A 57,671-nucleotide genomic window follows, 5' to 3' on the forward strand; every position below is an offset into this window, starting at 1 on the left:
ATTGTGCCGCGAAGGGTTGAACCAGAAATGATACAGCCGCCAGACACAACCGAATTAATCGCTTCACCGCGTCTGTCGTGATCTTCCCACACAAATTTTGCAGGCGGTAATTGTTCTTGGTAGGTCCAGATAGGCCACTTCTGATCGTACAAATTAAGCTGTGGAACCGGCGCAACCATTTCCATATTGGCTTCCCAAAATGAATCAATGGTACCTACATCGCGCCAATAGGCATCGCCACCGCCGGTGCTTTCAAATTCAAACGCATACACGGGATGATCTTTGATAATCGACGGAATAATATCTTTACCAAAATCACGCTGTGAGCCAGAGGTTTCAGCGTCTCTTCGTAATTGTTCGAAAAGAAACTCAGTATCGAAAACATAGTTGCCCATTGATGCTAGGCAGCGGGTATCATCGCCAGGTAGGGGAGCCGGATGCTCAGGTTTTTCTGCAAAACCGTTAATACGGAAGTTTTCATCTACCGACATTACACCGAATGAACCGGCAGCTTCTTCGATAGGCACCGACATACATGACACGGTCATTTTTGCGCCACTTTCAACATGACGAGCTAGCATAGTACCGTAATCCATGCGATAGATATGGTCGCCAGATAAAATCATTACGTACTTGGGGAGTTCGTCTCGAATAATGTCGATATTTTGGAATACTGCGTCGGCGGTACCTTCGTACCAGCTATCTGAAAATCGTTGAGAAGCGGGTAGAATTTCTACCGACTCGCCAAGTTCCTTCTTGAAGTGCCCCCAACCGCGCACTAAGTGCCTTATCAAGGAGTGTGATTTGTATTGGGTAACTACACCAACTCGCCTAATACCTGAGTTGATACAATTGGAAAGGGGAAAGTCGATAATTCTAAATTTACCACCGAAATAGAGAGCAGGTTTTGCACGCCATGTTGTTAGCTCATGCAAACGTGACCCTCGGCCGCCGGCCAGAATCAATGCGTAGGTATCGCGAGTCAGATTACTAATATAGCGTGGACTCTGATCTGCCATGTCCTCGTTCTCCATTTTTTAAGACACAATTTTGCGGTGTCGATGAATGTGTAAAAACCGTAATTCATACCGATTGCACTAGGGCGTAGTAAGTAGAATATTGCCCTTGAAAATTAGGTTTTATGATAACCTAACTTCATATTACACAAGAATAAATATAAAGCCACGGCGTTTTACTGAACTATGTAAAAAAAACGTTATTTTTTTCTTAAGGGATTTTTTATGTCTTCTACTACCCCAGTTATTTTTGACCACGATGGTGGTATTGACGATTTATTATCGTTAATACTTTTGCTGCGTTTGTCTAATATTTATGTGGTGGGTGTCACCATTACGCCGGCCGATTGTTATCCTGATGATGCTTTGCTTAGCACTCGTAAAATTTTAACATTGACAGGGAACACTCATATTCCCGTGAGTGTAGGGCAGTTAGCCGGCCCAAATCCGTTTCCGCCTGAATGGCGGGCTCAGCCTAAAATGTGCCATGCTACACCTTTAATGTTACGTACGTCTCATGATGAAGTGAAAGTAGAAACCAAGGCCGCTCATGAATGGATGCAAGATGCATTAGCTCATGCTGCTGAGCCTGTCACCGTGTTAATGACTGGCCCTGCAACCAATTTAGCCGCCGCGCTGACCCAAAGTCCAGACCTGGTAGATAACGTACAAAAGGTAGTGTGGATGGGTGGAGCGGTGAAGGTTAAAGGCAATGTGGCTATGCATGATCACGACGGTTCAGCGGAATGGAATGCATATTGGGATCCTAAGGCGACTAAAGCATTGGTAGATAGTGGTGTAAATTTGCTATTGGTGCCTTTAGATGCCACCAACGATTTGCCAGTTAGTTGGGATTTCTTGCGGCAACTTGCGGTAAAAAATACGCCAGTATCAGACCTATCTGGTCAATTCTGGGCGTCTACGGTAACGTCTATTCCGTCTTATGAATTTACGTATTTTTTATGGGATATTCTTTCTACTTGTATCTTAGCGTTGCCAGAAGACAAGTTACGTATTGAAACCGGTCGGGTTGCAGTAAGCACAACCACGCCGAATGCGGGACATACTTACCTCTGCGGCAAATCGGGGAGCTCAATCTCTTGGGTGGCAAGTGTTGATGCTGATTATGTTCGCGAAATGGTAATTCATTATTTAAGCGGAGAATTTAGTCAATCATCAGTGCCATTTGTTAAATAATTGTTATATATTTCTAATCCTATGTGATTATCATGGAGTTTTAGATGGCAGTTTTAAAGAAGATAGTTTTAGGTGTGGGCTTACTGATTGCTTTGGTAGTTGTGGTTGGGCTGTTCCTGCCAAAGCAATACACAGTTGAAAGAAGCATTTTGATTAATGCACAACCTGAAGAAATTTATCCCGATGTTGTCGATTTACGGGCATGGCAAAACTGGGGCGTTTGGTTTCAACGGGACCCTAGTATGGAAATCGATTACTCTGGACCTGATAGAGCTATTGGAATGATGTCATCTTGGACAAGCGTGACGGAAGGCAATGGGGAGATGAAAATTACCGATTTAGAACACAATAAAAAGGTGGTTTACTCATTGGCTTTTCCTGAATGGGAAATGGGTTCGACGGGTTCATTGGTAATATCGCCCGCAGGTGAGGCTACCAAAGTGACGTGGGTTGACTCCGGCGACGTAGGCAACAATATTATCAGCCGCTACTTCGTATTTATGATGGATGGCATGATTGGCCCAGATTTCGAAATGGGATTAGAAAATTTGAAAACGGTTGTAGAAAATAAAGGGTAGTAATTTAGTCTAGCTTTTACCTTAGCGCAAAAGCGCCAAATGGTTTTCACTACAGACTAAGCCGAGTTCGCTTATATGGATATTTTCCAAAGCGAACTCGGCTTTTTTCGTTTTCAGCACTAGAAATCCAAATGGATTTTCTAGTGCTGCTAGCTGATGTTATTGGCGTTATCGACGTTATCGAGACACCCACGTTTAGAAACAATACATCATTATGAAGACACCCATGCTTTGGTCGTCTTAAAAGCGTTAACGAGACACCCATGCTTTGGTCGTCTTAAAAGCGTTAATGAGACACCCATGCTTTGGTCGTCTTAAAAGCGTTAATGAGACACCCATGATAGTGTTTAAAATATGATATAAAACTCTGATGGAACCCGCGCGATCGTACTTGAAAAAATTAGTGGGTCAGTCAGTTTATGATGGGTGTCTCGATAAGCTATCTCGATAAGCTTATATTTCTAAATTGGCCTAATTGTTAAGATTGTTCAGTGTGTTAGTACGATATAGTGCCCATAAACGCAGCATGATCAAGTATCAAGGGTTTTTAGTATAAAGTTCTTTAAGTAATGCTAAAATTGATTTTGGTACGCTTGCTGAGTAGTCGCATTTGTGATTTCGTGAAATTACCTTAGGAAAGGACATGCTGGGAAATAAACGTCGTCTAATTGTAGGCCTAGCTTTTAATAAATTGGCCGATTTACTGGCGTCTGCAAAAACTACATTACCCGCACTATTAATCTCTTTAGGGGCTCCTGGCTGGATGGTGATGTGGTTGGTGCCAATTCGCGAATCTGGCGCACTATTACCCCAAGCCCTAATTGGTATGTATTTACGCAGGAAAAGCGCTAGACACCACGTTTGGCGATTGGGTATGGTTGTACAGGTATCGGCCATATGTACCATGTTAGCTGCCGCGCTTGTCACCGAAGGTTTTGTGGCTGGGCTAATTATACTCGCTTCGCTTGTATTTCTTAGTTTAGGCCGCTCTGCAAGCTCACTTACCGTAAAAGACATGGAAGCCGATGTCAGTCAAAAAGGGGAACGGGGGAAGTTAGTAGGGTTAGCTTCCACGGCGTCTGGTGTGATGACGTTGTGCGCCGCAGTACCTTTGGTGTATTTTGAAAAAGAGCTTGAAGGCTATTCACTTTATATTTTGCTAGGGTCATCAGCGCTTGCATTTTGTGTCACGCTATTTTTAATGTTTTCAATAAAAACCCATGTTGAAATAGAAGAATCTAAAAATAAGTCTTTGTTTAATTGGCGTTTTGACAACACGGTATATCGGTTCGTTTTTGTGAGGGGGTTGTTCGTCCACTCTGCGCTAGTGGCGCCATACTTTATGCTGGAAAGTTCACAAAGCGCTAAATCTTTGCTCCCGTTTTATCTTGCTGCACAAGCCTTAGCTTCTATGCTTTCTTCTTTTCTTTGGGGAAAAATTGCAGATAAAAGCGCTCGATTCACCCTTCAATTGTCAGGTGCCTTGGCAATAATTGCCTGTGTTGGCTTACTTGCTATGGAGCCTGAAAATTTGTGGATGTCTGCAGGGTTGTTTTTTATTCTTTCTATTGCTCATGCGGGTGTGCGAACAGGGCGCAAAACTTACAGTTTAGATATTAAAGATGGACAAGACAGGACTGAATTAGTCGGTTTTTCAAATACAGCTATAGGCCTTATTTTACTTGGCTTTGGTGGATTGTACGCGATTTTATCGTCTTTTATCGACTTTTCAGTGGTGTACATTATGGTAGCAATGCTCACTATGGCGATTTGTACTACGCTTATGTTACCAAGGGAAAAATAAGGGAATAGGAGGTCGAACGCCGTGCAAATTACCGTGATTGCATTTCTGAAACCCAATTTATATATCAGTCGATATTGGGCGAACGTGGCTTTAGTAATCGAGTTTGGTTTCACATATGTCTTATAAACAGCAAGAAAACAATGGTCCGGCAGCATTGCCAGTAAAAGATCCCGAGGAATTAGAGGGTTATCTTAATGCGTTTTTGGATATATCAGCTGACCCTGTATTTATAAAAGACGGGGAGGGTAAACTTTTAGTTGCTAACAACGCCTTTTGTGAGCTTGTAAACGTTTCTCGAAAAAAACTCATTGGAAAAACCTTCTCAAATAAAATTTACCCACAAGAATTGGTGAAGTTAGCGCACAGCGATCAGTATGTTTTAGATACCGGAGAAGATAAAGTCATAGAGCAAGCCCTGCAAGGTAAGGGCAACCAGGCACGGGTAGTACTTGCTAAACTGAGCCGATTTATCGACCGCAATAATAGACGATTTATTGTTGGTGTTATCCGAGACGTTACTAAACGCAGGCAGAACGAGTTAAGAGAAACAACGCGTAGCGAGGTATTAGAACTCATTACCAGCGGAGAACCTCTAAAAAAGGTGCTAGACGCCATTGTCAGCGTGGTTGAGCTTAATAACCCAGAAATGATGTGCAGCATCTTGATCCTTGAGGATTCAGGGGGGCATCTGCGCAACGGAACTGGAACTAGTCTTCCTAAATTTTATACCGATGCTATTGATGGTGTAGAGATAGGTATGGGCGTGGGTTCTTGCGGTACAGCGGCGTTTACTAACGAACGTGTCATCGTGGCAGATATTCAAACACACCCTTACTGGGAAAATTTCAAAGCGTTAGCTGAACGCGCTAATTTAGGAGCTTGTTGGTCTGAACCAATTCGTTCTACGCAAGGCGCTGTGCTCGGTACTTTTGCTATTTATCACTCTAGTATTAATAATCCCTCGGATACTGATCTTGCGCTAATTGAGCAAACTGCAAGTTTAGCGAGTATCGCTATCGAAAAGAATCGGTCTGAAGAGACACTAAAGCGTGCTGCCAGCGTTTTCACTCATGCGAACGAAGGCATTATTATAACCGACGCCTCGGCGACTATTATTGAAGTGAACGATACGTTGTGCCGAATCACCGGTTACAGCAAATCGGAAGTGCTAGGGAAGAACCCTAGAATTCTTCAGTCTGGACGACACAGCGCGCAGTTTTATAAAAACATGTGGAATACGCTGAACACCGATGGGCACTGGAGAGGTGAGATTTGGAACTGTCGTAAGGATGGTGAAGTTTATCCTGAGATGGTTACAATAAGTGCGGTCAAAGACGCGGAAGGGCAGGTGCAACATTATGTATCACTCTCAACCGACATATCCGAAATTAAGTTCAATGAAGGTAAGTTAGAACGAATAGCGCATTATGATCTGCTGACCAACTTACCTAACAGAGTCTTGCTTGCCAAGCGACTTAATCAAGCCATTAAGCACAGTCAGCTACAACAAAATTCACTGGCCGTCGCATTTATGGATTTAGATGGTTTTAAAGCGATTAATGATAATTACGGACACGACATTGGTGATCAGTTTTTGGTTGAAGTCTCCAATGGCTTAAAAGCTAGCTTAAGAGCAGGAGATACCATTGCACGTATTGGCGGTGACGAATTCATTATTATTATGGCTAATTTGGATGAGTTTAGTGACTGTGAGCATGTTCTAAATCGACTTCTTAAATCTGCCTCGGCCCCCGTCAATATTGCTGAGGCGGTTATGCAAGTGTCGGCCAGTATTGGCGTGACTGTTTTCCCTCAAGATAACGTAGATGCGGATCAGTTGATACGCCACGCAGACCAAGCCATGTATGTTGCAAAGCAGGGGGGGAAAAACCGATATCATCAGTTCGATTTAGAGCAAGATAACGCGATTAATTCCTATAACAAGAGCATTGATAATGTTCGGGTTGCGTTGGATCGCAAAGAGTTTGTCTTACACTACCAACCTAAGGTGAATATGCGCTCTGGTGAAGTGATTGGTGTAGAAGCTTTGCTCCGCTGGGAGCACCCTGAAAGCGGCTTGATTCCACCGCTCGAATTTTTGCCAGTTATTGAAGGACATGGTATCAGCTTGAAAGTAGGAGAGTGGGTTATTGATGCGGCTTTAACACAAATTTCGCATTGGCAGAGACGCGGTATTTCATTGCCCGTAAGTGTGAATATTAGTGCACATCAACTGCAGCAAGACAACTTTACTTCTCGGTTACAAACACTTTTAGCGGCGCACCCCGACGTAGACCCAGGCTATTTAGAGCTGGAAATTTTGGAAACCAGCGCGCTTCAAGATACCTTTCAAGTATCATCAACAATGAATGCGTGTCACGATTTAGGGGTTAGCTTTGCTTTAGATGACTTTGGTACTGGTTACTCATCACTTACTTACCTTAAACGTTTGCCAGCTTACTTAATCAAAATTGACCAAAGCTTTGTACGAGACATGTTAGATGACACCGATGACTTAGCGATTGTTGAAGGTGTTGTGGGATTAGCAAAAGCATTTAAACGAGAAGTGATTGCGGAAGGTGTAGAGTCAGTTGAACACGGCGTTGCGCTGATCCGCTTGGGATGTGTGTTAGCGCAAGGTTATGGCATTGCTAAGCCTATGCCAGCTAATCAAGTTTCACAATGGCTAACGACCTGGAAAGCTAATGAGTCTTGGTTGGCATTAAGTGGTAATCGAGAACCTGCTTAGATTAAGAATTCTCAGACGTTATAAGAGTTATCAAGAGAGTTATCAAGACACCCAACTTAATAACGCTATCAGAGAGCTAACAGGACACCCATCTTAAGAAGGTTATCAGGGAAACCTTAGCTTATAAGACTACTTAATTTTACGAAGACACCCAAGTTTACATTTAACTAGGATTTGTGGTGAAAATATAAAAGATATGAGGACATCCACCCTAATGAAGGTTTTTAATCTCATTCCTGCTCAAGGAAATACAGTGGGTGTCTCGTTAGTTTTATTAGCCGAGCAGAAGTTTAAAAAGGCCCAAGTATTTGACTCGGCGATTATTTATGGATGTGATGTGCTTATTTAGACAGTTTAAAAAAGGTTAGTAAGGACGTAGTGTTACCACTAAGGTAGGGCTACAAATTAACCTTTAACGTTAATGGGTTGGAGAGTCAAAAAGGGAGACTTTTATCAATTTAGCTCATATTTACGAACAGAAGACAGTAACTAACTTGCGTGGGAAAGCAATTTTGCGTTCTTTATTCCCCTTACTCGCTGCCTATTGGTATTTTGCTTAAACTTTCTCATTGTAACTTCACACCCAGCCGCATAACTAAATAACTTTTCGAAGCTAGTGGTAAGCGTCTGCCAATGCATCTGTTTTATCCCTAATCTAGACAATATCGGGGCGTAATTGCTATTTATGTAACCTGGTTTGTCGTCACGAATGATTCTTCCCATTGTATCGACGAGTTCAAGGTAGTCGGGTAGGCCAACGGATAATAGTTTGGAGTCGTGTTGTTCACACTCTCCTGTGAACGGTAGTAATTCAGAAGTATTCGAATTGCACTTCATTGCCTGTATTCGTGAGTGAATACTGGTGTACCTAGAATTTTCAGGCGTTGTCGCTATATTAGCTCTAACCGGATTTAAGTCCACGTAAGCCATACAGGAAAGTAGGGCGCTTTCATTTAATAAAGCTTGGGATTTAAACCTTCCTTCCCAAAATCGTCCTGTACACTCATCCTCTTTATTAGCTGCCCTAGCGATGAACTCATTAAGGTTTCGCATAAACCAACTAATGTCGTACAGGCGCTGGCGGTAAACTTCAGCAGTATCGGTTACTGTTTGTAATTCGGCTTCCGAGAGGCGCTCACCCTTAAGATACCTTTGGGTAAGTAGAGTGCCTTTATGGATACGGTGCCATTGGGTTAGAACTTGCTCTAGATTCCATGAATTGGCACCTTGTTTATCAACATGCAGGACTACATGAACGTGATTGCTCATCACCGCATAAGCACAAATATTAATGGAGTACACCGAAGCTAACTCTAATAAGCGGCGCTCGACCCAGCCTCTTCGATGTTCGAAGCTTTTTCCCGAATTCTGATCAACACCGCATAGGTAGCATTGCCTAACGCAGCGTGAAACGCAGTGATAATAAGGAGTATCAGCAAGGCTGATTTGGCTGCGTCTTGATTGCGGCACGGCTAACATCCAGTAAATTCATATACGTCCATGCTAGCAATCAATTGCAATTGATGAACCTGTATCTTAGGTGTGAATTAATCGAATTGATTCTTTGTATTATCGTGGGTGTCCGGTTAGCTGACCTTTACTAAGGGTGTCTTGATAGTACTATTGAATTGACCCTTTATTTTACAATGGATGTCTTGGTTGCGCTAAATGCCGAAGGAAGTGAATCTAATTTACCTTGGCAAGCAATGCATTAGCTACCTTAGACACTGGTTTTCTGTTTAATACAGAAGAGATAAATTCAGTGGCAACAAGCAACTTATCCATACTTACGCCACTTTCAATTCCAAGTCCATTTAGCATATACAGAACGTCTTCTGTCGCCACGTTTCCGCTGGCGCCTTTAGCATATGGGCAGCCCCCAAGGCCTGCGACAGCGCTATCTATGCTCGATATACCAAATTGTAGCGCGGTGTAGATATTGACTAATGCTTGGCCATAGGTGTCATGAAAGTGGACAGCTAAGTCGGCAACTGGTACGTGGTGGCAAACGTTTTCGAGCAAACGAGCAGTAGATGCTGGAGTGCCGGTTCCAATGGTGTCGCCAAGTGAAATTTCATAGCAGCCCATATCATGTAGACCCTTGGAAACCTGCGCTACCGAGTCGCTAGATATTTCTCCTTCATAAGGGCAGCCCATCACACAAGATACGTAGCCCCTAACTGGGATATTATGCGTGTTTGCGGCCGCAATAACGGGCTCGAATCTTTTTAGGCTTTCACTGATTGAGCAGTTAATATTTTTTTGAGAAAAAGATTCAGAAGCCGCGCCAAATATAGCAACTTCATCAACGCCAACAGACAGCGCAGCTTCAAACCCTTTTAGGTTAGGGGTCAGGGCTGAATAGATAACATCATTGGAACGGCTAATTCCATTGAAAACTGCGTCAGAATCTGCCATCTGAGGAACCCACTTGGGAGAAACAAAGCTGCCAGCTTCAATACGCTTTAAACCACTTGCGCTAAGCAAATTGATGAGATGTATTTTGTCTTTAGCGCTAAGAATCGCCTTTTCATTTTGCAACCCGTCACGAGCACCAACTTCCACGATCCTCACTTTAGAGGGAAAGTGAGTCGCAGGGTTAGAGGGTGAATTTACGATGGGTGTCTTCATAGCGGTTTCCACACTCATTCAACTTCTGACTCAGAATCGAAATCAATTAGCACTGAGCCTCCATCTACCAACTCACCAGGTTGATAATAATAGCCTTGCACCACACCGTCGCAAGGCGCTGTAATACTATGTTCCATCTTCATGGCCTCCATAATAAGTAGCGGTGCACCTTTTTTGACGCTACTACCAACCTCAACTAAGTGAGCCACCACGGTACCATTCATTGGTGCATCTAAGCTTGCACCACTGTGGTTGTCGTCATCCCCCATATCAGGTGCTAAGACCTTAAAATTGCAGGTTGAGTCTTGACTAAATAAGCCAAATTGACCTTCGTTGTTCGAGAAATGGTATGTCCGTCTTACTCCATCTACAGAGGCAATTAATTCATCACCAGCAAGATGACCAGTTGCTTCAATGCTTTCCGTATCCGTGATTACCTCAAGGGAAATACCTTTTTGATTCAGGCTATTACCTGATTGGGCGATATGTTTTATTGTGAGTGAATGAACTTCATCACCCATCATAATCGAAAGGGATTCTTGATATCCCATGTTGGGGCGCCACGAGCCAACAATCCCCCAAGGTGAGGGCAGTGAATTACTCTTCGCTGTACTTTGATTACGTGAAAGTACAGACAAAAGTGCTATTGCGGGAAGCTCAGCATCAACTGATTGACTCTGATTGTTGAACAGGGTGTCAGTATGTTTATCAATAAAAGTTGTGGTTAATTCAGCGCTAATGAAAGGCGCACTTGAAGCCACGTCGATAAGAAAATCAATATTCGTGGTTACGCCGTCAATGTGATATTGCTTAAGTGCACTAACTAATTGTTTTAAAGCAGCTTCTCTGTTCTCACCCCATACAACGAGTTTAGATATCATCGGGTCGTAATAAACGCTAATGTCGTCACCTTGCTGTACGCCGGTATCAATGCGTACTTTACTTGTTGATCCTTGGCTAAATAACGTGGGTGTCTTGTTTAGCGACTGGCTATTTTGATAGGAAGTCGGGCTTGATAGCATGGGTGTCTTGATAAGCGAGAGCGTGCCGCTGGCGGGCAGAAAATCATTGTTGGGATCTTCGGCGTAAATACGCGCTTCGAATGCGTGTCCCGTTAGCGTTAATTCTGATTGGGTCTTGGGCAGGGTTTTTCCTTCTGCTACATCTAGCTGCCAGCGAACCAAGTCTTCACCGGTAATCATTTCCGTAACAGGGTGCTCTACTTGCAAGCGGGTATTCATTTCCATGAAATAGAACGAGCCGTCTTCGTCATACAAAAACTCAACGGTTCCCGCACCTACATAATTAATCGCTTTTGCTGCTTGAAGGGCCGCTTCGCCCATTTGCTGCCGAATATTGGCAGGAAAATTAGGGGCAGGTGCTTCTTCTATCACTTTTTGATGACGACGCTGCACTGAACAGTCACGTTCAAATAGATACACGCCATTGCCATGGGTGTCACAGAAAACTTGTATCTCAACATGGCGCGGGCGGGTGAGGTATTTTTCAACCAGCATATGTTCATCGCCAAAGCTTGCCATCGACTCTCTTTTTGCTGCACTTAGCGCCGCCGAAAACTCGCTTTCTTTCCAAACCTGACGCATGCCTTTACCGCCGCCGCCGGCAGCAGCTTTAAGCAACACAGGATAGCCCATTGCATCACTGGCTTGCTTTAAGGTAGCCTCATCTTGATCATCTCCGTGATAACCTGGCACCAAAGGCACGCCGGCATCTTCCATAATTTTCTTGGCCGCAGATTTAGATCCCATGGCTTCTATGGCAGACGCAGGTGGGCCCACAAATATAATATCGTGCGCGGCACATGCTTTAGCAAATTCGGCATTCTCAGATAAAAAACCATACCCAGGATGGATGGCATCTACACCAAGCTTTTTGGCGTATTCAATAATTGCAGTTCCGCGCAAGTAGCTATCTTTCGAGGGGGCAGGGCCTAAATAAACCGCTTCATCCGCCTGTAAAACGTGTAAGGCATTTGCATCAGCGTCTGAATAAACCGCCACCGTTTGAATACCCATGGCTTTGGCTGTACGCATCACTCGGCATGCAATTTCGCCGCGATTAGCAATCAGTAATTTTTTGATCATGCTTGTTTCTCCTGCCACGCTGGGGCGCGCTTTTCGATGAACGCCCCCAAGCCTTCTTGCCCTTCTTTCGAGGTTCTTATTTTGGCAATTTGTTTGCTTGTATCATCAAGCAATTCAGCATTAATAGGCGCATTGGCAACTTGCTGCACTAAGGCTTTGGCTTGCGATACCGCCACGGGTCCGTTTTTTAAAATTTGGGTGACAATATCGTCTATAGTGCTATCAAGTTCATCTTCGGTCACAGCCTCGCTAAGCAGTCCTAGCCTGCGAGCTCGGCGGGCAGAGAAGACTTCTGCGGTTTGAAAATAGCGTCGACACACCCGTGCCCCCATGGCTTCTATCACGTAAGGGCTGATAGTGGCGGGAATTAAGCCTATTTTTACTTCGCTTAAACAGAACTTGCTTAATTTGCTTCCAATGGCAATATCGCAGCAAGCAATAAGACCAACCGCGCCGCCAAATGCCGCCCCTTGCACGCGGGCAATAGTGGGCTTTGGCAAGGTGTATAAGGTGTGTAACATAGTAGCCAGCGCCATTGCGTCGATATGATTTTTGGCTTCATCGTACTGCGCCATGCGCTTCATCCACTCTAAGTCGGCACCAGCACTGAAGCTCTTTCCTTTGCCTTGTAAAACAACGGCGCGAACGCTGCTGTCGTTGCCGGCGCGCGTAAATAGCTCGGTTAACGTAGCTATCATGTCATCGTTAAATGCATTGTGTTTGTCAGCGCGGTTTAACGTAATAAGGGCAACGTTTCTTTCGTCTACGTGATAAGTAACTGCTTGTTCCATAATAAATTCCCCTCAACTACATGCGAAAGACACCGAAGCGGGTGTCGGGTATAGGTTGATTTAATGCCGCAGATAACGATAGGCCTAACACTGTGCGGGTATCAGCAGGGTCGATAACGCCGTCGTCCCATAATCTGGCTGAGGCATAATATGGGTGTCCTTGTTTCTCGTAGGTGTCGATAACCGGTTGTTTGATGGCGTGCTCTTGTTCGTCGGTCCAGGCTTCACCTGCACGTTCTTTTTGATCCCGCTTTACTTGAGCTAGCACGCCAGCGGCTTGTTCGCCGCCCATTACCGATATGCGAGCATTTGGCCACATAAATAAGAACCTGGGATCGTATCCACGGCCGCACATCCCGTAGTTTCCTGCACCAAAACTACCGCCAATTAATACGGTAATTTTAGGGACTTGGGCACACGCAACGGCAGTAACCATCTTGGCGCCGTGTTTAGCTATCCCACCATGTTCGTACTGTTTACCCACCATGAAACCAGTGATGTTTTGTAAAAATACGAGGGGAATTTTACGCATTGCACATAATTCAACAAAGTGTGCGCCTTTTAGTGCACTTTCGCCGAATAAAATGCCGTTATTGCCAATGATGCCCACCGGATAACCGAAGATGCGCGCAAATCCGCACACTAACGTAGTGCCGTATAAGGGTTTAAATTCATCAAAGTCTGAATCATCTACTACCCGAGCGATAATTTCTCGCACATCGTAAGTTTGTTTTGAGTCGGCAGGCACGATGCCGTAAATCTCTTTAGCATCGAAGCGCGGGGGCTTCGGCTCTGCCACATCTAATGCAACATGCTTGGTACGGTTAAGCCTAGAAACTGCATTTCTTGCAAGAGATAGTGCGTGATGATCGTTATTGGCTAATTGGTCTGCTACCCCTGAAATTCGGGTATGCAAGTCACCGCCGCCAAGCTCTTCGGCAGTTACCACTTCACCTGTCGCTGCTTTCACTAGTGGTGGTCCACCTAAAAAGATGGTAGCTTGCTCTTTTACAATTATGCTCTCATCTGCCATGGCGGGCACGTAGGCACCGCCAGCTGTGCATGACCCCATTACCACCGCAATTTGTGGAATATTCTTTGCCGACATGTTGGCTTGGTTAAAGAAAATACGGCCAAAGTGTTCTTTGTCGGGAAACACTTCATCTTGATAGGGTAGGTTCGCACCGCCTGAATCTACCAAGTAAATACACGGCAGGTTATTTTCTTCTGCAATGGTTTGTGCGCGTAAGTGTTTTTTCACGGTAAGCGGGTAATAACTGCCGCCTTTTACCGTGGCATCGTTAGCCACTATCATGCACTCAATACCTTCCACGCAACCTATACCGGCTACTACGCCCGCGCAGGGTACATAATCGTCGTACACATCCCACGCCGCCAATTGGCCTATTTCTAAAAAGGGCGTGTTGTCGTCAATTAAGGCGTTAATTCTGTCTCGAGGAAGTAATTTTCCGCGTGATTGATGGCGTTGGGCAGCTTGTGCCCCGCCGCCTAATGAAACTTGTTCTATTTTTGCAACCAAGTCATTTACTTGTGCTTGCATGTGCTGCGCATTGGCAACAAAGGTGTCTGATTTTGTATTTATCTTTGAACGTAGAACGGGCATACCCCCTCCTGTTTGTTCAGTGCGACCTTATAAGCCGCACAGTCTGTCGTTAAGAGCAAAAAGCTGAACTGACACGTTATAATTATTATTTTGATTCGTTAAACAATTCGCGGCCAATAAGCATTCGGCGAATTTCTGAGGTACCCGCACCAATTTCATACAACTTGGCATCTCTTAATAATCTGCCCGTGGAATATTCATTGATATAACCGTTTCCACCTAAAAGCTGAATGGCGTCTAAGGCCATCTTGGTGGCTAATTCTGCAGAATATAAAATGGCGCCAGCGGCGTCTTTTCGGGTGGTATCACCGCGATCGCAAGATTTTGCAACGGTGTACACGTAGGCTTTGGCGGCATTCATTTGGGTATACATATCGGCCACTTTGCCCTGAACAAGTTGAAATTGACCAATAGATTGACCGAATTGCTCTCTGTCATGAATATAGGGTACAACCACATCCATACAGGCTTGCATAATGCCCAAGGGGCCACCAGACAGTACCAATCGCTCGTAATCTAGCCCGCTCATGAGCACCCTAACGCCTTCGCCTTCTTTACCCAGAATATTTGCTGCAGGTACTTCACAGTCTTGGAATACAAGTTCACAGGTGTTTGAAGAGCGCATGCCTAATTTGTCTAGCTTTTGTGCGCGGGTAAAGCCTGGGAAATCACGTTCTACAATGAATGCGGTGATCCCTTTGGGTCCGGCTTGTGGGTCTGTTTTTGCGTAAATGACAAAGGTATGGGCGTCTGGACCATTGGTGATCCACATCTTGTTGCCGTTCAAGATATACTTATCGCCGCGCTTTTGTGCACGCAGCTTCATACTCACCACATCTGAACCCGCATTAGGCTCACTCATGGCCAACGCGCCAATGTGCTCACCAGACACTAATTTAGGCAGATATTTCTCTCGCTGTTCGTCGTTGCCGTTTCTAAAAATCTGGTTTACGCATAAGTTAGAATGCGCACCATAACTCAGGCCAACACCTGCTGATGCGCGGCTCACTTCTTCCATTGCGATGGTATGGGCTAAATAACCCATATCGGCGCCGCCATATTGCTCTGATACCGTAACCCCCAACAAACCCATTTCACCCAGCTTGGGCCATAATGCATTGGGGAATTGGTTATTAGCGTCGGCTTCTTCTGCTAACGGGGCAATTTCATTTTGTGCAAACTGGAAGACTTGCTCGCGTAATAAATCGATATCTTCGCCAAGGTCAAAGTTTAATGTAGGGTAGGAGGTATTCATGCAATTTTTCCTTGTTCTAATTCCGCTAGCTCTTCACGGCATCGCGCTTCTACTTCATCGAGTTCTTGCATCAGGCTTTGAATATCCTCAAGTTGCTGATGAAGTACAGCCCGTTTTTGTGCGGTCATTTCCAACATGGTGCCTAGCTGAACGGCGGAATTGCCATTGGTGTCGTACATTTCGAATAAGGTTTTAACTTCTGCTAAGGAAAACCCCAATCGTTTCCCTCTAAGAATGAGCATTAATCTCACTCTATCTTTGTTGTCATACACACGGTTTTGCCCGGTACGCTTTGGGCTAAGTAGCCCTTGCTCTTCATAAAAGCGAATGGATCGGTGAGTTATATCGAACTCTTTTGCCAGTTCACCTATCGCGAATACCGACTCTTTCTCGTTGTTATTCATAACACGTACCTTTGGTCTTATGTCGTTGTCTTGTGCTGTTTACAAAAAGACTTTCCCTGAATGAAAGGGGATTCTTGACACTAAATATATTGAGGTTTACGTTAACGTTAATTACCTTTTACGTTAAGGTAAAGTAACATTTTGCTAACGTCAATTTTTCATATGTGAGATAGTTCGCTTATCTAAACATGGGTGTCTACATTTTTATACGAAAGTAAAGTTAGTTGAATATTATTCCATAAATTACAAATGGTTAGGAGTTCAAGTGATGAGTAGTGAAACAGTAGTGATCGTAGCAGCGAAGCGCACACCAATGGGTGGCTTCAATGGAAGTCTGTCTGGGGTAGCCGCCACCGAACTAGGTGCCACTGCCATTAAGTCGGTGTGCGATACATTCGATGTAAGCCACGTTGATGAAGTTATTATGGGGTGCGTTTTACCTGCTGGCTTAGGTCAAGCGCCCGCTCGTCAGGCATCGTTAGGCGCAGGCCTTCCTCTTAGCGCAGGCGTAACCACCATTAACAAAGTGTGTGGTTCTGGTTTAAAAGCGGTAATGCTGGCTCACGATTTAATCAAGGCCGGTAGCGCTGAAGTGGTTGTAGCTGGTGGGTTCGAAAGTATGAGCAATGCGCCGTATATGTTGCCAAAGGCAAGAACAGGCTATCGGATGGGGCACGGACAAGTACTCGACCATATGATGTTAGATGGTCTTGAGAATGCTTACGATGGTAAGGCGATGGGATGTTTTGCGCAAGATACAGCGGATGCTGAAAACATTACGCGAACTCAAATGGATGAATTCGCGCTTAGTTCGCTTTCAAAAGCCCATGAAGCGATTAACAGTGGTAGTTTTAAAGATGAAATCGTAAATGTGACTATCTCAGGCCGCAAAGGCGATGTAGTCGTTGATACTGACGAAGGCCCAGGTTCTGCGCGACCAGAAAAGATCCCATCCCTTCGCCCTGCATTTAAAAAAGACGGCACGGTAACCGCAGCAAATTCCAGCTCTATTTCAGATGGTGCGGCGGCGTTACTCGTTATGAGTGAATCCAAAGCGCACGCGCTGGGATTAGCCCCACTTGCTAAAGTGGTAGCCCATGCTACACATTCTATAGAGCCAGAGAATTTCACAGTAGCACCTGTTGGAGCAATGGAAAATGTGCTTTCTAAATCAGGCTGGTCTAAAGATGAAGTCGACTTGTTCGAAATTAATGAAGCCTTTGCCATGGTTACTATGTTGGCAGTTCAAAAGCTGGGATTAGACGAGCGAAAAGTGAATATAAAAGGCGGCGCGTGTGCGCTTGGTCATCCGATTGGCGCATCGGGTGCACGAATCTTGGTCACCTTGCTGCACGCGCTTAATCAAAAGAAAGCGACAAAAGGCATTGCCTCTTTATGTATTGGGGGTGGGGAAGGCGTAGCACTAGCGGTTGAAATGCTATAAGCAGCATGCTTGATTGATGTCAAAAAAGCATGACTTTGAAGTAAATGGCACCACAATCCGGTGCCATTTGTGTTTTAATTATCCTAATAAAGCGTTCATTATCCGTCGCTGCATAGATTCGATTTATTATTGACGAGTGTCGAATAATTAAACGAGTTTTTCAGTATGTAGCAACTATGAAACGAAATGGCGGGTAAATTGCCTAAATTTTGGCTGAATGTGTTGGTATCGTGATTTTTTAGTTTAGACCGATGTTGCATTTGCAGGCGCTAAGTTAGATACTCTGGTATGCGATTTTTCGCATTTTACGTATTTGTATTTAGGTGGTCTTTTTGATTTCTTTCAGGTGTTTACGCCTTGTCTTCTCCGTAATTGTGCTTACGCTTTCTTACTCAGTGGAAATAGCAGCACAAGCGCTTCAACAGAACGTTTCTCAACCGCAATCGGCAAACAACACGGCTCCTCGTGAGGTGACGTATTGTGTCGATCCCGATTGGGCACCTTACGAAGCCATACGAAATAATAACCATGTTGGTATTTCTGCTGATTATATTAATACTATTTCGGAGCTCTCTGGCTTAACCTTCAAGCTTGTGCCAACTGAATCATGGGAACAAAGTTTGGCATTCGTACAGGAAGGTACCTGCCAAGTCATCTCCATGCTGAACGTTTCTGACTTTAGAAAACAGTTTCTTTATTTTTCCGCGCCTTATTTTGAAGCACCCAATATTTTAGTTGCCCGTTCAGGCACACCTATTTTACAAGGTTACGCAGGCATTGGTCACAGGACTGTTGGGGTAGTGAAGGGCTACAGGCAGGTAGAGTACATTTCCAGGCATTATCCTGAGTTAAGGCTTAAATTAGTACAAACCGAAAGTGAAGGGCTTGCTGAATTAGCAAGAGGAGACATCGACGTTATGGTGGGCTCGTTATTAAGCGTAAACACGCATATCAATAATCAAAAGATAGATAACGTGAGCATTGTGGGTTACGCGGAGCCGTTCGATTCACTTGCGTTTGCTGTGAATAAATCTTCTCGCGACATTATTCCTATCTTAAACACTGCAATTGCCACTATTCCAGAGAACCGAAAGGTTGATATTTATAAGCAGTGGAATAACGTTCAGGTTCGTTATGAACGGGATTATTTTAAACTGGTGGTAACCACGTGCTTTGTATTGTTGGCCATTGTTTGCTTAGTGTGGCGCAATAGAACAGTGTCACAATTTAAACGTTTAACAAAGCAGAAGAATGATGAAATAGAATCGTTGCAAACGACCTTGTTAGACAGAAATCGTACCCTAGAATTTTTGTCAGCCCACGATACTTTGACTGGGTTATATAACCGCAATCACATGATTCAAAAAGCAGAAGAAGAAATTTCTCGCTTCCACCGCTTTCATACTACCGCATCGTTAATTGTTGTGGAGATTGAGGTTAAGCGCGATTGTCGGGGTGAATTAAACGAGTTCGATAGAGAAAATATTTTAAAGCAGGTTGCGTCCCAATGTCTTGCGACCGTAAGAGAAGTAGATATTGTGTCACGCTTCACAGGCGAACAGTTCATCATTTTGTGCCCACAAACCACCTTAGACGCAGGACGGGTTCTCGCTGATCGACTTGTAGAATGTATTGACGAAGACGTACTTACCAAAAATACTAAAATGCAAGTCAGTGCGGGCTTAGCTGAACTAAAAGAGAGTGAAAACTTCACCGATTGGTTTGAGCGCACAACGAAGGCGCTGTATCACGCTAAAAGATTGGGTATAGCGAAGGTATCAATAGCAGACTAGCGTGGGATAAAGTGACGCCTAGCCTGCTGCAGTAAACATTTTTAAACACTGCGTGGCGGTTTAGATTAGCGATGCAAACGCTAGCGCTTTAAATAATAGGTTCGTAATGCCATTGGTGCGAGTCGTAATGAATATGGGCGCGCTCATACTCACGCTCTGAGCGCCAATTACGATTGTTCAGTTTAGCTGTTACACCAGGGTACAGTTTCTTATTGGCAATAAGCTTAATATCTTGTTGGTACTGAACTTTTGCATCGCTAATTTCTAGCACTTTCGACTCAATCCAATCAAGCAACGCGTTTTCGTTGTCGAACATTTCAAGCGCCTCAGCCACTTTTGTTTTAAGCTCCTTGGGCACTTTTTTACTTTTCAAAATATCAATTTTTTCTTTGTGCTTGCTATTGTTTTCACGTAGTTGGCGCACAAGTTCGTCTAACGCATCTTTACGTTCAAGTAGTTGAGCAAAGCCAGGGCTAAAATCGACTTTAAGCATGCTACCAGATACTGCACCAAGGGTGCCGGCCTCTATTCTATCTTGACTTACAATATCGCAAGCAAACAAGTTACCCATTGGTTTGTCTATTTGGCCCACAATAACGGCGCCACCACAGTGAAGCTTACTATAAGCTAATTGACGGCCAACGGTAATGTTGCCTGAACAGTGAATTTCGATACCTTGACCATGCTGAACATGAATACTGCCTTTCGCTATGAGGTGGCAGTTGAATTCACCTGCGCTGTCATTTAATTTCCCCATCGCACCTTCGGTGATAATAATATCGCCACCAGACTCAATGTGAGCAGACTCGACGAAACCATTTATGGTAACGTCACCTTCTGCTTTTATTTGCATTTTTTCTGTTACGTCGCCATTAACCAGCACTGCACCTTCATAATTTACGTGACCCGTACCCACATTAACCCCGTTACAAATATAGGTATCGTCGATATTCATGGTTTGGTCTTGGTATTTCGGCATACCCGCAATGGATGACATTAATAAATTTTGATCGTTATCAGCCTGAACGGTACCGGTACCTTTGCGAAATTCTACCCACTCACCAGGAATGGGGGGTAGCTTGCTACCGCGCACATCAAAACCACTTCTGCCTAGGGTAGGCTCTGTTCTGCGAAGCACAGGGGTGTCTACTTTTACGCAGATAACCTCACCTAGATTGCGCATATCTACCCGCTCACCTTCGTTGGTTTGCGGTTTTAATATACGTTCAAGCGCATTGGGTACTAACGGAATAAATCGCGATGAACGGCCATTTCTAGCAGGTAGGCCTTTTGCTACTGTACGCTCGATGATGGTGCCTGGAGGTGACTTTCGTGCTTCCATTAACATGGCTTCGATAACGCGTGTGCCAAGGCCTCGATGAATGTTGTTTTTTAAGGCTAAAGACTTAATGGTATTTATCGTGGGAGATTTTCCACCGTAGGGTGACGTGATCACAAGGTTGGCTGTCATTGCGTCTTCAGGAATACGAAACTCTATTTCGGCGTTCCGTCTCTCACCAACTCGCTCTTGGACTACGGTGTTATCACCGGTTTTGAAGTAATGATTAGCAGTATCGCAAGCCGATTTTAAAGCCGCATCGGAAACATATAACCGTTTAGTTTCACCGGTTGCTAACTCCGTTTTTACTTGGCGTATGTCTATTTCTTTAGAGAACTCTGAAGGGTTTAGTGTCAGATTTATATAGGTTCTTGTTTTATCAAAACTTATTGTTACGCCGTTCATTACTACATTCATCCTTTGAGCAGTCTTGCTTACTTTTCTATAGTCAATATCGACCTTAACGCTGCAGACTTAAGCGTGTTTCTGCATTATTGCAGAGAACAATAACGCATTAGACATAAGTTTAATGTAATGCGTTTCATTGCGCCGCGTCAAAGGTTTTCGGCATATTGAAATAATGCTCTTAAAATAGCTTGTTTTTCGGGGTTATCAACATGTTCATGAGCAAGGCGTTCTAACGTACTCATATAGTGTTCAAGCGTAATAGATGCTGACGAAGTGGGATCAGTTAAACGCGCTTGTCTATGTCGTTGCCACTTCAAGGTTTCATCATAAGTAAGTGTAGACGGGAAATTACGTGCTCTATATCTAAACAATAAAGCCCTAAGGCCGACATGTTGAGTCTCTTCAGCTAATGCGCCAAGTTGTTCTGGGCTTGATGCTAGCACTTTGTCGCACCAATGGCGGTCTTCAGTACTTAAAAAGCCACCGCTATAAAGCGCGTGATCAATATCTTGCTCTTTGTCGTCTGTGTCGTTTTCATACACGTTTGACAGCTTCATGCCTAAGTCACGTTCTTGTGCCAGAATGCGATAATTTTCAAGGCAGGTATCTCTGTCTAACCCTAATCTATGCGCATTGTCCTCAGTCATCGCTTTTGCGGTAGTCACAAAAGGGGAACGGTTAATATGAATGAGCTTCAACCCTGGGCGCAAACTATTGGCATCACTGCCAGGCTCGTAACGCGCGTAAAGTTTGGCTTTTATTTCTTCGGGAGAATCGTTAAGTAGGCTATCGATAGGCTTTGATAAATCTACAGCAATAATCGCGTTACTGTTGGTCGGGTGTTTTGCAATAGGCATTATCCAGGTACAACACCCTTGGCTAGCAGGCAACTTAGCTGAAATATGCAACAGTACGGAAGGCTTAGTTAAATCAAACTGGTTAGCCACATTGTGCTTACTACGAAGGGAATAAGCATATTCAAATAACCTAGGCTGCTTTTCTTTGATTAGCTTTGCCAAGGCAATAGTGGCATGAACGTCACTTAATGCATCGTGCGCGTTTTCGTGGCTTATGTCGTTTTCTTTAGTTAAGTGCTCTAATTTGAAGCTAGGCGTACCATCTTCGCGAGTGGGCCAGTTTATGCCATCAGGGCGAAGTGCGTAGCATGCTCGAGCCAAGTCTATAATATCCCAACGGCTATTGCCGTTTCGCCATTCTCTAGAGTAAGGGTCATAGAAATTTCGGTAAAACAAGAATCTAGCAACTTCATCATCGAAGCGTATGCTATTAAAACCCAAACTGCAGGTGTTGGGCGTCGACATTTCCTGATAAATACGCTTGGCAAAATCAGCTTCGTTCGAGCCATCTCGCAAGGTTTGCTGAGGCGTAATACCGGTAACCAAACAGGCTTCAGGGTGGGGCAAGTAATCGTTCGCAATGGCGCTCATAATATTAATGGGCTTACCAATAATATTAAAGTCCAGATCGGTTCTAATGGCAGCAAACTGACAAGGTAAATCTTTTTGTCCACTGGTACCGAACGTTTCGAAATCGTACCAAAGAAAGCTAGGTTCGTGCATGTTCTAGGTTACATTTTTGAATAAGTGTCATCATGCTGGCAGTGTACACTGCGTGGGTTTGAATACCAAACCTAGCTATTTAAAATGAAATTGATTCATAACTTGCCAATCTGCAAATCTGAAACTAGTTTTTAATGTATATCAGATAATTGGAATATAGTTCACCTTGGCAGCGGTTATAAAACAGAAACTGGGAGCAAAGTATTCCCAAAAAATGCTGGGTTTCGCTGTTGTTGGGGCAATCCTAGTCACTGTATTAGTGGCTTTTCTATTCGAAAGCAATCTTTCGCAAAGCGTTTTAGATGATGTGTCGTCCCAGTTAAATCATCAAACGAGTGAGATAGAGGGCTTTACACAACGCCAAGCGGTTCAATATGCTGATAATTTAAAATTTTTACACGCTACGCCGTCTGTATCTGGCATTCCCCGTGCTACTGAAAACGCTGGGGTAGATCCTAAAGAAAATACCAGTTTTACCCTTTGGAAAAAGCGCTTAGAGACAATTTTCATCGCCTTTATAGAAAATAATGAAGAAGTTGATCAACTACGAATTATCAGTATAGGTGATGGCAAGGAGGTTCTGCGTGTTGAACGATCGGGCGGCAAAATATCTGCGTTAGCCGATAGAGAACTTCAAGTAAAAAGTACCAGAGACTACTACAAGGAAAGTGCTCAATTATCTCGCAATGAACTGTATATGTCTGGTATCAGTCTTAACCGCGAATACGGCAAAGTGGAGTACCCTTACAAACCTGTATTACGTTTATCATTGCCTATTTTTAGCGAAACCGGCCGAAGGTATGGCTTTATCATCATGAACATAAATACCTCTATTGCGTTAGCCGGCATGACTGAATTCGTATCTTCCCCCAGCAGCTGTATCTCACCGATGATGAAGGCTTCTTCATTTTACACCCTCAAAAACGTTTTAATTTCAGCAAAGACCTTGCGCCAGAAGCCACTTGGGAAACGCAATTTTCTTCTCCTGTTTTTGAAGGTGTTAGGCACGTAAGTAGGCGGGTTGATGGTGTCGTCAGTGACGTGTTCATTGCGAGTCGAAAAGTGGTGGTAAGTAGTTCCCCAGGGCAACAATTCGTTTACGTGCATCTTGCCCTACCGGCTGACACTATTACCGGTTTAATGAACGAAAGGCGATTGGCTGTTTATGGTTTTCTTTTGGCAATGTCTATGGTGTTCGCAGCAGTATTACTGTTCTTTCATCGAAGTGCCAAAAAGAGCTTTGAATTGGCGGAAGCTCGCGGAGAGTCGGCAGCCATTGTCGCTGGGTCTAGTGACGCCATTGTCGCTGGGTCTAGTGACGCCATTGTCGCTGGGTCTAGTGACGCCATTGTCAGTATGGATATTGATGGCATAGTGAAAAGCTGGAATATGGCCGCAGAGCGGTTGTTTAGGTTACCAAGCTCAACCATCTTAGGTCATCACTACAGTGCCTTTGCGTCGATACGCCCCATTGCTTGGGATAAATACCTAAATGCTGAGGTAGCGCGAATCGGCTATTTTCAGGATGAAATTTTATTTAAACAAACATCAGGTATTGAGAGTTGCCTAGCGGTTACGGTGTCTCCCATTTGGGGGGATCAAGGGCAGTATTCAGGCGTGGCAGTGGTTTTACGCGACATTACAAAAGAACGTAATACCCAACGCGCTATCGAGAAAAATAATCTAGAGCTTGAAGAGAAAGTGCAAAGCCGCACTAAGCAACTGGCAGAAGCGCGTGATGAAGCCCAAGAAGCTAGTCAGGTAAAAAGTGCGTTTATCTCTAGCATAAGCCATGAAATGCGAACACCTTTAAACGGCATAATCGGCTCACTTAATTTGCTAAAACGTCAGCCTCTTTCTGCTAAAGCGGAACAACTGGCGTCTATGATGGATGTGAGTTGTAACAACTTAAGTGTTTTAATTAATGACATATTAGATATGTCGAAAATTGAGGCCGGGAAATTAGACTTGAACGTGCAAGCGTTTAATCCTGTGCAATTAATAGAAACATTATCTTCATCATTGGCGGTACGAGCTCACAACAAAGACTTGGAATTTCTTGTAGATACCACAGAGTTAAAAGCTGAAGCATTGGTGTCAGATCCCCATCGGGTATCTCAAATTATCAGTAACCTAGTAAATAATGCCATCAAATTCACCGAACGAGGTCATGTGGCGCTCACTGCATCGCTGACACGCAATGACAAGGATACCGCCCAGCTCAATGTGACGATAACCGACACCGGGATCGGCATAGCAAAAGAGCACCAGTCGAAGCTTTTCACTGCCTTTACACAAGCAGATGCCTCTGTTGCTACCCGATTTGGGGGCACAGGGTTGGGTTTATCTATCTGCAAACAACTTAGTGTATTGTTGGGTGGCGATATCAACTTTTCTTCCACGCAAGGCCAAGGTAGTTCCTTTTCGTTTTGGATTTCAGTGGATGATGTTACTTCGGCAGATAGTCAGCAAAACTTGGCATTATCTAATAAAATGGACGGGTTGCGTTTAGCTGTGTTTGCTCAGTACCCACCGCTTGCAGAAAATATTAACGCCTTAATTAAGAGTGAAGCTGGTAGCAGTGTAGAAACTTACACCGGCATCGTTTCATTCGAGGAGGTTTCTTGGGATACCATTGATGTAATTGTTACTGATTACAATAACCCTATCTTGTCGGTCGTGGACGAAAATTGGGACAATTTGCTTAAACAAATATCTATTCCTCATATCTGTATGTTGCAAAGTATTGGAAAACAAGCCACGTATTATGCCAACTTTACGCCGGCTATTTTAACTAAGCCCTTATTGAAATCTGAGTTCTTAAAAGTCGTTGACAGCTCTTCCTCTGAGTTCATCGATAGCCCACCTGCACAGCAAGTCGAATCCAGTGCAACTGATATGGAAAAAGAGAGCATAGCTGGGGCTCATGTATTAATAGTGGATGACAACGCGATTAATATAGAGGTGGCCAGAGGCGTTCTCGATAATTTGCCTGTGTCGGTGAAAATTGCTAGTAACGGTGAACAGGCGCTAGATATTGTAAGGGAATGCGAAAAAGAAGGGCACTATCTTCATTGTATTTTGATGGATTGCCAAATGCCAATAATGGACGGGTATGCTTGTACTAGCGCTATCCGAGATGGCCGCGCAGGGCAAGTACATCAGCAAATTCCTATTATTGCTATGACGGCAAATGCAATGTTAGGGGAAAAGGAAAAGTGCATTGCAGCAGGCATGAGCGACTACGTTACCAAGCCTATAGTGGCAAGCATGGTAGAGCCTAAAATAATTAATTGGATCCAGTCAGCCTACAGCCCCCAATTTCTAGGTAAATCGGTCATGGACGAAACTCGTGTAGTACACAATGAAGTGGCAGATGAAAGATCGTCTTTGGCATCGACATCTGGCTTTGTTGAGCCTTCATCACCTTTATCTCCCTCAACACATGCATCGCCAACAACACCTGTAGCATCTATCTCATCTACCACACCTTCTTCGTCAGAGGGAAGCGATACGCCTGTTTGGGAAAAATCACGGGCCTTGATGCGGTTAGCGAGTAACCAAGTTCTATTCGATAAAATATGTGAAATGTTTATTGAAAGTGTGCCTAGAAAATGTGATGAAATTAAAGCTGCTGTAAACGACAAAGATACCTCTAAAGTCAAACTAGTGTCTCATACCATTAAAGGTATGGCGGGGGATATTGGCGCAGTGCGTGTGCAAAGTCGTTTTAGTGATATTGAGCGACTGGCCAAGCAGGAACAATTGCTAGAAATAGACAATGCATTGCCAGAAGCCATTAATGAGATAGCCGTATTTTTAAAGGAGTTAAAACCAGCCTAGGCTAGTGTGCTATGTGACATTTATGGTAAGTGCGCAGTTTGGTTTAAAAAGCCGCTTAAAATAATGTTTTAGTGAGCAAATTCGAATAGAAAAAGTAGCTGTCATAAGCATAGTCTACTAGGCTTAAAGCGTAACAGAAATAATTTGATTACAAAAAAATAACATTGCGTTACATCATTACTATAACAAGCAGTGCCGTCTCGTCTTCAGGCTGTATAAAAATATAAAAGACGCCGCGGCCGGGAGAGAAATATGGAATCGTTGCTAGTCAGTGATTATATGAATACTCACCCCGTGAAATTAAATGGGGATATGACGGTGGCCGAAGCCGTAGAGGCTTTATTGGCTTGCGGGCAAAGTGGAGGCCCAGTGATTGATATTAAAGGGAAGGTAATTGGCTTTTTGTCTGAACAAGATTGCATTGCTCAAATGATAGCGTCGAGTTACTACCGAGAACAGATTTGCCGAGTGGCAGAAATAATGAAAGCGCCGGTTGTGGTTATTAAACCGTATCTGTCGGTAATAGAACTTGCACAATTACTGATTAAAAATAAGCCTCGCGTTTACCCTGTGGTTGACGACGATGGGGTATTGGTTGGAAGTATTAACCGAACGGCAGTGCTTCGAGCAATAGACGTACAACTTCGATCGGGCTATCAGCGCGCTAGCTAGCATTGGTCGTTTTGTAAAAGCATTCCAAAAGTATAAAGGGTAAGCCATTCAGCTTACCCTTTTTTTGAGTAACATATTGTTCTCATATCGTTTATCTCAAGCAGCTCATCGGCGCCTGATTATGGAATATGGCTATAAAAACGGCTATGAAAAATGATTGAGAGCAGTTAATTACCTAGAGTGAGTTGCTTATGTGTGTGCTTACGTGAGTGCGAATAGCATCAGCTAAGTCGTCCCCAGCTACAAACTTAAAGTTTTGCCGTTGGCTAGGCATCACATTTCTTCCATCTTGTACCACCAATAGCCCACCATTAAAGGGGCCGCCTAGATTGACGTTGGAGGTTTCAAGACCATCGGTTTCCGACACCCCATCAATGCCTTTATCATAATTTGCACCAATGCTAATCATACCCACCAAACTATAAGGTGCCTTGCTTTCATAAACAGCGTACTGATTATTGCCTTGGCTAGAAGCAACTAAATAGCGTACACCGTCTACATCGAATAACGATAAACCTTCGATGTCAGCGGTAACCGGGGATTTTATAGGAACAATAAGCATGGGTGTCTTGTTAAACGTTTTGCTAAGGGTTGATGAAGGCATTGTTTCGGCTTCAGAAACATCCAACGCCCATATGCCTGCACCTTCTTCTCCCAAGTAGGCAATTTGTGTATCGGTGTCTACAACGCAACCTTCCGGCTGAGACGGCAATTCAAAGTCGTGAATTAGGGTGGCAGAAACGCGTGAAGCATCTTCTAAGGTATTCAACTGATAGTGCAAGTACCGGCCATCAGTACTATTTACTAATACTTGGGTGTGATTATTGTTTGAAAATGCACACAGCCCATAAATATCGGTTAGCGGGGTAGGGATGTTAGTGTTGAAGGTTAGCTCGCCAGTTTTCTTATCGATGAAAAAGACTGACATGCTGTTACTGCTTCGGTTACTTGCCACTGCGATATCGTGTTGTGGTGCCCAGTTGTATGCCACGCCCACGTTGTTTACTCGTCCTACCTTGTGTGAGGCAACTAACTCACCTTGTAAGTTGTAGGTATTTAGGCTGCCTTTTTTGTTAGTGCCAATCACCAAACTTTTAGATGGGTTGTTTTTGTTTACCCAAATAGCAGGATCATCGGCTGCATCACCATAATTTTCCACCACATCGGTTTCATAAACAGGCTGCAGTTCTATAGCAGAAAACATGGGTGTCTTGTTAGTGGGGACGTCATCGTTTGTGATGGGTGTCTCTCTAGTGAGGTTTTCTTTTTTTACTATGGGTGTCTTGTTAAGCGTAATGGGTGTCTTGTTAAGCGTATCGCTAAGTGTGGGTGTCTTGTTAAGAGATGCTTGGCTTGTTTTGCAAGCGTACAGCGCTTTTATGGCGTTAGTGATGTCGGTGGTGAAGGTGCTGCCTGAGTTGTCATCGTAGATGTTGGCGAAAACCGTATCGCTTTTTACCGACAGCGCGATATCTTCTGGGGCTATGTCTTTATCAAAACCAAAGAAGGTTGTGGCGCAGGTATTGTGCAGCCAAAGGCCGTTGTGTTCTGGGCTTACCCACGCGGCAAGCGAGCTTTGTGTACTAGGGCTGTTTGTAACTGTGCTGTCTGTAACTGAGCTGGAGGAAAACAAGTTACGTGCCTCCAATCCATTAAGCGTAGCAACACCTTCAACCGGGGTGTCAGGCTGGTTGAAGGTAAGCGTGCGCTCGACCTCTGCTTCTTCATCTGCAGGCATGGCCCATACACCCGCGTACTCGTCGGCTAAATAGAGGGTAAGTTCCGCGTGACGTGCCGCTGAACGATTAAACTTTGAGTCAGAAACGTAAATGTCAGAAGCGTTGTAGTTAACCCCAAGCGCACAACTTTTTATGCCTGGACCAATAGCCAGAGTTCGTAAATTATGAACGGTAAGTGTGCTATCGCTTTTATCGGGTATCGCTAAGTACTGGGTGAGCATGCCTAAGGCATCGATATTAACGAACTGTAATTTGCCGTCGATATTAGCACTACACAAAGCTTCCGAGTCTTTCACTTCAGTTGCTGATGTTTGGATAATGCGAATGGTGTGGTTTGGCGTATTTTCAGTACTTATTTTATAGCTACGTACTTGTTGGCTGTTAATATCAAATACTAAGGTTTGAATATAGCTGCTGTTAGTATGCTCTAATTCATCAGAAACTACGTAATTTCCTGCATTAACAAAGTGGCCTTTTTGCGACGCGAGCATATTTTTGTTATCAGAAACGGTCAAACCATTGGTTTCACTAATAGTTACGCTTATCGTCTTACCGTTTAATTTGTATGTTGTTTCAAAGTCAGTAGAAACATTAGAACCAGTTTTTGTTAGCGTTAGGTCGGCTACGCTTGATGCAACTGCATTCGCACTTGTCATAACGGCCAAGCAAAAAGCGAATTGAGTTGTTTTTATGGCAAATGTTGTAAGGCTGTTCTTTACTTTATTCATTGCCAGTTCCTTTTGTTCCAGCGCTAAGCTTTTGCACTTTATGGCGATAAATCACGGCCCCTTTGTGGTTAATAAAGGTAAATCCAAGTTCGTTATTAGTCATACTTACCGCCACAAAACCCCCCGTCGATTCAGCAAAACGGGTAAAGTCGTAATGTCCTACTGGGCGCACTTCTGAACCACCACCAGATACAATATGTACCAGCGAGTCATTGGGTAACTGGTTATGTTGCAAGTCATGTTCGTGGCCAGCAATGTAGGCGTCTACGCCGTGCTGATGCAGTATAGGCTCTAGTACATTTTTAATAGCGCTGGTTGTGCCATAACGTTTTCCACTTGAATACAGAGGGTGATGGCCAATCACAATGTTCCATTTAGCATTGCTGTTTGAAAGCATGGTGTTTATCCACGCTAATTGCTTTTTTGAGCCTTGAGAATAGGCTTCTTGGTATTTCGCTTCAGTGGCGTAATCTGGGTTTAGCGGGTTAGTGTCGATAAATAGAATAAGCGCAGTGGTATTATCTTCTAATTGTACCGTTTTACTATAATACTGCGCGGGCATGTCCCAACGTCGACTCACTTTACTGTAGTCAATTTGTGCTTGCCAATTGCCGCGATAATCATGGTTGCCCAGCACGGGGTGCCAATCAACAAATAAGTGGGGCTGATGGTAAATGTCTTCAAATGAAGTACGCCAGTATGGGTCTTCAACCGACGCCACCCCGTTATCGTAAAAATTATCGCCGGTAGTGGCGATGAATTCAGCATCAAGCTGGTAGCTGGCAATGTCCATCCATTTAGCGACATCCCGTTGATAAAAATGGCCATTGCGGCCCCAGTCACCCACCACTAAAAAATGAAAAGCATTATCTTCACCTTCAAGGTTATTAATGTGGTGTTGTTGGTAGTAATTGTGTGATGTGATTTGCCCTTGGCACGTCAGTGACAAAAAGGCAAAAAGAAGCAGTAGTACGCGCATGAATTTATCTCTAATAAGGGCGCGCTTGTAGCGCGCCCATTTTTTAAACGCCTGTGTATGACGTTTAGGGTTTAACGTATATTTAAACGTAAGATCTTGTTTTACAAATATGGGTAAATAATGCGCTTAATTAGCGCATTTGCCATGTAAAACCTAGCTCAAACGTACGGCCATATTCTTCAAATTGTGCATTATTAGTGCGCGAATCGAAGTAGTTATAAAATGGCTCGTTATTGATGTTGATTGCGTTGAAATACACCTGCATATCATCGTTAATGAAATACTTTGCAGTGAAATCTAGCTGGGCATGTTCATCTTCAAAGCGCAGCATGTCGCCATCAATTTCCTCAAAGTTTTCACTCTTATAGGTCATGGCTAAGCGCAAGCTAAAGTCGTTGGCTTCGTAACCAAAGGTTAGGTTTCCAATGGTGTCTGACTGGTTAGGCAGTTGAGTTTCAAACTTTTCACCGTCTAAGAATGTGGTGGCGTCTGAATCGGTGAAGGTGGCATTGGTCGACATAATAAAGCCGTTGTTAAATGCTTTAACCCACGACAATTCTAGCCCGTGTAAACTGGCACTTTCACCGTTAATGGCTTGAATGGCTTCATCGTAGTCTTCCCAACCTTCGGTGCCTGCAACATCGGCATACACCACAAAGTTATCAATATCTTTGTAGAAATAACCGGCTGACAGTACGCCAATATCACCTGGGTAGTACTCTATAGATAAATCAAAGTTTTGTGCTTCGTAAGGTTGAAGCTCTGGGTTGCCCACTTCTGCTTCTCGCTCGGTAACAAAAACGCCGTCATCTTCTTCAGTTTTGCTTTCGATAATTTGAAACGCAGCGACATCTTCAAACTTAGGGCGTGAAATGGTTTGCGTATACGCAGCGCGAAGTTGAAGTTTATCTGAAAACGCGTAGCGAGCGTTGATGCTGGGTAACCAGTGATCGTAATCTCGCTCGGCTTCCCATACCGTGTTAACCACGTCTTCAACATCGGTTTCTTCATTTTCAATAAGTTCAACACGCATGCCTGAGGTACTGAAATCAGTGCGCTCGTAGCGTACACCAGCCACAATATGAAGCTTATCAATATCAACACTACCCATTACGTAAGCAGCAAAGATATCTTCTTCATTGACATAAGTAGCACCATTAGATTCAATCTCTGAATCAAGTTCGGCCAATTCTAGTGCAGCACGGTTAGTGTTGAAATAATCACGCATACCAGAACGAGACAAGCCCGGACCAAAATCGCCTAGTGAATATTCTGGTGAGTCATCACCGAAATCAGCAGGATTAATACCGTCAAAATCGCCATCGTAAATGAATATGCTGCTGTCGCGATCTTTTTCGCGGCTACGATATTTTGTGCCTAATTTTAATTCACCCAAATAGCTGCCAAAGTTTACAGGGCGGGCCAAATCGAGTTTGAAACTGGTTTCAGTGTCTTTGGTATAGTTATCTTCAAACGAAATTTCATCAAGCTCGTACGTTGATAAATCCAATGCATCCGCATTTTGAGTAATAGCAGGGCGAATAGTGGCCAGATTCGCATCAATACTGTCGTTTTCAGTCACAAAATTATAGTAGAGCGCGTCTGGCTCATCTTCATCAGATTTGGCATAACCAAGTTGCCAATCTGCTTTCCATGTTTGTAACTGATGTTCACCGCCAAGGGCCACGGTGAAGATGCTTTGGGTTTCTTTTCTGTCTTTGCTGCCACGCTCAATTTCTGAGTCTTCACCATCTAGGGTGAAGGTATTACTTAAGCGGTATTCTTCGTCTGAAAACTCACTGTACAGAGTGCGAAGATAATACTGGTTGTTAAAGTTTGGACGGTAATCAAGATTTACTGCTCCACCCAAACGTTCGCGAGTAATGGTGTACTGGCGTTGTTCTACCTCATCATCGCCATTACTTTCAACGTTGTCAGAGCCGAAGTCACGGTCAAAATAAGAAAGGGCAGCAGCAATACCCCAATCAGGCGTTAATTTTTTTGTAATGGTGCCAGATACTTTAGGGCTGACTTCGTCACGCAAGTCATTTTGGCTACCTTGTACGGTAATGCTCGCCGTATCTTGTTGTTTGTCGAACGCGCTAACACTGGTCACTTCAACAGAGCCGCCGATGGCATCGCCGTCCATATCAGGGGTAACCGACTTCGACACTTCAAGGGTTTGAATTAGCTCTGATGGAATAACATCTAATGCCACCGAACGTACACCAGATTCTGGTGAAGGAATGTTTAAGCCATTAATGGTCACGTTGTTTAAGTTAGGATCGATACCGCGAATGCCCACAAAGCGGCCTTCGCCTTGGTCGCGCTCTATCGACAAGCCTGGTAAACGTTGCAACGATTCTGCGGCATTTTGGTCGGGGAATTGCCCAATGGCATCGGCAGATACCACATTAGATATACGGTTAGATACACGCTGTTGGTTAATCGCGCTAGCTTGGCTACTACGTTGACCTAGTACGAGTAACTCTTCAAGTTCGTCACCTTCACCCAGCTCAATTGTAGGGCGTACCGTGTCATCATCGCTTACTGTGACTTTCTGCGTGACCGTTTCTTCACCTAAATAAGAAACTTCTAAGGTATAGGTACCCGCAGGTACACCCGAGAAACGAAAGCTACCGTCGCGTCGAGATTCTGTGGTTAAGTTCAGCTCTACAAGTTTCACCTTAGCGCCTACGTACACTCGCGCTTCTGCGGCGTCGTTGAGTGTGCCGGTAATTGCGCCGTTAGCGGCTAAGGCTTGATGAGACAGGGAAAGGCCAAGGGCGGCAATACAGGCAATGCGTAATGTAGAATAGCGGGTTTTAATTTTCATTCTTAATCCGTGAGCAATGTGTGCAAAGTAGTTTGATGATTAATGTGTATGAGCTATGTTTATGATCAAGGTTCGATGCCGGATACGGTAAAAAGTGGATATGACAATTACATGACGAGAACGCTATCAACACCGGCAAAAATGGCGAATATGATCAGAATGGAAGAAAGATGAGCTAAATTGACCTGCTAGTAACATGCTAATAAGTTTAGGTATTTTGATATTTTTTTTAATTTCAAAGGTGCGTTGCCACTAATTTGTCACATTGATGAGCCAAACTGACCCTCGACAATCAGGATAAAAATGGGATATTTCCTGAGTCTTGTTTTACTGCTTGTTCCCGATTGCTTGGTAATCGCGGGAAAAGTACAGTTTGCTACCCATAAGAGTGCGACATCATGTTTACCTTACGAAATGCCACACAGTTCAGTCATCACAAAGGCTGGCTATTCTTTACTTTTGCTACGGTTGCACTGGCGAGCTCTTTGAGCCTGACCTTTGGCAACGCCAAGCCCCTCGCCATTATATCTGGCCTAGACATCGTGGGTGAGGGCAGTGTAGTACTGCTGACTCTAGGATGGATTGTTGCCGTATTGGCCAGTCGGCCGCCAGGTAAGGTCACTAGCCTGTTAATTGTGGGGTTAGTATTTTTCTTATTCTCAATGACACTCGACTTACTTGATGAGTTTTTACGTTACCCTGATTCCGCGTTGTGGCTCAGCATGATTGAGTCGATACCCGCCGCGATTGGCATGATTATCATGACTGCGGCGCTCTACCTATGGCATCTAGAACAGCGTGCAATCAATTTACAGCTTCGGCGCCGAGAATGGGACTACCGAGACCACCAAGAAATAGATCCTATTACCCAGTTGTATCGAGGCGATTACTGGCAATCACGGGTTACCGCATTGCAAGCATCGGGAAATGATGGCTACGTGGCCATTATTGATATTAATGAATTTTCTTATTTTAATCAGCGCTATGGGCAGGCCGAAGGCGACCGCTACTTGCACGAAGTCGCTCAACTGGTGGTGATGAACCTAAGACAGCAAGATTTAGCTTGTCGATATGCCGGCGATAGATTTGCGCTATTGCTGCCTAATGTGAATGAAGCCGAAGCCCAAGATATTGTAAAAGAAGTTAGAGCCAGTATTAGCCATGTAGCGTTTCGCTATAAAGAAGACACGGCCGCCATTTATACCAGTGCGCGCGCAGTGGTTGCGCCACTTACTCAACAAGGCTCGCTCACCGATACTTTGCAGCATTTGCTGCTTCAGCTTGAAGACAGCAACAGCGCCCAAAGCAATAAAAATGGCAGCAGGAACGCTGCATAGTGATAGCTAGCTCAGTGGTGACTTCAGGGCCAACTCAAAGGCCTGTGCAAACACTTTCGCCAGCACCAGTGACTCAGTCAGACAAAGTGATACCTGCCTATCACCTTGTAAATGCAGTGCTGGACGTGGCCATTCCCCGCGGCGCAAGTAAAGACAAAATACTTCGTGGTACGGGTATTTTTGACGATAGCCTTACGGTAAATACGCGTATTAGTGCCAAACAATGTATAGCCTTATTTTCAAATGTAAGAGGGCAGTGCAAGGGTAATGATGTTAGCTTTTTGATAGGTAAAAGTTTAGGTGGGGTATGGCTACGTGAAGATATAGCCAATATTAAACGAAGCCAAAACCTTGAGCAGGCCATTGAAGCACTTACAGCAATACGGTGGGGGAGTATTCCCTTGGTATCGTTTAAGCGCTTTTCGCTGCAAGATAAATATATTTGGGTGTTACAAGACACTATGGGGTGTGAAAAAAGAGGTGCCCATAAGCTTTGGCCATTTATTGCCGAGTTGTATTTATCCATGCTGGTGGCTTTACTTAAGCAGTGGACTGGCACCCGTTTACCTTTGAGTTTTACAATAGATTCAGAAAGACCACGCAACGTTCAAGATTTCGAAACTTACCTAGGACTTCGGGTTGCTTTTCATTCGCCCCTGATGTCTATAACCCTCCCCAAATCTTGTATGACTTCCGCTTTCCCGTTTGCCGATGATAAAGCAGGCAATGTTCAAGGCGATGTTCAGTGTGATATCCAAGGCGAGGCACAGCGTAGTTTGGCATATCAGCAAACCCCGGCTTCACCTCAAGACACACCAAATTTGAGCTTACTCGACTATATAAGAATTCAGACATTACAAGAGCCTCAAAAAGGCTTGGCGGATTTAGCGAGAAATTTAGGGTGCAGTACCGCAACATTAAAACGAAAGCTAAGCGACCATAACTACACTTACCGCGGGCTAAGCGAAGAAGCACGGCGGCAACAAGCCATCGTATTGCTGGCGCTTAAAAAGCTAAACAACGAACAAAGCGCCTCGCAAATGGCCTTTTCCGACCTGCCTAACTTTCGCCGTACGATAAAACGATTAACCGGTTTGACCCCAAGTGAGCTGCGCGCCCGTTAATTTGCTTTGCATTAGGTGCAAAACCTTTTATCCTTTCACTCGTTTTTACATTATTGTTTAAATGTCTACCAATGTAAGCGCGCTAACCTAAACCTGTTTGTTTATAGTTATTTAGACGTAAAGCGCCTTATAGATACAATAATCGTCGGCCTTACGCCGTGCCCATTCTGATTTAAAGAAGTAGAGTTTTCTGTGCAGCAATCAATTTCAAGTAGCCAACCTAAGCCCAACCCAATGGGTTTAACGCCCATTTTATTATTTGTTGTTTTGGTGGTAGCTACAGGCCTTATTACTAACGATATTACCGCTATGCCTATTTTGGTGGCGTTTTTTATTAGTGCAGGTTACGGGCTATGCCTAAACCCTAAAGGCGAAAAGGTAAGTTTCTCAGAAAAAGTACAAACGTTTTGCAAAGGCGGCGGCGATAAAAACATTATTTTACTGGTGCTGATATTTCTTCTTGCTGGCGCCTTCTACGCGGTCACTATCGATATTGGTGCGCGCGACGCTACGGTAAATATGGCGCTACAATTTGTACCTACTGCCATGATATTGCCCGGGCTATTTTTGATTTGCTGCTTTATTTCGTTTGCCATGGGTACCTCTATGGGCACCATTACTGCACTTTCACCCATTGGGGCGGGGCTAGCAAACAGCTTAGGCTTACCGGTTGAGCTTGCCCTTGGCGTGGTAGTAGGCGGCGCTATGTTTGGTGATAATTTGTCATTTGTATCAGACACCACTATTGCGGCCACTCGAACCCAAGGTGTACAGCTTAAAGACAAATTTCGTGCAAACTTGATGGTAGCGTTACCAGCTTGCTTGGCCACCATGGTACTGCTGTTAGTCTTTGTTGATGTAGATACTTCAGAGCTTATTGAAACTAAAGATTACGATGTATGGCGCATATTGCCGTATTTATTCATTATTGGTTTTGCACTAACAGGCTTTAACGTTATCACTGTTTTGGCTGTGGGTATTGCAAGTGCTTGCGTGGTTGGCTTGCTGCAAGGCAGCTTTACCGTGCTTACCATGATGCACAGCATTCAAAAAGGCATGGGATGGATGCAAGACTTAGCCATGATAGCCATTACCATTGGCGGGATTGTAGCCTTGATGCATGCGAACGGTGGAATTACTTGGCTGATTAACCGACTGACTAAACGTGTTACTAGCAAAAAGGGCGCAGAGTTTAGTATTGCTGGTTTAGTCAGCTTTTTAGATATAACTACCGCCAACAATACCATTGCGATTGTCACTGCTGGCCCTATCGCGAGCGATTTAAATGAAAAGTATGGAGTAGATCCTCGCCGTACTGCATCATTACTCGATATTTTTTCTTGTAGCTTTCAAGGGCTGGTGCCTTACGGGGCGCAGTTATTAAGTGCTGCTGCGGTAGTCGGTATATCACCGCTTGCCATTACACCTTACTGCTGGTACCCCATGCTCATTTTCGTGTTTGGCTTGTTGGCTATCTGGTTCAACTTTCCCACCTTTGAACAAAAAAATGACGATGAGTTAACAGAAGCATCGGCTATTGTGAAGTAGCGCTAACTCAAAAATAGCTAGGCAACAAACTAGCGTGATTAACGGTGGAAATTTAGCGCCACTTCTTCTAGGATCGTTCTCCGCTGTTTAGCCGTATAGGTTGGTATAGTTGCGGCTTAGGTTGTTTTTACAACATTGGTTTACAGCACGTTTTGCTATTAAGCACCGCAGCTATAATTCGTAAGTACAGACCGCAAGTACAGATAGTACCAATTATACAGATTATACAAATTATACAAATAGTACAGTTCGTATCACCCAGTTCGTATTAAAAAGTAGGATGGTAAATTGTCTTCACCTAACGCGCCTTCGTCGCCTGTCGCTTTTCAAATTAAACCGCTTTATGCACAACTCGATGATTGTCTGTCGGCGGATAAATTCCCGTTAAAACGGCGTATTCAGCAGTTCACGAAGCAGCTAAATAGCGGTGAAAAGGTAAAGGATAATAACCAAACTGATGCTGCTGATAGCCCGCAAAGCAAACTAGCCACTCGATATGAAAAGCTTGTTAACGATATTCAAGCATCAAAAGATAAGCGTGCCTTCAGGCTAAAGAATTTGCCAGAAGTGACGTATCCGCCACTGCCGGTTAGCGATAAAAAAGACGATATTAAAGCTGCCATTGCAGCGAATCAGGTGGTGATTGTAGCGGGTGAAACCGGCTCGGGTAAAACTACCCAGTTGCCGAAAATATGTTTAGAGCTTGGCCGTGGTGTCAGTGGCATGATAGCGCATACCCAGCCACGTCGATTGGCTGCTCGCAGTGTGGCAACTCGTATTGCTGAAGAGCTCAACACGCCGCTTGGTGAAAAGGTAGGCTTTAAGATTCGTTTTAGCGATCAGGTTAGCGAGCGAAGCTACGTAAAACTGATGACAGACGGTATGTTGCTGGCAGAAATGCAAAACGACCGTTTCTTGAATCAATACGACACCATTATTATTGATGAAGCCCACGAACGTAGCTTAAACATCGACTTCTTGCTGGGCTATTTAAGGCAGCTATTAGACAAGCGCCCTGAACTTAAACTCATTATTACCTCGGCTACCATCGACCCCGAACGTTTCTCGAAGCACTTTAATAATGCGCCTATTATTGAAGTGAGCGGACGTACGTATCCAGTTGAAATTCGTTATCACAGCCCAGAAGACAACGAGAACGATAGCGATCAAACCGACGCCATTGTGGGGGCGGTTGATGAGCTATTAACCGAGAAACCGGGCGATATTTTAGTGTTCTTAAGTGGGGAACGTGAAATTCGCGACACCCAAGATGCGCTAATTCGCAGGCAATACCGCAATACTGAAATAGTACCTTTGTATGCTAGGCTTTCCGCCGCAGAACAAAACCGTATTTTCCAATCTCACACCGGTAGGCGCATTGTGTTGTCTACCAACGTGGCAGAAACCTCGTTGACTGTGCCGGGCATTAAGTATGTTATCGACCCAGGTGTGGCGCGTATTTCACGCTACAGCGCTCGCAGTAAAGTACAGCGGTTACCTATAGAAGCGATATCGCAAGCGTCTGCGAATCAGCGGGCAGGGCGATGTGGACGTGTTTCCGATGGTATCTGTATTCGTTTATACAGTGAAGATGATTACCTTGGCCGCCCTGAATTTACCGACCCAGAAATACTGCGTACTAATTTGGCCTCAGTTATTTTACAAATGTTGGCGTTGGGGTTGGGGGATATTGCCGATTTTCCGTTTGTTCAACCGCCAGATAACCGCAACATCAACGACGGTTTTAGGTTGCTAGAAGAAATTCAGGCCATCGTGAAACAAAAAGGCCGTATGCAGCTTACCAAAATGGGCAGGCAGATTGCCCGTTTACCTATCGATCCTCGCTACGCCCGTATGGTGGTTGAAGCGCAGCGTACCAATGCGTTAATGGAAGTCATGGTAATTGCCGCGGGGCTATCTATTCAAGACCCTCGTGAGCGCCCACAAGATAAACGCCAACAGGCGGATGAAAAGCACAGCGAATATACCGATAAAGATTCAGACTTTATTAGTTTGTATAACTTGTGGGACGCGTTTAAAGCGCAGCAAAATGAATTAAGCCAGAACCACCTTCGTAAATGGTGTAAGAGCCAATTTATTAATTATCTGCGTATGCGCGAATGGCAAGATATTGTTAGCCAACTTAAAAAGTCGGTGGCCGAACTGGGCTTTGGCATTGTGAAAAACGAGCCAGATTATCAAGCTATTCACGAAGCCATTGCCAGTGGGTTACTGTCGCATATTGGCTTTAAAGATAAAGACAGAGAATACTTAGGCTCGCGCAACACCCGCTTTATGATTTTCCCAGGTTCTGGGCTTTCTAAATCGCAACCTAAATGGGTAATGGCGGCTGAGCTCGTTGAAACCTCTAAGCTATTCGCACGTATGGTGGCAAAAATAGACCCCGCGTGGATAGAGTCTTTAGCTGGGCATGTTAGTCAGCATAGTTATTCTGAGCCCCATTGGTCGAAAAAACGCGGTGCAGTTATCGCGTTTGAAAAAGTGACCTTGTTTGGTTTACCTATAGTGATGAAACGAGCCAAAGTGTATAGCCTAATTGACCCGCCGGTATGTCACGAACTCTTTATTCGGGAAGGCTTAGTTGAAGGTAATACGCGGCTTAATTTTGGTTTCTTGAAAGAGAACCAAGCTTTATTAGAACAAGCCGATGAGTTTGAACAAAAGACCCGACGCCGAGATCTTTTGGTTGATGACGACGAATTAGTCCGTTTTTATGCCTCGCGTATTCCGGTAGAAGCGAACAACGAAGCCGCGTTTAAGAAATGGTATAAAAACCAAGAAGCGTTAGTTAAGCAAGCGGGCGGCGAAAAGTCTGGTACCGAAAAGATAAGCGACGTGCTTACCTTTACCGAGGATGACGTGTATCGCCAACAGCCTGGACAAGCCATAGAGAACGCCTTTCCGGATGCATGGCGACAGGGCAACATCACCATGGGGCTTCGTTATCATTTTGAGCCGAATGCGGATGATGATGGGGTTAGCGTGATTATTCCTTTGCCGGTACTCAACCAAGTGGAAAATATTGGCTTTGATTGGCAAGTGGCAGGGCTACGACATGAACGCATAGTGTCGATGATCAGAACCTTGCCAAAGCGCTTACGCCGCAACTTTGTGCCTGCGCCTAACTTTGCGGATGCCTGCATTGCAGATATAAGCGAGACGGATAAAAATGGCCGCCCCATAAGCCTTGTAGAGGCGGTTACCGCCAAGCTTCGTAAAATGACCGGTATTACCGTAGAAGAAGATGAATGGAATCTGTCGCAGCTAGATAGACACCTGATCATGCACTTTACGGTAGTAAACGATAAAGGCGAAACCATTGCGCGCTCAGACGATTTACACGCTCTTAAACAGCAATGTGCTGGGCAAGTAAAAGAAACCTTTGAAAAGGCGGCTACGCCTGAGCTTGAGCGTAGTGGTATTGAAAGTTGGGATTTCGACACACTGCCTACTACTTTTGCGCAAAAAATGGGTGGCTTTGAAGTACAAGCTTTCCCCGCTTTAGTAGAAAAGGGCGACAAGGTAGATATCGCGCTTATAGACGAGCCAGAAAAAGCGCAATCAATGCACCGAAAAGGTGTGAACGTGTTAATTAAAAACGCCATGCCGTCCCCGCTAAATTACTTGCAAAGTAAGTTACCCAATAAAGCGAAGCTGGGTCTTTACTTTAATCCGTTTGGGCAAATTAAAGCGCTTATTGATGATTGTATTTTTGCCGGTATAGATGCGCTGGTGGGCGAATATTGTGAAAAGCACAACACAGATATTCGTAGCAAAGCGGATTTCGATGCCTGCGTAGATATAGTGCGCGCACAAATTAACGACAAAGTATTAGAAATAGCCAAGCAGGTAGAGCAGGGCTTAACGCTCGCACATCAATGCCAAAAGCAAATGAAAGGCAATGTGCCCCTTAACATGATAAACGCATTGGGCGATTGCAAAGGGCATCTTTCTAGCTTGGTATTCCCAGGGTTTGTTTCGGATATAGGTGAAGCACGGCTTAACGATTGGAACCGATATATAAAAGGCTTGTCTCGTCGTTTAGAAAAACTACCGATTGATCCGAATAAAGACAGAATGCATCAACTCACCGTTGAAAAAGCCCTAAGTGAATGGGAAAAAGCGTGTGGTAAATACCCTAAAGGCAAAGTACCAGAAGCATTATTAGATACACGTTGGATGATTGAAGAATTAAGGGTGTCTTTATTTGCCCAAGCATTAGGTACGGCTTACCCCATATCGGCAAAGCGTATCTCACTGTTTTTAGCTGACTTCTAGCTGGGAAATTAAGCGGCTTGTTTAATTTCCCAAATGACAGAATCTAATTTTCTAAATATAAATGGACAATTATTGATCAGGCTGATTGACAAGCAGCCAAGCTCGCCCTATAACAGGTAGAGCAACATGTGGTTTGAATACGTAGTGGAGATGTAGAAATGTTGGGATACGACGATAAGCGAAATTTTTTCAGGATGATGGTTAATTCGCCTTGTCAGTTACAGGTTACTGATGATGAATCGAGCCGCACTATGCAAGCAATGTGTAAAGATATAAGTGCAACAGGCATGTCTTTAGAAGTTGATGAACCTTCGATAGAAATTGGTACGCAAGTTAGCGTTGCCATAGATTCTCCAAGCTCTCAAGTACCTTCACTAGCAGCCATTGCTACTGTGGTTCGCTGTGAGCCAGACACGGAATCTAGCTGTTTGATTGGGGTTGAAATCACAGAAATGAAATAGGCTGATAGTGTTTTCGCAAGCCTAAGTATATTCATTACAATGACTCACGACGTCTCTCGTGAGTCTCTCTTGAGTTTCTCTTGAGTCAGACTAGCCTTTTTTCTCACCGCTACCCATAGCTAATTACATTTAGTCATCGATAAATTATTGGCAATCATTTTGCCGACTTCCCCGGCGGTATGTTTCACGGGCTTTAATGGCCGCTGATTTATCTCGTTGGCTTATCTCTTCACATTATGACTGCGCGTATATGACTTGTTTTAAACCCGCTAAGCAACGCCCTTCATAAGTTTGAAATCGAATAAGTCGATGGCGCCCTTCGTAAAAATCAATTGTCTTTAATGTATCTAATCGATAATAATTCTCATTAACGATTCGAGACAAACTTATTAGGTCAATCATTATGAAAAAGACAATCACTTTTGCATGTATGCACTTCACTGTCGCTTTTACAGTGGCATATTTATTAACAGGTAGTGCAGTAGTGGGTGGGGCAGTAGCCTTAGTTGAGCCAGCTGTGAATACGGTGGTATTTTATTTTCACGAGCGAGTCTGGAAGAAGTTTGAGAACCAGCCTAAAGAGCAAGCTAGCGATCAGCAACTACGTAGTGGTCCTGATCAGGCTTTTGCTTCAAATGAGATGACATTGGCATCATAAGCGTTTCCTAAGTTTGCCTCTTATTTGAATTTTCGAAGAACGTGGCACTAAAGGTGAGTCAAGTCTAATAACACTTAATAAAACCTTAGCGCCACGTTTTTTTATGCTTAATGAATTAAACAGTAACCCTGTATTAATTTGCTTTTATTCGTCTGTGACGTGTATTTCGTTGGATGTAAAAGTACGCCAGAAATTACAGATCAGTGACTTCACAAACTAAACCTTTCAAGTAATACCCTTCAGGATAACTGCCTATCACAGGATGATCGGTGGCTTGGTTAAGTCGCGCAATAATTTTGATGGTTCTTCCTGCATCCAATGCAGCATCAGCCACAATTTTTTGAAACAAATCGGCTGGCATTAAGCCAGAGCAGCTAAAAGTAAGCAGTAATCCACCATTTCTCACCGCATGAATACCGTACAGGTTTATATCTTTATAGCCGCGGGCAGCACGGGTGAGTGATGCTTTGTTGTCGATAAATTTGGGCGGATCAAGGATAACCATATCAAATTGTTCTTTACGTTCGTGGTATTCACGCAACTGCTTAAAAACATCTTTTTTGACGTAATGACTTTTGCTTTCATCTAAACCATTTAACGCCACATGCTGCTTAGCAAGGTCAAGTGCAGGTTGAGAAACATCCACATTAGTAACCGATTTTGCACCGCCTTGTAGTGCGTAACAAGAAAAGGTGCCGGTATAGCTAAAGCAATTAAGCACGTCAGCGTCTTTGGCATAATGTGCAGCGGCAGCACGACTATCTCGTTGATCAAGATAAAAGCCTGTTTTGTGGCCGTTCTCTATATCAACAATGATAGAAAGCCCATTTTCTTTCACGGTAACTTGCATAGGTGGCTCGCCGCTCACCACACCTGTAACTGGCTCTAAACCTTCCTTTTTACGTACATCAACATCGCTTCGCTCGTAAACGTGGGTACCGGGCTTTAACTTGTTTATTGCCCACACAATTTTATCTCGGTGCTTCTCGGCCCCAGCGCTTAATAGTTGCAATACGGCTACGTTGTCGTACAAATCTATGGTAACACCTGGAAGGCCATCACTCTCAGATGCAATCCAGCGAAATGCATTGGTCACTTCTGGGTCAAATAAACGGGTTCGTAATTTAAGTGCTATTTCCATGCGACGTAAAAAGAACGCGTTATCGATGCTTTCTTCTTTACTAAATGTCCACATGCGCACGCGAATTTGCGAAGTAGGAGAGTAAGCACCGCGACCTAACCAATCACCTTCTGAATCGAACACATCAACAGTGTCACCACTGCGCCCTCTACCTTTTAGTTCTGCCACGGCGCTTTCAAACACCCAAGGATGGCGACGACGAAGGGATTTATCTCTATTAGGATGCAATATAACTTGTGATGACATGAAACGTACTCTATTTCTTGAATTAGCTAGGAAGTGGGTATTGCATTGAAAGCCTTTAGCCTTATAAGAAGCCTTTAGCCAAATAAAAAGCCTTTAGCAAGTGAACGGCCCTTGCAACCACACGTAAGCGGCGGGGCGAAGTATAGCGATAAAGCGTTGCCTATGCGAATGATTACCCCGTTTACTGACCAGAACTTAACTATTTTATTAAGTTTGAAAGTAAGTTTGTTTAGGCAGCGCAGCCGTTAGGTAACACATAAAGTTATAGCAAACTATTGGTGATCATGAGTTTTGTTTTAATAGCATTACGTTACATTGTTTTAAGTCTAATTTTGCACAATAAGCCAGTTGTTAGCGGTATGAGGCTAAAATTGCGAACTCAATTATGCACTTAAAATTATCATCCACGTAGTCATAGGTTAACGTAATTATTCATGCTATCACTAACGTGCAAAGACATACTGCACCCCCAGTGAAATTCCAAAAAAGAGGATACTAATGCAATTTGTAAACTTCGAAAAAGGCTGTGCACCAGAAGGCCTAACAATAGCAGAGGTTGATGCACCCGTACTCACCGACGACAAAGTGCTAGTGCAAGTACACGCCTTTGGTGTGAACCGTGCCGATACACTGCAACGACAAGGGCACTATCCACCGCCCCCTGGTGAAAGTGAAATTTTAGGGCTTGAGGTTGCCGGTGAGATCATAGAGGTTGGCGCTACAGTCAGTGAGTGGAAAGTGGGGGATAAGGTCTTTGGATTGGTCGCAGGCGGCGGCTATGCACAACAAGTTGCCGTCAATCCACTACATCTAATGCCTATTCCCGAGAACATGCCGTATAGCTCGGCAGCAGGCCTTGCCGAGGTGTTTCTTACTGCATTTCAATGCTTGCGCCTTATTTCGAATGTAAAACCAGCAGAACGAGTACTCATTCACGGTGGTGCTAGTGGTGTGGGATTAGCTGCTACTCAGCTTTGTCATTATTGGGGAGTAGAAAGTGCCGTTACCGCGTCATCCCAAGAAAAGCTAGCGCACTGCCAGCAAAACGGCGCTAACCTGCTGATAAACTATAAAGATAAAAACTTTGCTGAAGAGATAAAAACTAACTGGCCTGAAGGCGTTAATATGGTGCTTGATATGGTAGGGGGCGATTATCTGAATCGGAACCTTCAGATTCTAAAGCGCGATGGCATTGTGGTTTACCTCGCCATGTTAGCTGGGCGTTATGCAGATAACCTAGATATGGCATTGATGCTGGGTAAACGAGCCAGAATACAAGGTACTACGCTGCGCAATAGAACGGATGAATACAAAAGCGCGCTTATTAGTGACTTCTCGACAACCTGTTTACCAGCATTCACCACCGGCGAGCTTAGCGTAAACATAGATACGGTATACGCAATAAATGATGTCGCAAAATCTCACGCACGATTAGAAAGTAACAACACGCAAGGAAAGATAGTTGTAGAGTGGTAGTGAGACGCGAAAAATAAAAACAATTTAGCGTAACGAAAGAAAAGGCGATGCAGCCTTTTCTTTTTGCAAAATCGCTAACCTTTACCTTTACCTATACCTATAGAGGTATTTGCTTTCAAATCTATTGGTCTTGTAAGCTATTAATCCTTAACGCAATTAGCCTGTAAAGCCACTGTCTGGTGTTGTAGGTTTGGCTTCTGCCGCACCCCGAGCTAAATCATCGCAGCGTTCATTTTCAGGGTGACCCGAATGGCCTTTTACCCAGTGCCAATTAATTTTATGCTTGCTCACTGCTTCATCAAGGCGTTTCCAAAGGTCGGCATTTTTTACCGCTTTTTTGTCTGATGTGCGCCAGCCGTTCTTACGCCAGTTGTGGATCCATTGATTGATACCGTTTTTCACATACTGACTATCTGTCGTCAATTCAACGTTGCAGGGCTCAGTTAAGCTGTTTAATGCTTCAATAGGCGCCATTAATTCCATACGATTGTTGGTAGTATGCGCGAATCCGCCACTTAGCTCTTTACGGTGACTGTTATAAACTAAAACAGCACCATAACCGCCAGGGCCTGGGTTTCCAAGGCATGAGCCATCAGTAAAAATGTGAATGGTTTTTTGAGCCACTGGGTGTCCTTAAATTATTTACTTTCATATTTCGCTTTTCCCTTAGCCTGTGGCGAAGGGGTTGATATACTATCAAAAAACAAAAGGTAAGATTAGAGGAATCATGCGTCAGATTGTACTAGATACAGAAACTACAGGTATCGACCCTAAAGAAGGTCACCGAGTGATTGAAATTGGGTGTGTTGAGCTGGTTAACCGTAAACTTACTGGCAATCACTTTCATGTATACATTAATCCAGGCCGCCAAATTGAACAAGAAGCGATAGATGTTCACGGTATTACTAATGAGTTCTTAACCGACAAACCTACATTTAGAGATGTAGCCGAAGATTTTGTGAATTTTATTCGCGGTGCTCAATTAGTTATTCATAACGCGCCCTTCGATGTGGGCTTTATGGATCACGAATTTGGGATGGAACCGAAAACCCGTGGCGTTATCACCAAAGATATTTGTAGTGTGCTTGATACCTTGGCGGTTGCGCGCAAAATGCACCCAGGGCAGAAAAATAACCTAGATGCGTTGTGTAAACGTTATGGCATAGACAACAGCCACCGTGAGCTTCACGGGGCATTACTGGATGCTGAAATACTCGCCGACGTTTACCTGCTAATGACCGGTGGACAGACAAAGCTTAATTTGGCATCTAAGGGCAGCGGTGAAAACCAATCAGATGCACTTCGCCGGTTGAACAGAAACGGAAATAAATTAAAGGTTATCAAGGCTAGCGCCGATGAATTAGCACAGCATGAATCCCGTTTAGATATTGTAGAAAAAGCAGGGGGTAAATGTTTGTGGCGCCCAGAGCAAAACGATGCATAGCTAATTCAGGTGCAGGTTATGGTGTGTTGCTTTAGCTGCTAGACGTACTTAACCATTTTTAAAATACATTTCCAAAGGAGCGGGCAACAGTGAGAGTAGGTGTGATGAAACTAGTGTTGGCGTTGTGCCTATTAGGATGTACTTCAACGGTATTTTCACAAGATACTTCGCTGCCAGCTCCGTCATCACAGGACACGCAAGTCGACACTGCGCCTTCGCCTATTACTGACTTGGGGGATGAATACGAAAACTCGATTAAGTTATTACAGAATCGTTTTCGTATTGATTACAACGTGAAAGAGGTCTCCATGATTTTCTTTCGCGAATACGGCTCTGCCCCCGTAGTATTAGTTCGCCCCGATGGTTCAAAGTTATTTCAAGGTCGGGTGGACGAGACCTACGTTAAGTGGTTCGATGCCGACACCTTCGACATGATCACTATTGAAAACCCTATGCCTGGCCCTTGGCAGGCGGTAGGTCAGGTTAACCCAGCAAGTCGGGTTATGGTCATTTCTGATATTAAGCTTCACGCCACATCGCTTCCCAGCATTCTCTTTTCGGGCGAAATATTAAAATCTACGGCTTACCTAACCAACGGCGGCGAAAAAATAGATAACCAACAGTTCCGTGATGTTGTGGAATTGTCTATTGAGTTCGAAAGTGCAAATGACCCTAATTACGACAACTTTGGTGCTAACGATGCAGAAATTGCAAAGTTTGAAGATAACGGTCGGGGTATGGATGAGCGTCCAATGGATGGCGTGTTCACTGGCCAATTCAATTTAAAGGTTGCAGCAGGTAAATGGCAGCCTGTTTATCGAGTAGACACGCCAATGTTCACGCGAGAACAAATTGGTGCACCCATTATCCTTTACAACAACCCTGTTTATGTGGATGTTGAATTAGACGCTACCGATGGCACGGGAGACGGTTATCACACGCTGCTCATTGATGTGAACCGCGAGCTAGTTAATATTGAGTCACTCCTGATTGACGGTAAAATTAAATTTCCAAACGCAGATATTCAAAACTTTTCGTTAACCGAAGGCGGCGATAGTGTGCGAGAGCATCTTATCGTGGCGTACGAAGAGGGGGTTTATCGCGTTAAATTAACCGCCTATGGCACAACATCAGAAGGCCGAGACTTCATACTGGATGTTCCTGAATATACTTTTGTGGCTGAAGCGCCTGAGCCAGAAGTGATAGACCCGCTTATTGACGGCGAAGACCCTATTGTTGATGGCAGTGAAGATCCGCTTTCAATGGGTGATAGTTCAACATCTCTCAATCAAGACAATACACAGTCGATGGCTGAAGATGATGAAATGGATTCAGGCACGCTAACCCTGATTATTTTAGCGGTGAATGGGACCATCATTTTAATAGGTGTTATTGCTGCGGTTATTATTATCTTGAAAAGACGAAAGGCCAGTGGTCCTGCATCTGCAAAAGCAGCCACGAAAAAAGAAAATAAAAAGGCCAAGAAGAAAGTGGTGTCTGAATCTGACTTATCGCTTGATAATGAACCTAAGGGCTTTAAAAAGTTGCTGGCAAGGTTTAAGAAGTCGAAACCGGCAGAGTAGGGTAAAGAGTGGGGCAAATAAATAGGCCATTTAAATAGGGCTGTATCGCCGTAGCAGGAGTTCTTTTGCTATTCATTAATACAAAAGTGTAAGTAAGCTATCCTAAGGTGAGCGTGGCCTGTGGGAAGAGCGTCCTAGTTTTATGTGTACGAATTCCCGCCTGATTGAATTATATTTCAACATTGTGTTTATTTATCGTGCAAACAGTGCCCAGATGACAATTTTATTAATAAAAAGCATTGACTCTGCAGGGTCTAAACCGTATTATCTGCGCCGCAGTGAGGGCAAGGGGTTTTAACAACTCAACTAACTCACTGATAACATTGAAATTGTGGAGCGGTAGTTCAGTTGGTTAGAATACCGGCCTGTCACGCCGGGGGTCGCGGGTTCGAGTCCCGTCCGCTCCGCCACTTAACTAAAAGGCACCTTTCCCATTATGCGGAGCGGTAGTTCAGTTGGTTAGAATACCGGCCTGTCACGCCGGGGGTCGCGGGTTCGAGTCCCGTCCGCTCCGCCATTTTCGGGAAAGCATTTACTTTGGCAGGTTCTACTGCTCATTGATAAAACTTCTTTATCAACTTCATACCGCTGCAGGCATCCTGTTTGCGTTTCATCTATTATTTTTTCTACTTCTACTTCCTCTTCTATTTTTCATTTACTTAGTTTTCCCTTGTTTTTCTTACAGTGCTTTAATCTGTAGCTCTTTCATCTATAGTTATTGCACCTATGTTTTTCTCTCCTACAGATTGTCGTTGCCACATAAAAGCCTTTCCCCATATTTGGTATTACTATCCCTTGATGGCGCCTTACTGTTAGGCAACTGAATAATTCGTCAAAGCAGCAAACCACACGCTTTGTATAATATTGTGGCTGCGTGTCATCTGGACGTTAGCTAACTTTATTCTCTTCACTTCATTGACTTAACTTAATCTTCTGCAATGCTTAAATCCATCTAAAGTATTATTCTAATAGTCAATTTTTCGACTACTTTCATGTGTATACGCACAATAAGACGCCTTAATTTTATGTGGTACAAATGAGCAATAATGAGCATAGACAATATCTACTCGCTGACAATCTCAGAGCAATCGCCGTATCGTTTCTAACGGTTGTATTTGTTAGCGTTGTGCTCGGCCTACTGATGTTCTCAGTCATAAAAGAACACGAAGAGGCCCGTGCCGAAGATATCTTATCCAATGTGCGGATGGTATTTAAAGACGCTGAAGCGTCACTAGACTATTTAATCGCCAATTCTTATTATTCCTGTAGTGAAGATAATCTAAACGAAATGCGACGCACCTTGTTTCGCTCTCGTTTCGTGAAAGAAATTGGTTTCTTTGGTGATGGGAAATTATTGTGCAGCACCTATCTTGGGGTATTAAAGCAACCCATAGATGAAGCTGTTCCAGATTTTGTTACGGCTTTAGGGGATGCATTTTGGATAAATACACCTTTAGAGTTGTTCGATAATCAATCTAAAGGCACCATCGCGAAGCGGGGGCGTTATAACGCCGTGTTAGATTTAGATGGGGTTATCGGTCTGAATTTCGGTCGAGATTGGGCGCTTTTTTATAACGGTGAGCAACTTTACCATATGGCAGGCAGCACCCGATTAACGCCTTCTATAACGGGGCGCGAGGGACGCAGTCTTAGTACCGACTATTTTTCCCTCAGAATAATTAAATGTGAAAAATATTACTCCGAAGTATGTCTAACCGTCGTTCCTGATGAAGCCAGAATATTTAAAATTCACAAGGGCAAATTAGTGCTCTTTATCTGCATCATGTTAATGGCAGCTGCTTTATCCCATATGCTCACCTTCAATTACTTGCGACGCATACGTTCCTTAGAATCGCGGATAAACCGTGGGCTGAAATCAGGGATGTTTTATTGTTTGTACCAACCGTTTGTAAACTTAGACACGGGAGAAGTAGTAGGCTGTGAGGTTTTGAGTCGGTTTGAAGATGAATATGGCCCTATCTATCCTGATGACTTTATTTCCCAAGTAAGAGATATTGGCAAAACATGGGAATTTACTACTGTGATGATAAAATCGGCAATGGATGAATTAAATCGATGCGCCAACATTCCTGAAGGTTTCAAGGTGTCGTTTAATTTATTCCCGTCAGATTTTATGCAAGATGAATTAATCGATTTGGATTGGGTGCTAGATTTAAATAACAAAAATTTTAAGCTTGTGCTGGAAATCATCGAAGATGAACAGCTTGCGACAAGCAGTGCAGCAAAACATATTAAAGCCCTTCGAAGTCGTGGGTTTTGGGTTGCCATCGATGACTTTGGCGTAGGTTACTCAAACCTTAGCCAACTGAAATCTTTAAAATGTGAGTTTTTAAAAATAGATCGTAGTTTCGTGATGGACATGGAAGATCACAGTATTCGTTCATCGTTGATACCCCATATTGTCAATATTGCTGATGAGCTGAAAGTGACCTTGATTGCTGAGGGGGTTGAGAACAACGAGCAGCGACGAGAACTTGTGAACATGAATGTGGAGTATGGGCAAGGGTGGTTATTTGGTAAACCGCAAACGGTTAAGAATTTAGCAAATACGATTGAGCTGTCTTTCCAAACCCATTAATCGGTTGGCGTGTCTGTCGTTCCGCGATACCATGCAGTTATTGTTAAAAGACGAAGAACGGCTGCATGCAGGACGTATTACATTGCCGAAAAATTTGTAAAATTTATCAAGAAGGCGACAACAGCACGCCTGTTCTAAATAACATTTCACTTTCTATCAATGCGGGTGAGCATGTTGCCATTTTAGGTAGCTCTGGCTCAGGAAAAAGTACCTTGCTGCATTTGCTTGGGGGCTTAGACACACCCACAAGTGGTGAGGTGTGGTTTAAAGGCGAGTCGCTTACTCATCTAAATGCTAAACAACTTGCCGCCTTGCGAAACAAAGAAATGGGTTTTATTTACCAATTCCATCATTTGCTAGGTGAATTTACTGCACTTGAAAACGTTGCCATGCCCCTTCGCATTGGCGGCGAGAGTGCGAGTACCGCTAATGCGAAAGCAAACGCTTTACTTAACGATGTAGGGCTTTCTCATCGTGCAGATCACTTGCCTAGCGCGCTCTCAGGCGGCGAACGCCAACGGGTCGCCATCGCTCGAGCATTAGTCGCATCACCGTCAGTTGTGCTTGCCGATGAACCAACCGGTAATTTAGATGCCACCACAGGTGAGCAGATTTATCAGCTGTTAAAACGTTTAAGCGAGCAAAAACAAACTGCCTTTGTGGTAGTAACCCACGATATTACCCTTGCTAACCGTATGGACAGAGTGCTTCGCATTAAAGATGGTGAACTGCTTAACGCAGCAACAGAGGAGCAACGCTAGTGGCGTTGGCATGGCAACTTGCTAAACGATTTCGTCGAGCCAAAGTTCAAAATCGCTTTATCTCATTTATTTCGATGTCGTCTACCGTAGGTATAGGCCTTGGTTGTTTCGTGTTAATTACCTTGTTAAGTGTAATGAATGGTTTTGAGCGAGAGCTAACGCAGCGAATTTTAACCGTTATTCCTCACGGCGAGTTATATAGCACCGACAAGACCGGTATTGAGAACTTAGATGCGCAGCTTTACCGCCTGAACCAAGACCCCAGAATTGCCAAGGTTGAACCTTACACCCCACTTACCGGCATGTTGCAATTCAAAGGTGAGTTAAAGGCGATTTCATTGACGGGCATTGCGGCAGACGCACAAAACACGTTTAGCCGACAAGTAACGGACGAACATTGGCAAAACTTCGCGTTAAACAGCGACAGTGTGCTGATAGGTCAAGGGATTGCCAACAAGCTTGATATTGAGGTGGACGATACCGTACAGGCACTTATTCCCGTTACCACGAAAGATTTACGCTTTAGCGCACCCACATCAATAACCTTAACCGTTGCAGGCTTTATGCATGTTGGTGGGGAGCTTGATAACCAATTGGGGCTGATGCACCTTGCGAAAGCTACCGCGGCCGCTGGCATAGAGGGCCAAGCATTGGGTATGCGCTTCACATTACACGATCCGTTTTCGGCCTATATCACCATGCGAGATATAGGTTATAGCTACCCTCAAGCGGTCTATATGTCTGACTGGACGCGAACCCAAGGTCATTTGTACAACGACATTCAGCTAGTTCGAACGGTTGTGTATATTGCGTTGGTGCTGGTGATTGCCGTGGCCTGTTTTAATATTGTGTCTTCATTAGTCATGGCGGTACGAGAAAAACAACCTGCCATTGCTATCTTAAAAACCATGGGCGCAACCGATACACTAATCCGGCGCACGTTTATGTTTCAAGGTGTGCTGAACGGACTCATTGGCATAGTGGTAGGGGTAACCCTTGCAATTATTATTGCCCCTAATCTTTCTACTATTGTGAAGTTTTTAGAAGGTGTTTTTGGGGTTGAAGTGTTGTCAGGCGATATTTATTTTATCGACTTTTTACCTTCCGCACTTATGTGGCAAGACGTGGTAGCCACCTGTGTGGTCGCCATCATCATGTCCGTACTAGCAACCTGGTACCCAGCCCATAAAGCGACAAAAGTGTCTCCTTCTCAATCCCTTCATTAACGGTGTTGGGGTTTATATGTAGGAAGAGGGATTGTCATCGCTTGTATGACTGCTAGCAATAATCTTAGCTATTAAAAATTGTAGATGATAACCATAGCTAGACGCACACTGAAGCCTTTGATTGAGCGTATTACAGCACCAATATACTTGGTCATTCACTTACGAATATGTATTGAGATTGTCAGTATAATGCAATTGTACAATGTATTTGCACTGGGTGATGGCAAGACCTATAAGCAATAAAAAAGGGTTAGCGATGCTAACCCTTTTGTGTAGTTCGAAAGCGATAAAGGAACTAAGCGTTCTTGTCAAACTCGCTAAAATTCACATCTTCTTCTTTTTCACCGGCATGTTCATTGTAATAAATATCTTCATCAAGCCCACCTTCGCTTTTCGCGACAACACACGACACCATACAGTCACCTGTAATGTTAACTGCAGTACGGGTCATATCAAGTAAGCGGTCGACACCAATAATCAGGGCGATACCTTCAACTGGCAGGTTAACTTGCTGTAGTACCATGGCTAGCATGATTAAGCCCACACCTGGCACACCCGCCGTACCGATAGAAGCTAGGGTAGCGGTTAACACCACCATCATGTAGTCGCCCAAACTCAAATCAACGCCATAAACTTGAGCGATAAATACGGTAGCCACACCCTGCATAATAGCGGTGCCATCCATATTGATGGTTGCACCTAGAGGAAGGGTGAAAGACGCTACTGAATTGTTAATACCCAATTTATTTCGCGCCGTTTCCATGGTGACTGGCAGCGTAGCGCTACTGCTTGAAGTACTAAATGCAAATAAGGCTGCATCGCGCATTTTCTTTAGTAGAACAATTGGGCTCAAGCCGCTTAAAAGTTTAAGCAGTATTGAGTAGGTCACTAGACCATGGATGATCAGCACGCCAAATACTAAGAAGAAGTATTTGGCCAAGCTAAAGATAGTGTCGCTACCAATGGTAGAGAACAGTTTAGCCATCAATACAAACACGCCGTAAGGCGCAAGGTTCATGATGATGGTGACAAGACGCATGATAACCGTGTTGATGTCTTCAAAAAACGCACTGACACGTTTGCCTGCTTCGCCAGTCATCGCCATAGAAATACCGAATAACACTGCAAACACGATGATCTGAAGCATGTTGCCTTGCGCCATCGAGTTAATAGGGTTACTTGGAAACATATTAACGATAACGTCACCCAAACTTGGTGCAGTTTTCGCTTCAAATGACGTTTCAGTGGTTAGATTTAACCCTTCTCCTGGCGAGATAAGTAAAGCCATACTCATGGCCAGTGTGATTGCTATTGCGGTCGTGACAACATAAAGACCAACAGACTTAGCGCCTAACCGGCCTAACTTACTAGGGTCGGACAGGGTACTGGTACCGCATATAAGCGAAACAAATACTAGTGGCACCACCAACATCTTTAAACTAGCGATAAAAATCTGCCCAAGGGTAGAAAATATACCATCTACAAAAATGCTATACGCAGAGAACTGGAAACCAAATACCGAAAACGTGAAATCTCCGCTATCATCGAACAATAGTTGAAGAAGCACACCTATCACGATACCGGCAATCATGCCGATAAAGATTCTGGTGGTTAAACTAAATTTATGTGCAGATTGAGACATTAAAATTCCCTGTACATTTTTATATTTTTATTTAGTGTGACAGATTCTATTGATTTTAAAACATAAAAAACGACCCAATTGTCATTTATAAAGGTTCAGGAACGAATTATGCGACAAATTACGCGCGTCTTGTCTAAGACACTCTGGCTATTTAGTACAATTTTTATACTAGCAGCATGTGGCGGAGGCGATTCAGTCTCTAGAGATGATAGCGATGGATCAGATGATGGCAGTGGTTCCTCCGCTACTGTTAATGTCGTATTAACCGTTCAAAACGCCAGCGGCGAAACCGACCGCAACCTAACCGCCGACAATTCTCTTACCGTTATTGCCACTGTTACCGATACCGACGGCGTTGCCCAAGCCGACCAACTTGTCACGTTTGCATTAAGTAATACCGACCTTGCGGTGTTCGGAAACGACACCGGTACAGCGCGAACTGACGACAGCGGGGTAGCAAGAATTACCATTAATGCCAGCACTGCCTCAGGTGATGGTGAGATAACAGGTAGCTTGAGCAGCGGTGAATCCGGCTCTACTACTTTTTCGGCAGTAGGCAGCGCAACGGTTGACCCAGCAACCACGGTATCGTTGGCATTGCAAAATGCCGCAGGTGAATCAGACAGTGATTTGTCTTCAGAAAATAGCTTAACCGCAGTAGCTACGGTATTGAACAGTGAAGGTGAGCCACAAGAAGACTTAATTGTTACCTTCACACTAAGCAATGATGAATTAGCTGTTTTTGGAAATGATACAGGGACTGCCCGTACTGACGAGAGCGGTATTGCGAGTATCAGCTTGGCTGTTGGCACTGCATCGGGAGATGGCGAATTAACAGCGACACTTTCAACCCTTGAAAGTGACACGACTACCTTCAGTTCTACTGGAAGCGTTACCGTTAGCGAAGACCCTGCATCTTTACAATTATATGCAAGTGCGGTTCAGTTGGCCTCTAGTGGCTCTGACGATATTGAACTTATCGCATTAATTAAAAACGAACAAAGCGTGTTGATGGAAGGCGTTGAGGTTAACTTTTCTGCTAGCAATGAAGCTGGTGTCGAATTGCAGCTAACCCAATCTACCACCACCGCCGATGGTACTGCCAGAGCGTTAGTGTCTACTCAGAATGATGCGTCGAATCGCACGGTAACGCTAACGGCTCAAACCGGCGCATTAGTTGAAACCGTTGATATTTTGATCACCGGCACCGAAGTGACTATTAATGGTGCAAATTCAGTTATATTGAATGACACCGCCGAATATACGTTGCGTGTTCAAGATTCTGATGGGGTAGCCATTGTTAATCAAACTATCCTATTAGAAGCAGCGAATGGCTCTTTAAGTGAAACCTCGGTTAATACGGGGGCTGATGGTCAAGCGACTATTACTTACACAGCAACTACTTCGGGTGAAGATACGATCACTGCTTCGTCACTTAATGCCTCTGTAGAATTTGAATTAGAGGTTCAACAAGACGAATTTAGTTTTGTGGTACTGCCAGATGAAGAAATATCATTGAATGAAGCGGCCACCATCAGTGTTCAATGGCTACAAGATGGCAGCCCTGCTGTGGGTAATAACGTGATATTTAGTGCTTCTCGCGGAGCGATTATTGGCGCAGCGCTTGTCACCACCGATGCTGAAGGTATTGCCTCTATCTCAATAGAGTCTGACAACGCCGGTTTTGCTTCCATTACTGCCACAGGTACTGAGTCTGGTAATGAGTCTACGGTGAATGCGGTTGCGCAAGTAGAGTTTATTGCGGTTGAACCGTTTACCTTGATAGCTGATGCTACACCTGACCTGATTGGCCCTGATGGGCAAACCAGTACTATTACCGCAGTGGTTAGAGACCCTTCAGGTAACCTAGTTAAAAATACCGTGGTTAACTTCAACGTTGATGATGTATCTACTGGTTCTATTTCACCTTCTCAATCTACTACCGACAGCAGCGGTATAGCGTCTACGGTATTTACCTCAGGTGCGCCTTCAAGTGAAGATGCTGTGATTATTCGCGCTTCTGTAGCAAGCGATGAAACGATTACTGACGAAGTGTATATGACCGTAGGGGATAGAGCATTTGATATCTCAATTGGTACTGGCAATGAAATTGAAGAGCCTGACTCAACCACTTACCTAAAACGCTTTGCTGTGTTTGTGTCTGATTCAGCCGGCCAGCCTGTTAGTGGCGTTGAGTTAACAGCTTCAGGTACGCCTGTTAAGCGTGTTTTAGGAGGAACATATTTAAAAGGGTACTGGTATTGGGATGAAGACGAGTCTATTTATAAGCCTGACGTAACAATCGAATGTGATAATGAAGACATCAATGGCAATGGTATTCTTGATGTTGGAGAAGATACAAATGATGATGAATTCTTAACACCAGGTATAGTTGGAACATTGTCGTTTGCAGAGACGAATATAACGGATGAAAATGGACAAGCTGAGCTAGAGTATCGTTATCCGGCAAATTACGGTTTTTGGTACGATATAGTTATTACGATTTTCGGTCAATCGACAGGGAGTGAGGCTAGCCAAGATCATTATTATCGATTAGGCGTTTCTTCAGACGACTTAACCAATGAAGGGGCAGGTCTACCTGCGAACCCAT

39 protein-coding genes and 2 tRNA genes (2 of these 41 running past the window's edge) are annotated in these 57,671 nt (G+C 44.1%); 25 read left to right on the top strand and 16 right to left on the bottom strand.

Annotated elements, in window-relative coordinates:
- On the bottom strand, nt 1-1,019 hold the 5' portion of the coding sequence (glgC, locus tag J5X92_RS05755; protein ID WP_013784526.1) for a glucose-1-phosphate adenylyltransferase. 256 nt of this gene lie to the left of the window's left edge; the window shows 1,019 of its 1,275 coding nt (coding positions 1-1,019); its start codon is at nt 1,017-1,019; its stop codon lies off the left edge, out of view.
- 222 nt (nt 1,020-1,241) lie between these two features.
- On the opposite strand from glgC, the gene J5X92_RS05760 reads away from it, so the two are divergent.
- The 5 genes from J5X92_RS05760 to J5X92_RS21225 all read left to right on the top strand — a co-directional run bounded on the left by J5X92_RS05760 (nt 1,242) and on the right by J5X92_RS21225 (nt 7,693).
- The gene (locus J5X92_RS05760; protein ID WP_208805025.1) at nt 1,242-2,213 is read left to right on the top strand and encodes a nucleoside hydrolase; all 972 of its coding nucleotides are present in this window, start codon (nt 1,242-1,244) and stop codon (nt 2,211-2,213) included.
- 44 nt (nt 2,214-2,257) lie between these two features.
- On the top strand, nt 2,258-2,791 hold the full coding sequence (locus J5X92_RS05765) for an SRPBCC family protein (RefSeq protein WP_208805027.1): 534 nt from the start codon (nt 2,258-2,260) through the stop codon (nt 2,789-2,791).
- Nucleotides 2,792-3,434: 643 nt separating this feature from the next.
- Nucleotides 3,435-4,595, top strand: a complete 1,161-nt coding sequence (locus J5X92_RS05770; protein WP_013784523.1) for an MFS transporter — start codon at nt 3,435-3,437, stop codon at nt 4,593-4,595.
- A gap of 115 nt (nt 4,596-4,710) precedes the next feature.
- Nucleotides 4,711-7,344: an EAL domain-containing protein gene (locus tag J5X92_RS05775; protein ID WP_208805029.1), complete on the top strand. Its 2,634-nt coding sequence runs from the start codon at nt 4,711-4,713 to the stop codon at nt 7,342-7,344.
- Between the two features lie 214 nt (nt 7,345-7,558).
- A complete protein-coding gene (locus J5X92_RS21225; protein WP_013784521.1) occupies nt 7,559-7,693 on the top strand; it encodes a hypothetical protein in 135 nt (44 codons plus the stop codon).
- Nucleotides 7,694-7,833: 140 nt separating this feature from the next.
- Here the strand turns inward: J5X92_RS21225 and J5X92_RS05780 are convergent, their stop codons facing one another.
- The 7 genes from J5X92_RS05780 to J5X92_RS05810 form a co-directional block, all read right to left on the bottom strand.
- The gene (locus J5X92_RS05780) at nt 7,834-8,814 is read right to left on the bottom strand and encodes a transposase (RefSeq protein WP_041452917.1); all 981 of its coding nucleotides are present in this window, start codon (nt 8,812-8,814) and stop codon (nt 7,834-7,836) included.
- 216 nt (nt 8,815-9,030) lie between these two features.
- On the bottom strand, nt 9,031-9,975 hold the full coding sequence (locus J5X92_RS05785) for a hydroxymethylglutaryl-CoA lyase (protein ID WP_049791817.1): 945 nt from the start codon (nt 9,973-9,975) through the stop codon (nt 9,031-9,033).
- A 14-nt stretch (nt 9,976-9,989) separates the two neighbouring features.
- Nucleotides 9,990-12,080 (bottom strand): acetyl/propionyl/methylcrotonyl-CoA carboxylase subunit alpha, encoded by a 2,091-nt coding sequence (locus tag J5X92_RS05790; protein WP_208805031.1) that lies wholly within the window; start codon nt 12,078-12,080, stop codon nt 9,990-9,992.
- A complete protein-coding gene (locus tag J5X92_RS05795; protein ID WP_013784517.1) occupies nt 12,077-12,871 on the bottom strand; it encodes an enoyl-CoA hydratase/isomerase family protein in 795 nt (264 codons plus the stop codon). Before J5X92_RS05795 ends, J5X92_RS05790 begins: the two co-directional genes overlap by 4 nt.
- A gap of 16 nt (nt 12,872-12,887) precedes the next feature.
- Complete coding sequence (locus tag J5X92_RS05800) at nt 12,888-14,495, bottom strand: carboxyl transferase domain-containing protein (protein WP_208805033.1); 1,608 nt, start codon at nt 14,493-14,495, stop codon at nt 12,888-12,890.
- Nucleotides 14,496-14,580: 85 nt separating this feature from the next.
- A complete protein-coding gene (locus J5X92_RS05805; RefSeq protein ID WP_208805035.1) occupies nt 14,581-15,750 on the bottom strand; it encodes an isovaleryl-CoA dehydrogenase in 1,170 nt (389 codons plus the stop codon).
- A complete protein-coding gene (locus J5X92_RS05810; protein ID WP_013784514.1) occupies nt 15,747-16,154 on the bottom strand; it encodes a MerR family DNA-binding transcriptional regulator in 408 nt (135 codons plus the stop codon). Before J5X92_RS05810 ends, J5X92_RS05805 begins: the two co-directional genes overlap by 4 nt.
- Nucleotides 16,155-16,422: 268 nt before the next feature.
- On the opposite strand from J5X92_RS05810, the gene J5X92_RS05815 reads away from it, so the two are divergent.
- A complete protein-coding gene (locus tag J5X92_RS05815; protein ID WP_208805037.1) occupies nt 16,423-17,598 on the top strand; it encodes an acetyl-CoA C-acyltransferase in 1,176 nt (391 codons plus the stop codon).
- A 323-nt stretch (nt 17,599-17,921) separates the two neighbouring features.
- On the top strand, nt 17,922-19,391 hold the full coding sequence (locus J5X92_RS05820; protein WP_339891802.1) for a transporter substrate-binding domain-containing protein: 1,470 nt from the start codon (nt 17,922-17,924) through the stop codon (nt 19,389-19,391).
- Between the two features lie 88 nt (nt 19,392-19,479).
- On the opposite strand, the gene J5X92_RS05825 is transcribed toward J5X92_RS05820, so the two are convergent.
- Nucleotides 19,480-21,135: a FapA family protein gene (locus J5X92_RS05825; protein WP_126872155.1), complete on the bottom strand. Its 1,656-nt coding sequence runs from the start codon at nt 21,133-21,135 to the stop codon at nt 19,480-19,482.
- A 149-nt stretch (nt 21,136-21,284) separates the two neighbouring features.
- Nucleotides 21,285-22,718: an exodeoxyribonuclease I gene (gene sbcB, locus J5X92_RS05830; RefSeq protein WP_013784510.1), complete on the bottom strand. Its 1,434-nt coding sequence runs from the start codon at nt 22,716-22,718 to the stop codon at nt 21,285-21,287.
- 166 nt (nt 22,719-22,884) lie between these two features.
- Here sbcB and J5X92_RS05835 point away from each other — a divergent pair, with 166 nt between their 5' ends.
- From J5X92_RS05835 to J5X92_RS05845, 3 genes are all read left to right on the top strand, one after another.
- Nucleotides 22,885-23,730: a PDC sensor domain-containing protein gene (locus J5X92_RS05835; RefSeq protein ID WP_148112471.1), complete on the top strand. Its 846-nt coding sequence runs from the start codon at nt 22,885-22,887 to the stop codon at nt 23,728-23,730.
- Between the two features lie 29 nt (nt 23,731-23,759).
- Nucleotides 23,760-26,561, top strand: coding sequence for an ATP-binding protein (locus J5X92_RS05840; RefSeq protein WP_208805041.1), 2,802 nt, complete (start codon nt 23,760-23,762; stop codon nt 26,559-26,561).
- A 252-nt stretch (nt 26,562-26,813) separates the two neighbouring features.
- Complete coding sequence (locus J5X92_RS05845; RefSeq protein ID WP_013784507.1) at nt 26,814-27,233, top strand: CBS domain-containing protein; 420 nt, start codon at nt 26,814-26,816, stop codon at nt 27,231-27,233.
- Nucleotides 27,234-27,408: 175 nt separating this feature from the next.
- On the opposite strand, the gene J5X92_RS05850 is transcribed toward J5X92_RS05845, so the two are convergent.
- The 3 genes from J5X92_RS05850 to J5X92_RS05860 all read right to left on the bottom strand — a co-directional run bounded on the left by J5X92_RS05850 (nt 27,409) and on the right by J5X92_RS05860 (nt 33,515).
- Nucleotides 27,409-29,700, bottom strand: coding sequence for a phytase (locus J5X92_RS05850; protein WP_208805043.1), 2,292 nt, complete (start codon nt 29,698-29,700; stop codon nt 27,409-27,411).
- Nucleotides 29,693-30,679, bottom strand: a complete 987-nt coding sequence (locus J5X92_RS05855) for a metallophosphoesterase (protein ID WP_208805044.1) — start codon at nt 30,677-30,679, stop codon at nt 29,693-29,695. The genes J5X92_RS05850 and J5X92_RS05855 overlap by 8 nt, the downstream gene beginning before the upstream one ends.
- 130 nt (nt 30,680-30,809) lie before the next feature.
- Complete coding sequence (locus tag J5X92_RS05860; protein ID WP_208805046.1) at nt 30,810-33,515, bottom strand: TonB-dependent receptor; 2,706 nt, start codon at nt 33,513-33,515, stop codon at nt 30,810-30,812.
- A 398-nt stretch (nt 33,516-33,913) separates the two neighbouring features.
- Here J5X92_RS05860 and J5X92_RS05865 point away from each other — a divergent pair, with 398 nt between their 5' ends.
- The 6 genes from J5X92_RS05865 (at nt 33,914) to J5X92_RS05890 (ending at nt 42,942) form a co-directional block, all read left to right on the top strand.
- Entirely contained in the window at nt 33,914-34,852 is a 939-nt protein-coding gene (locus J5X92_RS05865; protein ID WP_208805047.1) for a diguanylate cyclase, read from the top strand.
- Nucleotides 34,852-35,976 (top strand): helix-turn-helix domain-containing protein, encoded by a 1,125-nt coding sequence (locus J5X92_RS21400; protein WP_208805048.1) that lies wholly within the window; start codon nt 34,852-34,854, stop codon nt 35,974-35,976. The genes J5X92_RS05865 and J5X92_RS21400 overlap by 1 nt, the downstream gene beginning before the upstream one ends.
- A gap of 234 nt (nt 35,977-36,210) precedes the next feature.
- Complete coding sequence (locus tag J5X92_RS05875; protein ID WP_208805125.1) at nt 36,211-37,524, top strand: Na+/H+ antiporter NhaC family protein; 1,314 nt, start codon at nt 36,211-36,213, stop codon at nt 37,522-37,524.
- A 288-nt stretch (nt 37,525-37,812) separates the two neighbouring features.
- Nucleotides 37,813-41,823, top strand: coding sequence for an ATP-dependent RNA helicase HrpA (gene hrpA / locus J5X92_RS05880; RefSeq protein ID WP_208805049.1), 4,011 nt, complete (start codon nt 37,813-37,815; stop codon nt 41,821-41,823).
- A 158-nt stretch (nt 41,824-41,981) separates the two neighbouring features.
- The gene (locus J5X92_RS05885) at nt 41,982-42,284 is read left to right on the top strand and encodes a PilZ domain-containing protein (RefSeq protein ID WP_013784499.1); all 303 of its coding nucleotides are present in this window, start codon (nt 41,982-41,984) and stop codon (nt 42,282-42,284) included.
- Nucleotides 42,285-42,687: 403 nt separating this feature from the next.
- Nucleotides 42,688-42,942, top strand: a complete 255-nt coding sequence (locus tag J5X92_RS05890; protein ID WP_208805050.1) for a DUF2061 domain-containing protein — start codon at nt 42,688-42,690, stop codon at nt 42,940-42,942.
- A gap of 193 nt (nt 42,943-43,135) precedes the next feature.
- Here the strand turns inward: J5X92_RS05890 and J5X92_RS05895 are convergent, their stop codons facing one another.
- The gene (locus J5X92_RS05895; protein ID WP_208805051.1) at nt 43,136-44,329 is read right to left on the bottom strand and encodes a class I SAM-dependent methyltransferase; all 1,194 of its coding nucleotides are present in this window, start codon (nt 44,327-44,329) and stop codon (nt 43,136-43,138) included.
- A 498-nt stretch (nt 44,330-44,827) separates the two neighbouring features.
- On the opposite strand from J5X92_RS05895, the gene J5X92_RS05900 reads away from it, so the two are divergent.
- Nucleotides 44,828-45,805 carry an NAD(P)H-quinone oxidoreductase gene (locus J5X92_RS05900; RefSeq protein ID WP_208805052.1) on the top strand — a complete coding sequence of 326 codons (978 nt, stop codon included), beginning with the start codon at nt 44,828-44,830 and terminating at the stop codon, nt 45,803-45,805.
- Between the two features lie 156 nt (nt 45,806-45,961).
- On the opposite strand, the gene rnhA is transcribed toward J5X92_RS05900, so the two are convergent.
- Complete coding sequence (rnhA, locus tag J5X92_RS05905) at nt 45,962-46,429, bottom strand: ribonuclease HI (RefSeq protein ID WP_013784494.1); 468 nt, start codon at nt 46,427-46,429, stop codon at nt 45,962-45,964.
- Nucleotides 46,430-46,532: 103 nt separating this feature from the next.
- Here rnhA and dnaQ point away from each other — a divergent pair, with 103 nt between their 5' ends.
- The 7 genes from dnaQ (at nt 46,533) to J5X92_RS05940 (ending at nt 53,418) form a co-directional block, all read left to right on the top strand.
- Entirely contained in the window at nt 46,533-47,249 is a 717-nt protein-coding gene (dnaQ, locus tag J5X92_RS05910; RefSeq protein WP_013784493.1) for a DNA polymerase III subunit epsilon, read from the top strand.
- 89 nt (nt 47,250-47,338) lie between these two features.
- The gene (locus J5X92_RS05915; protein ID WP_013784492.1) at nt 47,339-48,832 is read left to right on the top strand and encodes a TIGR03503 family protein; all 1,494 of its coding nucleotides are present in this window, start codon (nt 47,339-47,341) and stop codon (nt 48,830-48,832) included.
- A 333-nt stretch (nt 48,833-49,165) separates the two neighbouring features.
- Nucleotides 49,166-49,242 (top strand) — tRNA-Asp (locus J5X92_RS05920).
- Between the two features lie 30 nt (nt 49,243-49,272).
- Nucleotides 49,273-49,349, top strand: a tRNA-Asp gene (locus J5X92_RS05925).
- A gap of 519 nt (nt 49,350-49,868) precedes the next feature.
- Nucleotides 49,869-51,431: an EAL domain-containing protein gene (locus J5X92_RS05930; RefSeq protein WP_208805053.1), complete on the top strand. Its 1,563-nt coding sequence runs from the start codon at nt 49,869-49,871 to the stop codon at nt 51,429-51,431.
- Nucleotides 51,432-51,496: 65 nt separating this feature from the next.
- On the top strand, nt 51,497-52,192 hold the full coding sequence (gene lolD, locus J5X92_RS05935; RefSeq protein ID WP_208805055.1) for a lipoprotein-releasing ABC transporter ATP-binding protein LolD: 696 nt from the start codon (nt 51,497-51,499) through the stop codon (nt 52,190-52,192).
- Nucleotides 52,192-53,418 (top strand): lipoprotein-releasing ABC transporter permease subunit, encoded by a 1,227-nt coding sequence (locus J5X92_RS05940; RefSeq protein ID WP_208805057.1) that lies wholly within the window; start codon nt 52,192-52,194, stop codon nt 53,416-53,418. The genes lolD and J5X92_RS05940 overlap by 1 nt, the downstream gene beginning before the upstream one ends.
- Nucleotides 53,419-53,713: 295 nt before the next feature.
- Here the strand turns inward: J5X92_RS05940 and J5X92_RS05945 are convergent, their stop codons facing one another.
- Complete coding sequence (locus J5X92_RS05945) at nt 53,714-55,060, bottom strand: dicarboxylate/amino acid:cation symporter (protein ID WP_208805059.1); 1,347 nt, start codon at nt 55,058-55,060, stop codon at nt 53,714-53,716.
- A 108-nt stretch (nt 55,061-55,168) separates the two neighbouring features.
- Between J5X92_RS05945 and J5X92_RS05950 the strand changes: the two genes are divergently transcribed.
- Nucleotides 55,169-57,671, top strand: partial view of an Ig-like domain-containing protein gene (locus J5X92_RS05950; RefSeq protein ID WP_208805061.1) — the 5' portion only. The gene runs 35 nt beyond the window's last position; only the first 2,503 of its 2,538 coding nucleotides appear in the window; it begins with the start codon at nt 55,169-55,171; its stop codon lies off the right edge, out of view.

Source organism: Alteromonas sp. K632G (assembly GCF_017653625.1).
Lineage (GTDB): Bacteria > Pseudomonadota > Gammaproteobacteria > Enterobacterales > Alteromonadaceae > Alteromonas > Alteromonas naphthalenivorans.

Bases quoted from the DNA above. Each gene is read 5' to 3' on its own strand.
- J5X92_RS05760 (WP_208805025.1), top strand. From the start codon at position 1,242: ATGTCTTCTACTACCCCAGTTATTTTTGACCACGATGGTGGTATTGAC.
- J5X92_RS05765 (WP_208805027.1), top strand. From the start codon at position 2,258: ATGGCAGTTTTAAAGAAGATAGTTTTAGGTGTGGGCTTACTGATTGCT.
- J5X92_RS05770 (WP_013784523.1), top strand. From the start codon at position 3,435: ATGCTGGGAAATAAACGTCGTCTAATTGTAGGCCTAGCTTTTAATAAA.
- J5X92_RS05775 (WP_208805029.1), top strand. From the start codon at position 4,711: ATGTCTTATAAACAGCAAGAAAACAATGGTCCGGCAGCATTGCCAGTA.
- J5X92_RS21225 (WP_013784521.1), top strand. From the start codon at position 7,559: ATGAAGGTTTTTAATCTCATTCCTGCTCAAGGAAATACAGTGGGTGTC.
- J5X92_RS05785 (WP_049791817.1), bottom strand. From the start codon at position 9,975: ATGAAGACACCCATCGTAAATTCACCCTCTAACCCTGCGACTCACTTT.
- J5X92_RS05790 (WP_208805031.1), bottom strand. From the start codon at position 12,080: ATGATCAAAAAATTACTGATTGCTAATCGCGGCGAAATTGCATGCCGA.
- J5X92_RS05795 (WP_013784517.1), bottom strand. From the start codon at position 12,871: ATGGAACAAGCAGTTACTTATCACGTAGACGAAAGAAACGTTGCCCTT.
- J5X92_RS05800 (WP_208805033.1), bottom strand. From the start codon at position 14,495: ATGCCCGTTCTACGTTCAAAGATAAATACAAAATCAGACACCTTTGTT.
- J5X92_RS05805 (WP_208805035.1), bottom strand. From the start codon at position 15,750: ATGAATACCTCCTACCCTACATTAAACTTTGACCTTGGCGAAGATATC.
- J5X92_RS05810 (WP_013784514.1), bottom strand. From the start codon at position 16,154: ATGAATAACAACGAGAAAGAGTCGGTATTCGCGATAGGTGAACTGGCA.
- J5X92_RS05815 (WP_208805037.1), top strand. From the start codon at position 16,423: ATGAGTAGTGAAACAGTAGTGATCGTAGCAGCGAAGCGCACACCAATG.
- J5X92_RS05825 (WP_126872155.1), bottom strand. From the start codon at position 21,135: ATGAACGGCGTAACAATAAGTTTTGATAAAACAAGAACCTATATAAAT.
- sbcB (WP_013784510.1), bottom strand. From the start codon at position 22,718: ATGCACGAACCTAGCTTTCTTTGGTACGATTTCGAAACGTTCGGTACC.
- J5X92_RS05845 (WP_013784507.1), top strand. From the start codon at position 26,814: ATGGAATCGTTGCTAGTCAGTGATTATATGAATACTCACCCCGTGAAA.
- J5X92_RS05850 (WP_208805043.1), bottom strand. From the start codon at position 29,700: ATGAATAAAGTAAAGAACAGCCTTACAACATTTGCCATAAAAACAACT.
- J5X92_RS05855 (WP_208805044.1), bottom strand. From the start codon at position 30,679: ATGCGCGTACTACTGCTTCTTTTTGCCTTTTTGTCACTGACGTGCCAA.
- J5X92_RS05860 (WP_208805046.1), bottom strand. From the start codon at position 33,515: ATGAAAATTAAAACCCGCTATTCTACATTACGCATTGCCTGTATTGCC.
- J5X92_RS05865 (WP_208805047.1), top strand. From the start codon at position 33,914: ATGTTTACCTTACGAAATGCCACACAGTTCAGTCATCACAAAGGCTGG.
- J5X92_RS05875 (WP_208805125.1), top strand. From the start codon at position 36,211: ATGGGTTTAACGCCCATTTTATTATTTGTTGTTTTGGTGGTAGCTACA.
- J5X92_RS05885 (WP_013784499.1), top strand. From the start codon at position 41,982: ATGTTGGGATACGACGATAAGCGAAATTTTTTCAGGATGATGGTTAAT.
- J5X92_RS05890 (WP_208805050.1), top strand. From the start codon at position 42,688: ATGAAAAAGACAATCACTTTTGCATGTATGCACTTCACTGTCGCTTTT.
- J5X92_RS05895 (WP_208805051.1), bottom strand. From the start codon at position 44,329: ATGTCATCACAAGTTATATTGCATCCTAATAGAGATAAATCCCTTCGT.
- J5X92_RS05900 (WP_208805052.1), top strand. From the start codon at position 44,828: ATGCAATTTGTAAACTTCGAAAAAGGCTGTGCACCAGAAGGCCTAACA.
- dnaQ (WP_013784493.1), top strand. From the start codon at position 46,533: ATGCGTCAGATTGTACTAGATACAGAAACTACAGGTATCGACCCTAAA.
- J5X92_RS05930 (WP_208805053.1), top strand. From the start codon at position 49,869: ATGAGCAATAATGAGCATAGACAATATCTACTCGCTGACAATCTCAGA.
- lolD (WP_208805055.1), top strand. From the start codon at position 51,497: ATGCAGGACGTATTACATTGCCGAAAAATTTGTAAAATTTATCAAGAA.
- J5X92_RS05945 (WP_208805059.1), bottom strand. From the start codon at position 55,060: ATGTCTCAATCTGCACATAAATTTAGTTTAACCACCAGAATCTTTATC.